This window comes from Kitasatospora sp. NPDC091335 (genome assembly GCF_044757205.1).
In the GTDB taxonomy this organism is placed as follows: Bacteria; Actinomycetota; Actinomycetes; order Streptomycetales; family Streptomycetaceae; genus Kitasatospora.
Window position 1 is genome coordinate 343,689 of record NZ_JBIVUM010000003.1, and the last position, 43,572, is coordinate 387,260.

Sequence of the window (43,572 nt, forward strand, 5' to 3'; positions counted from 1 at the left end):
GCCGCCAGCTGGGCGAGCCGGGCGATCGTCTCGCACGCGCGGACCGACACGGTGCGGAGGAACTCGGACACCCGCTGGTCGCCGAGGAGGCGGCCGGCGGACTCACCGGCTCTTTCGGCGAGCGTGTGCCAGAGCCGGGAGACCGCGTCACGAACGATGCGGACCTGCTGCCACTCGGGGACACCGGTCAGGGATTCGGCGTGCCGGTCGGCGTCGCGGAGCGCGGCGTCGACGGCGGTCGCCGCGCTGCGCGCATCCGCCCGGCCCGGTGCGGCGGCGGCCGTCGGCTCCGCCCCGTCCGGGAGCGAGGCGACGTTCTCCCACCGGACGTGGAGAGCCTCCACATCGGCCTCCAGGACCGCGCGCAGGTCGTCGGCGGTGCCGCGCCCGTCGGGCACGGTCTCCTGCCACGCCTGAGCCACCTCGCGAAGCTGCGCTCCGAGGTCCGGAAGGTCCACGGCTCCCGCTGCCGGCCGGCCCTCCGGCTGTCCGACGGCCGGCTCCTCAACCCACAGGGGCAGCTCATCCATGCTCATCGCTTCCTCGGCGGCGTCTGCCGTCTCGTCGTCCGTACCGGAGCGCCGCCCCTCCAGGAGCCCCGCCACGAGCCCGGCCGCAGCGGCGTTCGCCTCGGCCGGCTCGTCCCGGACGCTCTCGGCGGGCACCGGCGGCACGCCGAGGGCAACGTCCTCCTGCTCCGGTGAACTCATACGACGAAGGGTCATGGCCGCCTGTCTGCCGTACACGGGACGGAGCGTTCGACGCGAACGCCCCCGAGTGCTGAACACATCCGGTCTAGCACGCCCCTGCTCACACCTGACAGCCGGTCGCCCACCGGACCTCCGATTCTCAGGCCAAACCGCCCGCCGGAATGGCAATCCAGCCACGTCGTTGACGAACGGTTCACCACACGGGATCCAGACGGGGTCCAGGCGGGGTCCACCCAGTACCGCCCGGTCCCGCCCGCCGCCGCGCTCCCGGAAGGCGCAGCTCCGCAGGCCCGGGTGGCGTCGCTGCGTGACGATCGGCTGGACAGCACCCGTGCGCCGGCCGCCGGGAGAAGGGCGAGCCATGACCATGGACCGACGACGTTTCCTCGCGACCCTCGGCGCCGCCGCCACGGCGGTGGCCACCGGCGGTGCCCCCGCCCGGGCGCTCGTGGCCTTCCCGGCCCGCGCCCGCAGCCTGGCGGCCGGGCCGCCCGACTGGCGGGCGCTGCGAGCACGCCTGGGCACCCGGCTGGTGCTCCCGGCGGACCCCGGCTACGGGACCGCCCGGCTCGCGTACAACACGCTGAACGACGGTCAGTCGCCCGCCGCCGTGGCGCAGTGCGTGTCGGCCGACGACGTGCGGGCCTGCCTGGACGTGGCACGCGGGCACGGGATCCCGATCGCGGCCCGCGGCGGCGGCCACAGCTACCTGGGGTACAGCATCCCCTCCCGGGGCCTGGTGATCGACGTGCGCCGGATGGCCGATGTCCAGGTGCACCCCGACGGGACCGCCGAGGTCGGCGCCGGTGCCCGCCTGATCGAGGTGTACGCGGCGCTGGCCCAGGCGGGCCGGCTGCTTCCGGGCGGCAGCTGTCCGACCGTCGGGGTCGGCGGCCTGACCCTGGGCGGCGGCATCGGTGTGCTGACCCGCAAGTACGGGCTGACCTGTGACCGGCTGGCCTCGGCCGACCTGGTCACCGCCGACTCGCGCCTGCTCACCGCCTCGCCCGCCACGGAGCCCGACCTGTACTGGGCGCTGCGCGGCGGCGGTGGCGGCAACTTCGGCGTCGTGACCCGGTTCGGCTTCGCCACCGCCCCCGCGCCCGGCCTGACCGTCTTCGTGCTCGACTTCCCGGCCGGCTCGGTGACCGACGTGCTGGGGGCCTGGCAGCAGTGGGTGGCCGGGGCGCCGTCCGAGCTCTGGGCCAGCTGTCAGATCTCCGGCGGCACGCCGCCCGGCTGCCGGATCGTCGGCTGCTACGTGGGCGACCCGAGCGGCGCGAACCCGCTGCTCGACCGCCTGGTGACGGCGGCCGGGACCACCCCGACTTCGCGCTCCGTCTCCCCCAGGGACTACCTCGGCGCGATGAAGTTCATGGCGGGCTGCTCGAACGACACCATCGCCCAGTGCCACCCCACCTGGGAGGGCGGCGTCCTGCCGCGGGCCGGATTCGTCGCGGTCTCCCGGATGCTGGGCCCTGCGCCGCTCGATCCGGCGGGGGTCACCTCGCTGATGGCCGGCCGCACCGGCGTCGACCTGCTGCTGGACTCCCTGGGCGGCGCGGTCGGCGGGCTCGCCCCGGACGCCACGGCGTTCCCGCACCGCGACTCGCTCGCCGGCGCCCAGGTCTACGCCGCCGCCACATCGCTCAACGAGGACCGGGTCCGGGCCACCGTGAACACGATCCGCGACGGTCTGGCCGATCTCGGCGCCCGCGGCGCGTACGTCAACTACATCGACGGCATGCTGCCCGACTGGGGCCGGGCCTACTACGGCGGGAACCTGCCCCGGTTGAAGGACGTGGCCCGCCGCTACGACCCGGACGGCGTCTTCGCCTTCCCCCAGTCCGTGGCGGCCGCCTGACGCCGGAAGGCCGTCGGCGCCACCTCGCCACCTCCACCCGGCACCCGGGCCCTGCTCGCCTCCGTACCGAGCCTGCGCACCCCACCGTCCTGATCCGCGTTCCGCCACCGGGGCGCAGCCGCGCCCGGGATGCGCCCGGAATGCAGGATGCCACCGGGGTGCCGCCTACCTCCGGTGCGGGGGCAGCGGCAGCTCGAAGAAGACGACCTTGCCGACCGCCTTGCGAGCGGTGCCCCAGCGCTCGGCGAGCTGGGCGACCAGCGTGAGGCCGCGGCCGATCTCCTCCCACACCTCGCCGGGCTTCAGCGAGGGCAGGTTGTGGTTGTCGTCGCTGACCTCCACCAGCAGCCGGTCCGCCCTGATCAGCTGGAGCTGCACCCGGTCCCGCGCCACCCTGATGGCGTTGGTCACCAGCTCGGACACCAGCAACTCGGTGGTGTCCCTGAGGACTTCGAGGCCCCAGGCGGAGAGCTGTCCGACCACCAGCCGTCGTGCCCGCGCCACCTCGTCCGGCTCGGGTTCGAGCTGCCAGGTCGCCACGTCGGCCGGCGGGATCCCGGTGAGACGCGCCGCCAGGAGCGCGATGTCGTCCTCCCGCTCGCCGGGCTGGAGGCGGTCCAGAAGGGCGTCGCAGGCCTGCTCGGGGCTCTGCCGCGGATCGATCAGGCTGCCGCAGAGCGCGGCCAGGCCCACGCCCGTGTCCCCGCCGCGGACCTCGACGAGGCCGTCCGTGCAGAGCACCAGCATCGACCCGTCCACGACGTCGACGGCCGCGGTCAGGAACGGCACTCCGCCGACCCCGATCGGCGCGCCGGACGGGATCCTCAGCAGTTCGCTGGTGCCGTCCGGACGTACCAGCACCGGGGGGACGTGGCCGGCACCGGCCAGTTCGCAGGTGCGGTTGATCGGGTCGTAGACCGCGTACAGGCAGGTGGCGAGGTGCTCGGGCCCGAGCTTGTGGGCCAGGTTGTCCAGGTGGCGCAGCAGCTGCCCCGGCGGCAGGTCGAGACCTGCCAGGGCGTGGACCGCGGCGCGCAGCCGCGCCATGGTCTGCACCGCGTGGAGGCCGCGGCCCATCACGTCGCCGACCACCAGGGCCACCCGGCTGCCCGGCAGCTGGAACGCGTCGAACCAGTCGCCCCCGGCCCCTCCCCGGCGCTCGCCGGGCAGATAGCGGTGGGCCAGCCGCATGCCGGCGATCGCGGGCGGCAGCTCCGGGATCATCGACCGCTGGAGGGTCGCCGCCACCTTCAGCTCCGCGCCGTGCAGGCGCGCGATGTCCATGGACAGGGCCGCACGGACGACGAGGTCCTGGAGGTGGTCCGCGTCGCCGTGGCCGAAGGGCCCCCGGCCGGCCTGACGGACCAGCGTGACCACGCCGAACACCGTGCCGCGGACGCCCAGCGGCAGCGCCAGGACGGAGCCTCCGACCGCTCCCGGGAGCGAGGAGGCACCGGCGTCCGAGGCGGCCGTCCCGGGCCGCATCACCGGGACGAGCACCGGGGCGCCCTGTTGCAGGGCCCTGCCCCGGGGAGTGGCGCCGGGCGCGGTCAGCAGTGTCCCCTCGCCGGGCTCGTCGCTCCACTGCTCGGCGCCGGGGGTGAAGGCCAGCGAGACCCGGCGCAGCAGCGTACGGTCGTCCGGCCTGCCGGTGGGCAGCTCGGCGTCGTCCGTCAGCCCGGCGACCAGGTCCACCGAGACGAAGTCGGCCACCCGGCGGACCAGCAGGCCGGACAGTTCCCCGGCCACCGTCGCCAGGTCCAGCGACCGCTCCACCCGCTGCCCGAACTCCCGGTTGAGCGCCATCCGCACGGACTCCAGCTCCACGTGCGGCGGCTTGAGCCGCCCGGCGGCACGCTCGGCGTCGAGCGTCGCCTCCGCCGCCAGCAGCCGGGCCTCCAGCCGCACACAGCGCTCCTCCGCCACGTGCTTGAGCGACTGCGCACGCGCGAGTTCGGTCCGCAGCGCCTCCAACTCCGCCTTGAGGCCCAGTAACTCGTCCCTGACCCCGCTCGCCCCGCCCGGCTCCCCGTCCGGCTCCTCGTACAGCTCCAGCGCGCCAACGGCACCCGAGGCGTAGCGGGCGGCGGCCCAGTCCGCCTCCAGCTGCCGGTAGCGCTGCTCGGCCTGGTGGGCCTGCGCCTCGGTCGCCTCCAGCGCGCGCAGCAGGTGCCGCTCGCGCACGCTCGCCAGGTGCAGCTCCCGCTCGGCGGATCCGAGCTTGTCCCGCAGCTGTTCGACGTCATGCCGCGAGGCGTTGCGCACGCGCAACGCCTCCATCCTCAAGTGGTGCGCCTGGTCCTGGACTTCGGCGGTCACCGACTGGCCGCCCAGCTCCCCGACATGGCGCAGCAACTCGTCGACGAACTCCTTCGGGGCGATGCGCTGGCCCGTGAAGTACCGCGAGACGGAACCCTTGTCACGGTTGCAGCGGGCCGCGTAGCGGGTCAGCGTGGTGTCCAGGACCGCGAAGAGCCGGCCGATGAACTCGATGAACGCCCGGACTTCCGCCTCCGGCGGGCCGAAGGGCTCCGAGACGTCCCTGTGCCGATCCAACACCCGCGACTCCCCGATCACAGCCGTGCCCGCCCGCCACGCCGTTGCCGCCGATCGGCAACGCGTTGCCCGTGGCGCAACGCCCGCGCCGCACGAAAGCGTAGGCGGTGAACCCACGTCGGTGAACCCAAGTCCCCGCAGTCGAAGGAGAATCGATGCTTCCCGCCGCCCTGCACCGGCTGGCCGCGTGCCAGCGCACCCTCATCGTCGCCCTGGGGCTCGTCCCCCTGGTCATGGTGATCGCGGTCTGCCTGCCCGCGCTGGTCCTGCTGCCCGCCCTTCCCGGAGGGGTCGCCCGCTGCTCGACCCTGATCACCCTGTTCAGGGACTGGACGGAGGCCGTCCTGACCAAGAGCCGCTGAGCCGCCGGACCGGGGGTGCCGGCCTCCGCCGCCGCGCCCCCTCTCCGAACGTCTTGACGAACGCATGACATTGACGGACCATCAGGCTGGCGCGCGCCTCACCTCCTCCACCGCTCCGCTTTCACGGACCCCCACAGGAGGACAGTCATGCGACTGCCCCGCCGAGGGAAGCCCGCCACGGCCACCGCCGTCCTGCTGGCACTCGCCCTCGCCACCCCGCTCACCGCCCAGGCCGCCTCCCCCGACCACCCGTCGGCACCCTCCGCCGCCCCGGCGGACACGGCCGCCGACACCGCGCGGCAGTACCGGCTCGACGGCCCGCGCACGGTCGCCGACCGCACCGCCGTCGCCGCCACCGGCGCCTCCGTCGACGCCGTCCTGCCCGAAGCGGTGATCGTCACCGCCACCACCGCCGAGGCCGCCCAGCTGCGCGCGCTCGGCTGGTCCCCCGTCGCGCTGCCCGGCCCCCGCCACGGCGCCGGGCCCGGTGACGAAGGCCTGGCCGGGCCGGTGTACGACTTCCCCCAGGCCGACTCCGGCTACCACAACCACGCCGAGGCGAACGCCGACATCGACGCGGTCGTCGCCGCGCACCCCGACATCATGAGCAAGCGCGTCATCGGCACCTCCTACGAGGGCCGGCCGATCGTCGCGGTGAAGATCAGCGACAACGTCGGCACCGACGAGGACGAACCCGAGGTGCTGTTCACCGCCCACCAGCACGCCCGGGAGCACCTCACCGTCGAGATGTCGCTCTACCTGCTGCACGAGTTCGGCGACAAGTACGCCACCGACAGCCGCATCGCCGACGCCGTCAACAGCCGGGAGATCTGGGTGATCCCCGACCTCAACCCGGACGGCGGCGAGTACGACATCGCGACCGGCCGCTACCGCAGCTGGCGCAAGGACCGTCAGCCCAACACCGGCACCGGCAGCGTCGGCACCGACCTCAACCGCAACTGGAACTACAAGTGGGGCTGCTGCGGCGGCTCCTCCGGCTCCACCTCCAGCGAGACCTACCGGGGCGGCGCCCCGGAGTCCGCCAAGGAGACCAGGGTGGTCGCCGACTTCGTCCGCAGCCGGGTCGTCGGCGGCAGGCAGCAGATCACCGCTGCCATCGACTTCCACACCTACAGCGAGCTGGTGCTCTGGCCGTACGGCTGGACCACCGCCGAAACCGCCCCCGGCATGACCGCCGACGACTACAACACCTTCGCCACCCTCGGCCGCAGCATGGCCGCCACCAACGGCTACACCCCCGAACAGTCCAGCGACCTCTACATCACCGACGGCGCGATCGACGACTGGCTGTGGGGCGCCCAGCGGATCTTCGCCTACACCTTCGAGATGTACCCCGGCCCGAACGGCAGCAGCGGCTTCTACCCGCCCGACGAGGTGATCGGCCGCGAGACCAGCCGCAACCGCGAGGCGGTCCTGCGCCTGGTGGAGACGGCCGACTGCGTCTACCGCGTGATCGGCAAGCAGCAGCAGTACTGCGGCGTCTCCGCCTGACCGGCCACCCCCGCACGGGCCGCGGCGCGAGCGGGAGCACCCACCGCTCGTGCCCCGGCCGGTGACGCCGGGCGGGCGCTCCTGCCACACCGCCCGCCCGGCCACCGGCCCCGGGCCCTGCCCGCCCGGCCTTCCCGGACAGGGCCCTACCGGCTCCCCGGACGCGAGCCGGAGCACCCACCCCGCTCGCGCCCCGGCCGATGACGCCGGGCGGGCCGCTCACGCCGTACCGGCCCGGACTCCCGGAGCCCCCGGCGCCCGGGCCGGGCGGCTCAGCCGCGGGCGGCGCGGCCCCCGGCCTCGCGCGCACCGCGCACGTCACAGGACCGTCCTGTCCCGGCCGAACCACAGGTGGCCAGGCACTGGCCGAGGACGTAGCAGCGCAGGTCGATGTCCTCGGGCAGGGCGGGCGCGGCGCCGGGGAGGGCGACGGCGCCGACCGCGACGACGAACGTCCTGCTCACCGCGTCGCTCCCCTTCTTGGTCTGCGGGGCCTGGAAGAGCAGGTAGCGGGCCAGCAGGTAGTCCTCGGCGGTGAGACGGGGACGGGCCAGCAGGTCGAGGGCGGCGGCGTGCAGGACGGCGCTGTCCCGGGGAGTGGGCGAGGCGGTGTAGACCGGGTTTCCGCCGCGCTCCATCCAGGACGTGTTCAGGCCCCGGGCCGCGTACCTGGCGGTGAGCTCGGCGTCGGTACGGTGAGCGGCGTCGCCCCGCAGGATGCGGTTGCCGGCGACCAGCCGTCCGTCCGGCAGCAGCACCCGGTTCTGGAGGGTGTCGCCCTCGACGCCCTCGACCGCGAAGCGTTCCTCGGCGAGACGGCCGTAGCGGACCATGGCCTCCCAGGCCGGGGTCGCGAGGCCGCCGGTGAAGGCGTGCGCGGCCTGGTCCCACTGCGCGCCCTCTCTCAGCCGGCCGACCTCGCCGAGGCGGTCGTAGTTGGTGTCACCCTCCCGGATCGGGGTGCGAAAGCGCTCCGGGAAGAAGGCGATCCGAGTGCCGGGACGCGGACCCATCGTGACGGCGAGACGGTAGCGCCAGTCGACCAGGTGCGCGTGGACGGCGGCCAGCGCGGCCACCCTGGCCGGCCGCCCCGGAGCGGCCTCCCACCTCCGGGCCAGCAGGCCGGCCGCCTCGGTGGCGGCCTTCGCCTGCTCGACGGCGAACGCGCGGGCCTTGACCTGTCGGGCGGGGTCGGCGAAGCGCAGGGCGAGCGGACTGGTGGGGAAGTCGCCGGGGGCGATCGGTGCGGTGGACATGGATCTCTCCTCGTCGGTCGAGCACGCCGGTCCGGCCGGCGGGCCGGGGCCGTCCGCCTCCACAGGCGGCCATGTGCCCATCCTGCCGGGCGAGTTGCACCATACGGCCGACGAGCAGTGGGCAGCCGTGAGTCCTGAGCACCTGCGCGGCGGCCCCGTCCGGCAATGCCGTGACGACCGGCCTCCCCGGCGACGCCTACCTCGAAGACTCCGGGAGGCCGTCAGCCCGCGGTCCGCTCACGGCAGTACCGGTGAGGTCGGCCACCACCAGCTCGGCCGCCCGCGTCGGGTCCCCGCCGGCGCGGGAGAGCAGTGAGGCCACGTCGTAGACCGCGTCGCCCGACTCCCGGTGGGTCACCTGCATGCCGTGCACCGACTCGTAGCGCGGTGAGCTGAGGGCCGCGCCGAGGTCGGAGCGCAGCCGCTCCAACTCCACGACGACCGTCCAGGCGTCGCCCTCCATCCGGGCCCGCCGGACCGGGTCGCAGGCCGCGATGACCCGGTCGGTCTCGGGTGAGTCGGGCTCACAGGTCTCAAGAGCCGGCAGGAGTTCGGGGACGCCCAGAATCGCCGCTGCCTCAAGGATGAAGGCGCGGTTCCCGTCGTCGGATGCCAGCAGTCGCGCGATCAGCGGGACGGCCCGTGGATCGTGCCGCCTGGCCAGCCCCCGCGCGCCTTCCTCCCGGACCTCGTCGCACTCGTCGGTGGTGCAGGTCCAGAGCGCGTCCCTGATCGCGGTCGTGTCGTGCTCCAGCTGGAATCCCAGCGTGAAGGCCGCCCAGTTGCGGACGTCGGCGTCCTGGTCCCGGGTGAGCCGGATCAGCGCCCGGACATCGGGCCCGTCGGCCGACCCGCTGTTGGTCAGGCTGAGTTCCGAGGCGACCTGACACCGCACCTCGGCCTCCTCGTGTCCGGAGAGCCTCACCAGCACCGGCACGGCGCGCGAATCCTGCGACCGGCCCAGGCCCCGGGCGAGGGACAGCAGCACGCAGGTCTCCGTCTCCACGTCGGCCCGCGCCATCAGGGCGGTTGCCACCTCGCTCCGCAGATCCTCGTGCGCTTCGGCCAGGCTCCCCACCAGATCGGCGCCCACCTTCCGCTCCAGGACATCGGCCGACCCCAGCAGCCCCGCCCCACCGCGCCAGGCGGCCTCGCCGCCCTCCCGCTGCGCCGTCTCCCAGACCAGTCCCCAGTAGGCGTGGCAGTCGTCGTCCGCCTCCGAGTCCCGCGCCACCCGCGCCACACTCATCAAGCGCCCCACCAGCCCCGCCACGTCGTCCATGCGCGCATTCTCGCCCGGAAGGCCCGCCGCCGGACACCGGATTTCCACACCGGGCACCTGGTCGTACGGCGGAGCCCGCCCCCGACGCGACGACTCGCGCCTGGGAGCGGACGCCCGGTCACCCGGCCGCGTCGACGAGGGCTTGGAGGACGCGCTGGGGGTCTTCGGCGAGCCGGTTGCAGACGTAGAGCCACCATTCGGTGCCGAAGACGATGTACTCCCGCGTGGGGTGCCCGCGTTCGGCCATGGCGTCGAGGATGCCGGGCCCGAGGCCGAGCAGTGTCTCGAACTCCCACGGGGCACCTTCACGGCCCGTCCCGCCGATCCGCTGCTCGATGCGGTCGATCAGGTCCCGGTCGTGAGTGGCGAAGGAGCACAGGTGGCCCGAGTCGGCCAGCTGCTGCGCGTACGTCAGGTAGGCGGCGCGCAGGGCCGGCGAGTCACGGTGGTGCGCGATGGTCTCGGGCTCAAGGAAGGCGCCCTTGACCAGGCGGATGCGGCCGGGTCGGCCGAGCAGCTCCGGCAGGTCGTCCGCGGTGCGGTGCAGGCGTGCCTGGACGGTGAGACCCACGTGGTCGAACCGCTCGCACAGCCTGCGGTGCAGGTCCAGCACCGCGTCGGTGCGGTCGGACCCCTCGGCCGAGATCACCATCTCCCGCCCGGTGACGGCACAGGCCTGGGCGATGCGGGAGGCGTTGGCGAGGGCGAGCCCGGCATCGACGACGAGGCCGATGTGGGACAGGTCGAGGGAGATCGAGCAGCCGGACGGCAGCAGCCGGGCGGCGGCGAGGAACACCTCGGTCTCCTCCGTGGCCCGCCGCGCGTCACGGCAGCTCTCGCCCATGTACTCGACGTTCACGCGGTGGCCGGCCGCCAGGACCTGCCGGGCGCGGTCCAGGGCGTCCGGCAGGGTCTCACCGGCCACGTACCGTCGGGCTGCCTTGCGGGTCAGGGGGCCCAGGACCGGATCGCCGGGGATGCGCCACTTCAGGTCCTCGTCGAGCGCGAGTGCGCGCAGGACCTGGGCCGCCCGCGCCGGGAGGGCGGTGGTGGAGTCGGAGGTGGAGCCGGGGGTGTGCATGGTCATCGGGCGCCTAGCTGTTCGCATACTGAAGAGGGGGACGCCCCTGAGCCTCGCAGGACGGGCCGCCCGCGGGCAGTGGCAGAAACGACGGATAGGCTGGAATTCCTGCCAACCGGTTCGAGGAGGCCCGAAGCCGATGCTCCGTGATGTCGCCGTCCTGGCCCTCGAAGGCGCCCACGCCTTCGAACTGGGCGTGTTCTGCGAGGTCTTCGGCATCGACCGCGGCGACGACGCGTTCCCCGTCTACGACTTCGCCCTCGTCTCGGCCACCGGCGACAGCGTGCCGACCCGGCACGGCTTCGAGGTGCGCGCCCGGCACGGGCTGGAACGGCTGGCCTCCGCGGACCTCATCTGCGTCCCGGCCTACGACCCGGGCGTGCGGCAGCCGGACGCCCTCGCCGACAGCCTGCGGGCCGCCGTGCGGCGCGGCGCTCGCGTCCTGAGCATCTGCACCGGCGTCTTCCTGCTGGGCCAGGCCGGGCTGCTCGACGGACGGCGCTGCACCACCCACTGGCGCTTCACCGGGGAACTCGCCCGCCGCCACCCCGAGGCCCGGGTCGAGTCGGACGTGCTGTACGTCGACGAGGACCCGGTCATCACCGGCGCCGGCACCGCCGCCGCGGTCGACACCTGCCTCCACCTGATCCGCAAGGAACACGGCAGCGCCGTCGCCAACGCGCTCGCCCACCGCATGGTCGCACCCCCGCACCGCGACGGCGGCCAGCGCCAGTACCGCGAACGCCCCGTACCCCGGGACCGGACGGGCTCCCTCGCCCCCGTCCTGGCCTGGATCGAAGCCAACCTCGACCGGGACCTGACCGTCGAGGCGATGGCCCGCCACGCCGGCCTCTCCCCGCGGACCTTCGCCCGGCACTTCCGGCAGGAGACGGGGACCACTCCGCTGCAATGGCTCACCGGCCAGCGGGTCCTGCTCGCCCAGCACCACCTGGAGACCACCCACGACCCCGTCGCCGCCATCGCCCACCGCGCGGGCTTCGGCAGCATCGACAACCTCCGCCACCACTTCGCCCGACGCCTCGGCACCACCCCCCAGGCCTACCGGCACGCTTTCGCCGACCCACCCGCCACCGCCTGACACCCGCCCTCGCGGCTCAGCCGACGAACGGCGCTCGACAGCACGACGCCCCCGCGATGCCAGGATCCCGCCGGCCCCGCGGCCCCACGCGCTCCATGCGGAACCTGGTCACCCGAACCTCCCCCGGAACCGGCGCCTGCCCCTCGACCACGTCGACGAACGCCCGACCGCCATCCGGACCCAGGCGACGGCTGACCCCCGCGGGTGCGGGGAGGACCACTCCCCCTTGGGGTCGCAGGGGATGTACACCGGCTGACCCCCACGGGTGCGGGGAGGACCGCATGTCGGCGTGGACGACGGCCGTGTTCGGGGGCTGACCCCCGCGGGTGCGGGGAGGACACTTCGCGACCTGCGGCGATGCGACGGCTTTGCCATTTCATTGCATGACTTGGAGCGCCGCCCCGCGGAGCCCCCAACGTAACCCGTAGAGCTGTTGAGGCGTCAAAAGCGCGCTGCGAACGATCCCACGGGCGAGCTCGGCGGGGCAAGCTGCCGAGCTGCCGCGGCCCGCCGCCACGCTGCCCGCAGGGGTGGACGGTCAAGGGCAGCGGTGTGCGCTCAGCTGTGGCGGACGATCAGGAGGATGCCCCACCCGATCGCCGCGAGGACCACCGCGAAGCACACCGCGGCCACGGCGTAACCGCCTACCCCGGCAGTGGCACGTACGCCCCCGTCCCCCTCGGCCCCGGCCGCCGGGTTGAGGGCGCGCACGGCGATGGCGAACAGCGCGGGCAGCCCGGCGCCGGCGAGGAAGCCGACCACGACGATCTTCCAGAGCGCCTCCGGGTCGATCCAGGAGTTCACGGGGCCACCTTGTCGCTGGGGGGCGGCACCGGGACGACCGAGCCGGTCCACGCCGCGTTGACGTTCTCCGGGGTGACGGCCGGGTAGCGGGACGCGATGAAGAAGGCGACCGAGGCCAGCACCAGGACGGTGAAGACACTCACCACGCCGACGGTGCCGCCGATCCCCCGGGCGGTCCAGTAGGCCAGCGCGCCGACCAGTGCCGCGGCCGGGAGGGTGAGCAGCCAGGCCACCACCATGCGGCGGGCGATGTTCCACCGCACGACCGCGCCCCTCCTGCCGATCCCCGATCCGAGGATCGACCCGGTGGCGACGTGGGTGGTGGAGAGCGAGTAGCCGAAGTCGGCGGAGCAGAGGATGACCGCCGCCGAGGCCGACTCACTGGCCATCCCCTGCGGCGGTTCGATCTCCACCAGTCCCTTGCCCAGCGCCCGGATGACCCGCCAGCCGCCGATGTAGGTGCCCAGGGCGATGGCCAGGGCGCAGGAGGCGATCACCCACACCGGGGCCTTCGCCCCACCGCCCAGCCTCCCGTCGGCGATCAGGGCCAGGGTGATGACGCCCATGGTCTTCTGCGCGTCGTTGGTGCCGTGGGCCAGCGAGACCATGCAGGCCGAACCGACCTGACCGCTCCGGAAGCCGCGCGTGCGCGGGCCTTCGGCGACGCCGCGGGTGAGGCGGTAGACGAGGTACGTGCCGAGCGCCGCGACCGATCCCGCGATGACCGGTGACAGGGCGGCCGGCACGATCACCTTGGCGACGAGGCCGTGCCACTTGACGGCCGAGGTGCCGGCCGCCGCCACGGTCCCCCCGACCACGCCGCCGATCAGCGCGTGCGAGGAACTGGAGGGGATCCCGAGGTACCAGGTCGCCAGGTTCCACAGGATGCTGCCCGTCAGGCCCGCCACGACCACGGTCAGCGTCACGCTCTGGCTCTCCACCAGGCCGCTGGCGATCGTCGCGGCGACCGCGGTCGAGAGGAACGCACCCACCAGGTTCAGCACCGCCGAGACGCCGACCGCGACCCGCGGCGGAAGGGCGCCGGTGACGATCGAGGTCGCCATGGCGTTGCCGGTGTCGTGGAACCCGTTGGTGAAGTCGAAACCCAGCGCGGTGACCACCACCAGCGCCAGAACCACGTCATTGCCGGTCACGGGGTCGAACCTAACCCGCTGACCGCCGCCGATCCGCTCTCCTCACCACCCGGACGCGCCGGGAACCGGGGGCGCCATCCGATCGGCCCTACCGGAGGCCGGGGCCCCACAGGGCCGGCAGGGTGATCGGTAATTCGGTGTCGCCCATCCGTTCGAGGCTGCTAGCGTCCCGGACGTGGCAAAGCTGAACCAGATCATCGCCGTCGAAAAAGGCGTCAAGTCCAAGTCCTTCCAGGAGCTGACCCAGGCCCACCAGGACCTGCAGAAGCCCGCGCTGCTGGCCGGGATCTCCCGCACCTACCAGCCCAAGGACGAGGAGGGCGAGCAGCTGCCGCCCGAGGCGACCCGTGTGCAGCTGAAGGCCGAGGACATCCTGCGGTCCACCGCGAACACCCTCACCCGGCTGTTCGACGTGACGGCCACCAAGGACTGGGCCAACGTCGACGCCCGCGCCGACGTGGTGGTGGACGGCCAGGTGCTCCTCGCCCAGGTGCCGGTGCCGTACCTGCTCTTCCTGGAGAAGCAGCTCACCGACCTGTTCACCTTCGTGAAGAAGCTCCCGGTGCTGGACGCCGCCGAGTCCTGGAACCTCGATCCGTCCACCGACTCCTGGAAGACCGAGCCGGTGCGCACCATCCGGACCAAGAAGGTGCCGCGCAACCACGTCAAGGCCGAGGCCACCGAGAAGCACCCGGCCCAGGTCGAGGTCTACTACGAGGACATCGCGGTCGGCTACTGGACCACGGTCAAGTTCTCCGGCGCGCTGCCGGCCCGCCGGGTGAACGAGCTCGCCGAGCGGGTGGAGAAGCTCCAGCAGGCGGTCAAGTTCGCCCGTGAGGAGGCCAACGCCGTCGAGGTCACCGACCGGAGGGTGGGCGACGCCGTCTTCGGCTACCTGTTCCGGTAGCCCCATGATCGCCCGTCCGGGGAGCCGGGCGGGTGCACCGGGCGCGACAACGACCCGTACCGGGAGAACCGGGCGGGTGCGCTGCGCGGTGCGAAAAGCTGACACTGATGTTGAAGCTGACCAGGGGTCACAGTGGAGGTTCGAATCCTCCCCCCGGCACCACCGGCCGGGGTAGCCCAAACCAGGCAGAGGCAGGCCCCGTGAATCTCAGGCTCTCGCTCCAGTCTCAGCATTCGCCGCCGAACACCGGATCGACCGGGTGTGGACGAATATCGACGAATGCAGGTTCGAGTCCTGTCTGTGCCGCTCCGTGGCACGGTAGTTCAAAGGCAGAACGCGTCGATTTCAATCTGATCCACGGCCCTTAAACGTGCCGGTGTGCGCAATTGGGCGGCAAACAGGGGCCCGGGAGCTGGCTACGCTCCCGGGTCCTCTCGCGTTCCGGTACGGGGGTGGCGCGGCCGTCCGGGTGGCCGGGCCGATAATGGACCGAACGATTCCGTGGGTGAGAGGTGGCACATGGCCGGCAGGTTGCGGGTGCTGAGGAAGCAGAACCGGCTCAGCCTGGAGGCACTCGCCGAGCAGGTCGGCGTCACCAAGAGCTACCTCTCCAAGGTCGAGCGCGGCATCAGCGACCCGTCGATCTCGACGGCGCTCAAGCTGGCCCACGCCCTCAACGTCGACGTCGGCCGGCTCTTCTCGGACGAGGTGGAGCCCGAGCTCGTCACCGTCGTCCGAGCCGGCGAGCGCACCCCGATGGGCGCCGGGGCCGGCTCCGGCGCCTCGCGCTACGAGGGCATCGCGACCGGGCTCGGCGGCAAGCAGATGGTGCCGTTCATGATGTATCCGCCGACCGCGCCGACGGACTCGCCGTTCAAGTCGCACATGGGCGAGGAGTTCTTCTTCGTCCACGCGGGCACGGCGGTACTGGAGTTCCCCGAGCGGAGCGTCGAACTCGGTCCCGGGGACAGCGTGTACTTCAACTCGGCGCTCCCCCACCGCTGCCGGAGCACCGGGCCGGAGCCGGCCGAGATCCTCGTGGTCATCCACGACGACCCGGCCGGCCCCTCGGACCGGGTTCCCACCCTGCCCTGACGAACCCTGCCCTGACGTGTCGGGCCGACGTCAGCCCTTCGGCCCGGCGTCGGCGGCCAGGGCGACCCCCGCGGCGGACAGCAGCGCGGCCAGTCGCTCCGTCCGCGCCCCGTCCAGCGGCAGCAACGGGCGCCGGGGCTCGCCGACGTCCAGGCCGCACAGGGCCAGGCCCGCCTTCACCGTGGTCGGCAGACCGCCGCCGAGCAGGAACTGGAGCACCGGCAGCTGCCGGTAGAACACCTGGCGGGCCGTGTCCGGATCGCCCTCGCGAACCGCCCGGTACAGATCGAGGGTGAGGTCGGGGATGACGCAGGGCGCCGCCGTGCACCAGCCGGCCGCACCGGCCGCGAACGCCTCCAGGGCCAGCGGGTTGGACCCGTTGTAGAAGGGCAGCGCGCCGTCGGACAGCTGGGTGAGCCGGTGCATCCGCTGGATGTCGCCGCTGCTCTCCTTGACCATGGTGATGTTCTCCACCTGGTCGACCAGCCGGTGCATGAGCTCCGGGGTGAGGTCGACCCCGGCGGTGGCTGGGTTGTTGTAGACCATCAGCGGGATGCCGATCGCGTCGGCGATCTCGGTGTAGTGCCGGGTGATCTCGCGCTCGTCCAGCCTCCAGTACGAGAGCGGCAGCACCATCACCACGTCCGCCCCGGCCTGCTCGGCGAACCGGGCGCGGCGGACGGCGCTGCGGGTGGTGAGGTCGGCGATGCCGACGACCGTGGGCACCCGGCCCGCGACGGCCGACACCGACGCCTCGGCGGCGGTGTACCACTCCTGGTCGTCGAGGTAGGCGCTCTCGCCGGTGGAGCCCAGCGGGGCGATGGCGTGGCAGCCGGAGCGGACCAGCCGGTCGATCAGCTCGGTGAGCCGGGCGAGGTCGAGGGTGCCGTCGGCAGGGGAGAACGGGGTCACCGGGTAGGCGATGATCCCCTCGAGGACGGTGGTGGCCATGTCAGGAGTCCTTCCGGGTGGCGAGGGCGTCGCCGTGGCCGGCCCGAAGGGCGCGGCGGGCGTAGTACGCGAAGTTGGCCTGGCCGCGCTTGGGGGTGGAGATCCAGTCGTGCGCCTCCTGGGCGAGCAGTTCGGGGATCTCCTGGATCTTCCCGGCGGCGCCGGCCAGGAGCTGGAGCCTGGCGGCCCGTTCGAAGAGCAGGGCCAGCGTGCACGCCTCCTCGACGGTCCCGGTGGCGACCAGCTGGCCGTGGTGGGCGAGCAGGAGCGCGCGCTTGTCGCCGAGGGCGGCGGAGATGATCTCGCCCTCCTCGTTGCCGACCGGGATTCCGGGCCACTTCTCCAGGAACGCGCAGTCGTCGTACAGCGGGCACATGTCCATGTGCGACACGACCAGGGGGGTCTCCAGCATCGAGAGCGCGGAGATGTGCAGCGGGTGGGTGTGGATGATGCAGTTGACGTCCGGCCGGGCCCGGTAGACCCAGCTGTGGAACCGGTTGGCCGGGTTGGCCATCCCGTCGCCTTCCAGGACGTGGAGGTCCTCGTCGACGAGGAGCAGGTTGTCCTCGGTGATCTCGTCGAAGCCCAGGCCCAGGCGCTGGGTGTAGTAGGTGCCCGGACGCTCGGCCCTGGCGGTGATCTGGCCCGCCAGCCCGGAGTCGTGCCCGGCGTCGAACAGGATGCGGCAGGTCAGGGCCAGCTTCTGGCGCACCGTCCAGCCGTTGTCGGGGATCGCGGTCTCCATCCGCTGGTGGGCCAGGTTCACCAGGTCGGACTTGCCCGTCTCGAACGTGTCGGCCATCGCCGTCGTCCTCCTTCGGTCTTCGGTCGAACTCTCCCGCCGGGGCACTGGGCGCGGATCACCCCCGGCGGGCGCGGGCAGCGGCAAGCCGCCCGGCGCAACCGCGGAACCCCGGAAGGACACATATTCCACTTTAGGACACAACGTGTCCTCACGTCGAGAGAGGTCCAGCAGCGGGGCGCCGAGGTCGGCCGCCGGCCCCCGGCCAGAGGGTGCACGAGCGGACTACCGCACGCAGACCCCGGACAAACGGGAGGACCGTCTCCGGCTGACGAGAGGTCCGCTGGCGTCACGGTTTCTCCGGAGGAGGCCGAGCGTTCGCGCGGCGCCAGGCCCGCTGGCCGTGACCGTGACCGTGGGTGATGACGCGTCTGGGCTCATCGGGATTGCCGTACACGAAGGGGCCCGGAACGCTGGGGGCGGGGAGGGAATCCGGGGGGGGAAGCACCCGGAAGATCAGGAGTCCCCACGCATGTCCCCGAAGAGGATCGCCGCCGTCGCCGTGGGCATCGCCGGCGCCGTCGTGCTGGCGACCGTCGCCTACGCGGGCGCGCCCGTCACCCTGAACATGGCCACCGGCAGCGCCGACTGCACCGTCTCGTGGACGAAGGACGGCGTCACCTTCAAGCCCCTCACGCCCGGCAGCAGTGCCTCGGCCTTCCTTGACAAGGACGCCACCGGCACGGTCACCATCGACCTCACCGCCGTCGGCAACCCCGTCACCCTGGCGAACTCCGTCTACATCCGGACGGCGGCCAAGGGCGGCTTCAGCCTGACCGACGCCGCCGGCCACTACGTCCAGGCCACGAACCTCGAAGGCAGCCTCTCCGGCGACAGCACCTTCGTCGTCCAGACCGGCAGCGACCCGGCGGGCACCCGCATCCCCGTCTACGACATCCCCACCCGGCCCCAGATCACCCCCGACGTGCAGTCCCTGGTCCCGCCCCGGGTCGACCTGGCGCTCTCCGACATCCGGATGATCGTCCTGCCGGAGTTCGCCACCGTGATGAACCAGACCTTCGGCGACGGCACCATCCAGCCCGGCGACCAGCTCGGCACCTGCACCGCCCAGACCACGTCCTGACCGCCCGGCCGCCGGCGCGGCCACCGCCCCCCGGTAGATTCGCTCCCCCACCACCGACCGAGGGAGCGCCCGTGCCCGACCGGCCCAGCCTGCTGTACGTGACGGACCTGGCCTACCCGGCCCGGGGGCGGCGGTACGGCGACGAGGACGTCCTCCTCACCTCCCGGCTGCGGGAGTGGTTCGACCTGGCCCTGTGCCACCCGCTCGACGCCCGGGCCCTGATGGGGCGCTTCGACGCGGTCGTGGTGCGCAACAGCGGGCCGGTGCTGCACTACCGGGAGGAGTACGCCCGCTTCCGGGCCCGGGCCCTGGCCGACGGCGTGCGGGTCTACAACCCGCTGACCGGGCGGGGTGACATGGCGGGGAAGCAGTACCTGCTGGAACTCACCGAGCAGGGCCACCCGGTCATACCGACCGTCGACCGGCCGCAGGACCTCGGCCGGCTGCCCGCCGCCGACCGCTACGCCGTCAAGCCCAAGGAGGGCGCCGACAGCATCGGCCTGCGGTTCCTCACCCGCCGGGAGCTGGACGGTCTCGAATGGGGCGAGGTGCTGGTCCAGCCGCGGATCGACTTCCGCTACGAGGTCTCGTTCCACTTCGTGGACGACGCCTTCCAGTACGCCCTCCACACGCCCGACCCGGCCCTGCGCTGGGTGCTGGAGCCGTACGAGCCGAGCGCGGCCGACCTGGAGTTCGCGCGCGGCTTCGTCGGCTGGAACACGCTCGCCCACGGGATCCAGCGGGTCGACGCCTGCCGGGCGCCGGACGGGCGGCTGCTCCTGGTCGAGCTGGAGGACCTCAACCCGTACCTGTCCCTCGACCTGGTCGCCGACGAGGTCAGGGAGGGCTTCGTCGGAGCGATGTCACGGTCGCTGCGCCGCTTCCTGGGGTGACCCCGCCGACGCGCCGCCCCGGGAAGCCTCTCCCGGGGCGGCGCGAACACCGGGGGCGTCAGCAGATCCGCGGCAGCTGTTCGCCGATCGGCAGGTCGACCACCCGGGTACCGCCGAAGCCGGTGCGGGCGACGACCATCCCGGGGTGGTCGGCGACGCACTCCCCGATCACCACCGACTCCGCACCGTCCGGGTGGGCGCGCATCGCGGCGAGCACGGCGTCCGCCGAGGTGCGCGGGACGAAGGCGACCAGCCTGCCCTCGTTGGCGATGTACATCGGGTCCAGCCCCAGCACGGCGCACGCGTTGGCCACCGGCTCGGGGACGGGGACAGCGCGTTCGCTGAGCACGACGCCGACGCCGGCCGCCGTCGCGATCTCGTTGAGCGACGCCGCCAGGCCGCCCCTGGTGGGGTCGCGCAGCACGTGCAGGTCGGCGGTGGCGGCGAGCATCGCCTCGACCAGGCCGCCGAGCGGGGCGGTGTCGCTGCGCACCTCGACACCGAACTCCAGGCCCTCCCGGACGCTCATGATCGCCACCCCGTGCAGCCCGATCGGCCCGCTGACGATCACCACGTCACCGGGCACGGCGCGCTGCGGCCGGATGTCGACTCCGGCCGGGACGATCCCGAGGCCGGCGGTGTTCAGGTAGACGCCGTCGCCGTGCCCGGCCTCGACCACCTTGGTGTCGCCGGTGGCGATCTCGACCCCGGCGGTGCGGGCGGCGGCGCCGATCGCCCGGGCGACCCGGTCCACCACCGCCATCTCCACCCCCTCCTCCAGGATGAAGCCGCAGGACAGGTAAGCCGCCCTGGCCCCGCTCATGGCGAGGTCGTTGACCGTGCCGTTGACCGCGAGGTCGCCGATGCAGCCGCCGGGGAAGAACAGCGGCCGAACCACGTAGGAGTCGGTGGAGAAGGCCAGCCGGGCACCGCCCAGTTCCAGGACGGCGGAGTCGCCGAGCCCGGCGAGCACCGGGCCGCCGAAGGCCGGCGCGAAGAGGTTCTGCACCAGTTCGGCGGACAGCGCCCCGCCGCCGCCGTGGCCCATCACCACCCGGGGGTGGTCGCGCAGCGGCAGCGGGCAGCTCCACCCGGAGAAGTCGGGCTGCTCGGAGGACCGCTCGGAGGGCAGTTCGGCAGGCCGCTCGGCGGGCTTTCGGCCCGGCGCCCCGCCGGGCAGGTCGGTGAGCAGTTCGGTGACCAGGTCGATGTCAGCCAACGCGAGTCGCCTCCTGGGCCTGGACGGACGTACCCGGCACACCCAGCCGCCGGTACAGGTAGTACGCGGCGCACGCCCCCTCGCTGGAGACCATCGTGGCGCCGAGCGGTGTGCGCGGTGTGCAGAGCGTGCCGAAGGCCTCGCACTGGTGGGGCTTCAGCAGCCCCTGAAGCACCTCGCCGCTGCGGCACTCGGCGGGCTCGCGGGTGGTGATCCCGGAGACGTCGAAGCGGTGCTCGGCGTCGTGGTCCCGGTAGCGCGGCGAGAGCCGCCAGCCGCTCCGCGGGATCATGCCGATGCCCCGCCAGGAGCGGTCGGCCACTTCGAAGACGTCCTCCAGCATGGCGCGGGCCGCCGGGTTGCCCTCGGCCCGTACGGCCCGCGGGTAGGCGTTGTCGACGGTGTGCTCGCCGCGCTCCAGCTGCCGTACGGTCCGCCGGATGCCCTCCAGGATGTCCAGCGGTTCGAAGCCGGTGACGACGATCGGCACCCGGTGGCGCTCCGCCAGCGCCGGGTACTCGGCGGTGCCCATCACGCTGCACACGTGCCCGGCGGCGAGGAAGCCCTGGACCCGGCAGTCCGGGGAGTCCATGATCGCCTCGATCGCGGGAGGCACCCGGACGTGCGAGACCAGCATGCTGAAGTTGCGCAGGCCCTGCTTTCGGGCCAGGTGGACGGCCATGGCGTTCGGCGGGGCGGTGGTCTCGAAGCCGATGCCGAAGAAGACCACCTCCCGGTCCGGGTTCTCCCTGGCGATCCGCAGGGCGTCGAGCGGCGAGTACACCACCCGGACGTCGCCGCCCTCGCCGCGGACCCGGAACAGGTCCCGGTCGGTGCCCGGCACCCGCAGCATGTCCCCGAAGGAGCAGAAGATCACCTCCGGCCGGGCGGCGATCGCCAGCGCCCGGTCGATCACCTCCAGCGGGGTGACGCACACCGGGCAGCCCGGACCGTGGATCAACTCGACCTCGTGCGGCAGCAGTTGGTCGATGCCGTGCCGGATGATGCTGTGCGTCTGACCGCCGCAGACCTCCATCAGCGCCCACGGCCTGGTGACCGTCGCCCTGATGTCGGCGAGCAGCCCGGCCGCCAGCTCGGGGTTGCGGAACTCCTCCAGGTACTTCACCGTCCGGCCTCCTCGACCGCGTCGACCCCCGCGGCTTCCCACGGGTCGCCGAACTCCTCCTGCAACAGCCCGAGTTCCTCGAAGAGGGCGAGGGTGCGCCGGGCCGACTCCTCGTCCAGCCGTTGCAGCGCGAAGCCCACGTGGACGATCGCGTACTCACCCACCGCGAGGTCCGGCAGGTACTCCAGGCAGACGTCCTTGACCACGCCGCCGAAGTCCATCACCGCCATCCGGGCTCCGTCCCGTTCACCGATCTCCGTCACCCTGCCGGGCACAGCCAGACACATCCGCTCTCACTCCTCCCGGGTGGCCGACGACCTGGCGGCCACCATCAGCTGGCCGAGTGCCAGCCCTCCGTCGTTGGGCGGCACCCGGCGATGCCGCAGTACGGTGAAGCCGTCCTCCCGGAGGCCGCCCGCGCAGGCCGAGGAGAGCAGCGCGTTCGCGAAGACGCCGCCGCTGAGCGCGACCGTGCTGGTGCCGTACCGGCTCCGGGCGGCGGTGCAGATCCGTCGGACCAGGTCGGCCACCGCGCCGTGGAAGCGGGCGGCGACCAGCCCGGCGGGGGCACCCGCGGTCACGTCGGCCACCACGGCGGCGAGTACCGGCCCGGGGTCGGCGGTCCAGCCGTCCGCCCGCGTCGGCAGGCCGAACCGGTAGCCGTCCGCACGGCCGAACTCGCAGGCCGCCGCCTCCAGTTCGATCGCCGCCTGGGCCTCGTAGCCGGCCCGCTGGCAGATCCCCGCGAGCGAGGACACCGCGTCGAAGAGCCGCCCCATGCCGGAGGTCGGCACGCAGTTCAGCCCTCGCTCCAACTGGCGCCCCAGCAGCCGTAGTTCATTCTCACCACAGGCCCGGACCGGCGGCAGTCCCGACGTCCACGGCAGCCCGGCAGCGCGCAGGTGCGCCAGCGCCGTGCGGTACGGGCGTTCGACGGCCGCGTCCCCGCCCGGCAGCGGCACGTAGCCGAGGTGGGCGAGGCGGCGGAACCCGTCGTAGTCGGCCAGCAGCACCTCGCCGCCCCAGATCGTGCCGTCCTCGCCGTAGCCGGTGCCGTCGAAGGCCACGCCGAGCACCGGACGGCCGCCGTCCAGGCCGTGTTCGGCCATCACCGCGGCGATGTGGGCGTGGTGGTGCTGGACCCGGTGCACCGGCCGTCCGGCGGCGGTCCGCTCGGCGTGCCGGACCGAGCGGTAGCCGGGGTGCCGGTCGGCGACCAGCAACTCGGGCCGCACCCCGCTGACGGTGCCGAGCTGCTCCACCGCCCGGTCGAAGGCCCGCAGCGTGGCCAGGTCGTCCATGTCGCCGATGTGGCCCGACAGCCAGGCGTAGCCGCCCTTGGCCAGCGCGAAGGTGTTCTTGAGGTCACCGCCGACCGCCAGCACCGGGCGGACGGGCACCGGCAGCGGGATCGGCAGCGGCGCGTAGCCGCGCGAGCGGCGCAGCGGCAGCTGCTCGCCGTCCACCACCCGCACCACCGAGTCCTCGCACGGGACGTGGATCGGCCGGTCGTGGGTGAGCCAGCCGTCGACCAGCGGGGCGAGCCGGTCCAGCGCCTCCCGGTCGTCGGTGACGATCGGCTCGCCGGAGAGGTTGGCGCTGGTCATCACCAGCAGGTCGGGCCCGGGGGCGGCCAGCAGCAGGTGGTGCAGCGGCGTGTACGGGAGCATCACCCCGAGGTCGGGGCTGCCCGGTGCCACGGCCTCGGGGATCGGCCGGCCGGTGCGGCGCAGCAGGACGATCGGCCGGGCCTGGCCGGTGAGCAGTTCCCGTTCGACCGGGTCGACGGGCAGCAGGGCCTCGACGGTGGCGAGGTCGCGGGCCATCACGGCGAAGGGCTTGGCGCGGCGCCGCTTGCGCCGGCGCAGCAGGGCGACGGCCGTGGCGTCGCGGGCGTCGCAGGCGAGGTGGTAGCCGCCGAGGCCCTTGACGGCGAGGATCGCGCCGTCGGCGAGCAGCCGCCGGGCTTCCGAGAGGGCCTGTTCCCCGCCCGGTGCGGGGCGTCCCGGCACGGTCAGGGCGAGGGTGGGCCCGCAGGCGTGGCAGGCGACGGGCTGGGCGTGGAAGCGGCGGTCGGCGGGGTCGGCGTACTCCCGGGCGCAGTCCGGGCACATCGGGAAGCCGGCCATGGTGGTGTCGGCCCGGTCGTACGGCAGGCCGGTGACGATGGTGTGCCGAGGGCCGCAGTTGGTGCAGCTGATGAACGGGTGGCGGTGGCGGCGGTCGGCCGGGTCGGCGAGTTCGGCGAGGCAGTCGGCGCAGGTCGCGGTGTCGGGTGGGATCAGGGTGGCGCGTGGGCCGTCGGGGCGGGACGGGAGGATCCGGAAGCCGGTGGCGCCGGTGGCGGTGAGCGGGGTGTGTTCCACCGAGTCCACCTGGGCGAGCGGCGGGGCGTCGCCGGCCACCCGCCGGCAGAAGGCGTCCAGGGCGTCGCGACGGCCCTCGATCTCGGCCAGGACGCCCTCGCCGGTGTTGGTGACGGTGCCGGCCAGGCCGAGTTCGCCGGCGAGCGTGTGGACGAACGGCCGGAAGCCGACGCCCTGCACCAGACCGCGGACGGCGACCCGGCGCCGTTCGCGGTCGAGCCCGGGGTGACCGGCCGTCACGCGCGCTCCCCCACCGCGGAGTGCCCGTGGTGATGACCGTGCTCAGGCCGGTGCTCAGGCCCGTGCGCGTGGTCGTGCGCGTGGCCGTCATCGTGCTCGTGCTCGTGCTCGTCATCGTGCTCGTGCGAGTGCGGCGGCGCGGCGGCCATCACCGGCCGGTGTGGCTGCGCCCCGTCCAGCACGGCCAGCGCCCGGTCCAGCAGCACCCCGACGCCCTCGCCGGTGCGGGCGGAGGTCTTCAGCACCTCCACCCCGGGGTTCACCCGCCGGACGTTGGCCAGGAACGCCGGCTCGTCGAACTCGGCCGCCGCGGCCAGGTCCGTCTTGGTCACCAGCACCAGGTTGGCCAGCCCGAAGGCCGTCGGGTACTTGAGCGGCTTGTCCTCGCCCTCGGTGACGGAGGCCAGCACCACTCGCAGCGTCTCGCCGAGGTCGTAGGAGGCCGGGCAGACCAGGTTGCCGACGTTCTCCACGAACAGCAGCCGGCACTCCGGCGGCAGCCAGCCGTCCAGGTGCCCGGCGAGCATCCGGGCCTCCAGGTGGCAGAGCCCGTCGGTGAGCACCTGCTTGACCGGTGCGCCCGAACGGGCCAGCCGTCGTGCGTCGTTCTCGGTGGCGAGGTCGGCGGTCAGCGCGGCGACCGCCACCCCGCGCCGCCGGGCCAGCCCCAACTCGGCCTCCAGCAGGGCGGTCTTGCCGCTGCCGGGGCTGGACAGCAGGTTCACCGAGGCCGTCCCCCGCGCGGCCAGGGCCGTCCGCAGGGCGCGGGCGCTGTCGTCGTTGCGGGCGAGGACCGCCTGACGGAGGTCGACCGTGCGGCACATCGGTATCAGCCTTTCTGTTCGGCCGGGACGCCGGCTCTCTGCGACCACTCGACGTCGAGGATCTGCAACTCGCGCCCGGACAGCAGCTCGACGCCGCCGCCTCCCGAGCAGCTCGGGCAGCCGAGGTCCGGCGGCATGCCGACCGCCCACTCGACCGCGCAGGGGGTGCAGCGGGCCCGGGCCGCGACGGACTCGGTGTCCAGCGCCGCGCCCGCCACCAGGGTTCCGGTGCAGGCCAGTTCGAAGCAGAAGTCGAGGGCCTCGGGCACCACACCGGCCAACTCGCCCACCCTCAGCCGTACCCGTGCCACTCCCGGGGCGCCGTGCTCGCGCGCGGCCGCGTCCACCTGCGCGACGACGGCTTCGGCGATCGACATCTCGTGCATGGATCCCCAATCGGTGCGAGGCGCGCGGGTCGCGGAGAGCAGGGCAAGAGGGGGAAGGGCGAGGGGCAGCGGCCCCCATTACAGGGCCCGGTGGCGGCATCGGCCCGAAGCCGCGCCGCCACCGGGTACGGGGCTGCGCCGTTCGCAGCAGTCCGCGGCTCACATCCGGGAGATGTGCAGGTACCGCTTGATGTCCGGCAGGCTCTGCCAGACCAGTGCGCCGATCCCGGCCAGCAGGGCGACGCAGAACAGTTTCCTCAGCATGGTGTCGTCTCCTTCTCCGGCTGCGCGGCCTCGTCCACGACCCGCAGGACCACTCGGACCGCCTCCTCCACGGCGGCGGCGACGGGCTCGCTCAGCCCGATCCCTTCCTCCAGCGAGGCCGGCTCGCAGCCGACCACCAGTACCCGTGCGGGCGGCTCGCCGCCGGTGCCGGCGGCGAGCGTGGCGAGCAGCGCCAGCACCGCGTCCGGCCCCATCCGGTGCCCGTCCAGGACCGGCACCTCCGACGGCCGTTCGGCGGCCGGCTCGATCAGGTAGACCGTGCCGGGCGCACCGCCGCGGCAGGTGGCGTCCACCAGGACGGCGGTGTGGTGGCCGTCGAGCAGGCGGTAGGCGAGGTCCACCCCGCGCACGCCGACGTCGACCACCTCCACGCCCGCCGGCAGCGGGTGGGCGGACAGCCGCCGTACGGTCTCGACCCCGAAGCCGTCGTCGCCGAGGAAGACGTTGCCCACCCCGGCGACCAGCACCGTCCGACGCGTCACGGCCCCTCCAGCGGAACGACCACGGCACCGGCCCCAGTAACGGCACCCGCACCAGGAGCAGCCCCGGGAGCGCCCCCGTCCAGCGGCGTGACCTCGTCGGGCTGGAAGTAGCGGAAGCGCCCCTGCGCCCGCCACAGGTCGGCGCCCGGGTCGTCCTCCACCGTGACGGCCAGGTGCACCGAGCCGTCGAGGTCGTGCAGCACCGCCTCCACCACGCCGGTGCGCCCGTCCAGGAAGAGGTCCTGGGCGTCGGTGCGCCGGCGGCCCGGCCGCAGCAGCACCCGGCTGCCGGCGCCGACCTCGCGGCCGTCGACCAGCACCCGGTCCCGCTCCGGGTCGACTGCGGGGTCGTCGGCCGGGTCCCACCAGGGCTGGTCCGCGCCGGCGGCACCGGTGACCTCTCGCAGTCCGCGGATGGCGCCGTGCAGCCGCTCCAGCACCTCGGGCGGCATGGACTCGGCCAGGTCGATGACCGCGCCCGCCCTCTCGTCGGTGCCCCTGGCCTCCCGCTTCTCCTCCTCGGTCAGGGCAGCCGTGCGCAGCGCCAGGATCTCGTCGATCTCGGTGGCGTCGTACAGGGTGCCGAGGCTCTCGGGGGCGATCCGCGGGTGGTCCTCCAGGATGATCGGCGAGGAGAGCACGACCCGGCGCTCGCCGTCCGGGCCGACCAGCACCGGCCAGGTGCGCTCGTTGCGGCAGCGTTCGACGGCGGGGCGGGCCCACTCGGGCGGGTCGGTGACGGACAGGAAGCGTCCGTGCTCCAGTCCGAGCAGCAGGTGGGCGGAGACCAGCGACCGCGGCAGCGCCTGGTCGCGGGTGGCCCGCCGGAGCGGCATCCAGGCGGAGGTGTTCTCCACCTCCACGGTGAGCCGCTGCGCCCGGTACGGGCCCGGCAGTTCCTCGGCCCGCAGCCAGACCAGGCCGTCGACCTGTTCGCGCCGCCGCACCAGCCGGCCGACGACGGCGCCGTGTTCGTGCACCAGCCCGGTCTCCCCTATGCCCGGCAGCCGGAACGGCAGTTGCACCCCTTCGCCCGCCAACTCCTCGACGGGTACGACGAGTTCGATCCGCTCCTCGACGCCCTCGTCCCACTCGACGAGGTCCCGGTCGGCCAGCTCCAGCCGCTCCACGGACTCGAAGCCGACGGCGGTGGCCTTCTCCACGGTGCGCCGCTGGACCCGCAGGAAGCGCAGTTCGACCGCCAGCACGTCGCCCTCGCGCGCCTCCATCAGGCACTCGGTGCGCTGGTGGGAGTGCTCGCCGCCCTGGGCGGTGTACTCGGGCGGCACCAGGACGCCGAACTGCCAGCGCAGCCGGTTCTTGGCCGCCGAGGCGCGGTACGGGTAGAGCACGTAGCCCTCCAGCAGCACCGCGTCGGCGATCTGCCGGGCGGCGGCGAAGCCCTGCTCGATCCGCTCGGGGTAGCCGCTCACCGGGCCGTCCCCTCGATGGCCGCCGTCGTGAGCAGCTCGCGCACGGTCGCCTCCCAGGAGGGCAGGGCCCGCCGGGAGCGGTAGGCCAGCAGCTCGTCCATCACGTCGTCCGGCAGCCGCAGCCAGCCGCAGCCGGGGAAGTGCCGGTCGATCGCCTCCCGCCAGACGCGCACCGGCATCCGCACCCTGGTCTCCCGGTCCCAGGGCACCGGGCTGACCTGGAAGCCGCCGGGCCCGGCGAAGGCGGTGCCGGAGAAGAGCAGCAGCAGGGGCGCCTCGCCGCCGTCCAGTGCCCGGAAGTAGCGGGCCGAGGCCACCTCCTGGTCGTAGGTGCACGGCACCGTGAGGTCGATCTCGGTGTCGCCGGTGAAGCCGGGCACCAGCAGCGGCACGGTGGCGAACTGGATCGGGTTGAGCGTGGTCGCCCACCGCTCCCGCCCGCCGAACAGGTCGGTGAGCCGTTCGCCCTCGGTGTCGCCGTACGGCCGGCGGCCGGGTTCGATCCGCAGCTGGCACTGGAGGGCGAGGGCGTGCACCCGGGTGTCGGCCGGCGCCGTGATGCGCAGCCGGAAGACCAGGGCCGGCCCGGCCGCGTACGGGTCGGAACGCACGCCGGTGCAGGCGAAGCCGAGCGCCGTCACGCCGTCACCGCCGCGGGCAGCGGGCGGGCCAGGGCGGCCAACTTGGCGAAGAACTCGTCGAGTTCGGCCCGTGCCTCGGCGCCGCCGTCGAAGCCGTGCCAGCACCGGCGCAGCCGGCCGACCAGTTCGTAGCAGACGTCGATCGGCACCAGGAGGCAGGTGACGTGCTCCCCGGTGCGGCGCAGCAGCAGCGCCTCGACGTCCGGTTCCAGGGCGGCGGCCAGCCGGCTGCCGCCGAGGGCGCGCTGCCAGGTGTCCTCGTCCAGCTCGCTCTCGGTGGCGCCGGCCGGGCCCGGGTAGAAGGCGAGCAGCTGGTCCAGCACGGTGTTGCGGAACAGGAAGGCGGTGCCGACCGGGATGCCCAGTGCCGACCAGGCCCGCTGGTCCAACTCCCCCTCGGGGTCGGTGAGGTAGCGGTCCGGTACGGTGCGGTAGCGGCCGCCGGCCGCGCCCGGCTGCCGGAACAGCAGGCCGCAGGCGGTGCAGGCGCAGGCCAGGGCGCGTTCCTCGACGTCCACCAGGTGGCGGTGGCCGGCCGGGAGGTCGTGGCCGCAGAAGGCGCACTGCTCGGGGCGCGGCGGGGCCGGTTCGCGCAGCCGTTGCAGCAGGGCGGTGCCGTCGCGGGAGATCCGGCGGGTGTTCATCGCACCTCCGCGGCCGGCTGCGGGCGGGTGCCGATCTGGAGCAGCTGCGGGGCGCGTTCCAGCTCGACGGCCGTCACCTCGGGTGCGTGGCAGGCGAGGGCGGCCTCCACGTCCTGTTCGCCGCAGCCGCAGCCGGTGGCCGTGCGGCGCAGTCGCAGGGTGCCGGTGGCCGGGTCGAAGCCGGTCACCTCGACCCGCTCGGGCAGGTTGGCGAGGGCCCGGTCGATCCTGGCGGTGAGGTCCTCGGGGTGCAGGTCGTGCAGGAGCAGCAGTCCGGCGACGGCCGGGTCGTCCAGCATCCGGTCCAGGGCGGGCGGGGGCAGCGCCGGGACCAGCCTGGCCAGGCCCTGGCCGTAGAACTCCATGAGTTCGCGGACCAGTTGCTCGCCCGCCTGCTCGGCTCCGGTGTCGGTGAGGGCGTCCAGGGCCTGCTGGATCCGCAGGCCGGTCTGCTCGGCCGTCATGCGGTGAGTCCGCTCAGGCCGGTGGGCACGTGCATGGTCTGCACGGTGCGCCCGCCGCCGACGTACATGTGCACGCCGCAGGGCAGACAGGGGTCGAAGCTGCGTACCGCGCGCATGATGTCGATGCCCTTGAACGTCTCCGGGGGGTTCTCCTCGAAGATCGGGGTGTTCTGCACGGCGTCCTCGTACGGTCCCGGGGTGCCGTAGCTGTCGCGGACGCTGGCGTTCCACGGGGTGGGCGGGTACGGGTGGTAGTTGGCGATCTTGCCGTCGCGGATCACCATGTGGTGCGAGAGCACGCCGCGCACGGCCTCGGTGAAGCCGCAGCCGATCGACTCGTCCGGCACCTCGAAGCGCTCCCAGGTCTGGCTGCGCCCGGCGCGGACCTCGTCGAGGGCCTTCTCGGCGAAGTGCAGGGCGCAGGCGGCCGCGTAGGCCTGGAAGTAGGTGCGGGCGCGGTTGCGCTCGATGGCGTTGCTCCACTGCGGGATCTTCCACTCGAAGGTGACCTCGGGCTTGGTCATCGAGCGGGGCAGGTTGATCCGCACGCTGTGGCCGGTGGCCTTGACGTAGCCGATGTCGACCAGCCCGGACAGGGCGGTGGACCACAGGCGGGCGATCGGGCCGCCGCCGGTGTCGAGGGCGAGGTGGTCCTTGCCGTCGAACCAGCGCGGGGACATCACCCAGCTGTACTTGCCGTCGAAGTCGCGTTTCTGCGGGGCGGGGATGGTGTGCTGGTTCCACGGGTGCCGGGGGTCGACGGGGTTGCCGAGCGGGTCGTGGGTGACGAACAGGTCCTTGCCCTGCCAGTCCTCGTAGTAGGAGCTGCCGAGCAGGATGCGGATGCCGAGGTTGATCTGCGTCAGGTCGTTGGTGACGAGCTTGCCGTCCACCACGACGCCGGGGGTGACGAACATCCGCCGGCCCCAGTCGGTCATGTTGCGGTACGTGAAGTCGCAGTGGTCGGGGTCGTTGAGGCTGCCCCAGCAGCCGAGCAGGACCCGGCGCCGGCCGACCTCCTCGTAGCCGGGCAGGGCCTCGTAGAAGAAGTCGAAGAGGTCGTCGTGCAGTGGTACGACCTTCTTCATGAACTCGACGTAGCGCATCAGCCGGGTCAGGTAGTCGGTGAACAGCTGCACCGTGGCGACCGTGCCGACGCCGCCCGGGTAGAGCGTGGAGGGGTGCACGTGGCGGCCCTCCATCAGGCAGAACATCTCCCGGGTGTACCGGCTGACCTGGAGCGCCTCGCGGTAGAACTCGCCCTCGATCGGGTTGAGCGAGCGCATGATGTCGGCGATCGTCCGGTACCCGTGGTCGGCGGCGTGCGGGGCCTCGGTGCGCTCGGCCTGTTCCAGGACGCCGGGGTTGGTCTCGCGGACCATCCGCTCGCAGTAGTCGACCCCGACCAGGTTCTCCTGGAAGATGTTGTGGTCGAACATGTACTCAGCGGCCTCGCCGAGGTTGATGATCCACTCGCCGAGGTGCGGGGGCTTCACCCCGTACGCCATGTTCTGGGTGTAGACGGAACAGGTGGCGTGGTTGTCGCCGCAGATCCCGCAGATCCGGCTGGTGATGAAGTGGGCGTCGCGCGGGTCCTTGCCGCGCATGAAGACGCTGTAGCCGCGGAAGACCGAGGAGGTGCTGTAGCACTCCGCGACCCGCTTCTGCTTGAAGTCGATCTTCGTGTGGATGCCCAGACTGCCCACGATCCGGGTGATCGGGTCCCACGACATCTCGGTCAGGCCGCTGCCGTCGCCGGCCGCCCTGGTGGTCGGTGTTGCCATCGTGTCTGTCGTGTCCTTGTCTGCGAGCGGGGGTCTGTGCGAGCGGGGTCGGCGAGCGGGCCTGGGTCGGCGGCGGGCCGCGCGCCCGACGGCGCGCGGCCCCGGGGCGTCACCAGGGCGGGCGGTAGCCCGTGGTCAGGTGGCGGCCGGTGTGGCGCCACTTGGGTTCCTTGTCCAGGGTCTTCAGCGTGATCGCGCGCAGCCGGCGGATCAGCGAGCCGTACGCGCTGCTGGCGTTGGAGGAGACCCGGGAGCCGGGCGGCGGGTCCATGAAGGGCATGAACTTGTCCGGGAAGCCCGGCATGGTGCAGGCGATGCAGATGCCGCCCACGTTCGGGCAGCCGCCGATGCCGTTGGTCCAGCCGCGCTTGGTGACGTTGCACTTCACGACCGGGCCCCAGCAGCCGAGCCGCACCAGGCACTCGGGCGTACCGTAGTCGGTGGCGAACTGGCCCTGCTCGTAGTAGCCGCCGCGGTCGCAGCCCTCGTGGACGGTGGCGCCGAACAGCCAGGCGGGCCGCAGCTTGTCGTCGAGCGGGATCATCGGCGCGGAGCCGGCCAGCTGGTAGAGCAGGTAGGTGAGCGTCTCGGCGAAGTTGTCGGGCTGGATCGGGCAGCCCGGCACGCAGACGATCGGCAGCCCGGCCTTGGACTTCCAGTCCCAGCCCAGGTAGTCCGGCACGCCCATGGCGCCGGTCGGGTTGCCGGCCATCGCGTGGATGCCGCCGTACGTGGCGCAGGTGCCGATGGCCACCACGGCGGTCGCCTTGGGGGCGAGCCGGTCCAGCCACTCGCTGGTGGTGATGGGCTGGCCGGTGGCGGGGTCGTCGCCGAAGCCGCACCAGTAGCCCTCCTCCTTGATCTTCTCGTTGGGGATGGACCCCTCGACGACCAGCACGAACGGCTCGATCTCGCCGCGTTCGGCCCTGAAGAACCACTCGACGAAGTTGTCCGCGCCCTGGACCGGGCCGCACTCGAAGTCGATCAGCGGCCAGTGCACCGCGACCTTGGGCAGGCCGGGCAGGGCGCCGGTGACGATCTCCTCGATGCTCGGCTGCATCGCGGCGGTCAGCGAGACGGAGTCGCCGTCGCAGCTGAGGCCGGCGTTGATCCAGAGAATGTGCACCACGTCGGTGTCGGTCTGTTCCGCTGTGGCAGCTGTTGCAGCACCCATGAGGATGCCTCCTCGGGGATGGGAGCCGGACGTATTGGCTCGAATGCCAGTCATAGCAACGGCCGGGGCCGCGCGCCGGTCCGCGCGGCCCGGGCCGGCGCCGGAGGAGGCAAGCCGGGCGGGTCCGTTCGGGTCACACGCGCGCCGCGGCCCCCGTCGCTACCGGGCGCTTGCGGACGAACGCGGATCGCAGCGCGTGGTACGGCGATTCGGGTGTGAAGAACTGCCGGTGCATCACCGCGAGCTCCTCCTCCCGGTAGGCGTCGAGCGGCTTGGCCCGCTCGTCGGCCTCCCGCGCGGCCTTCTTCGCCGCGATCCGCTGCTGGGTGGTGGGCGAGGCGGCGAGCAGCCCGGCCAGGTGGGCCGCGCCCGGCCCGAACTCCTCGGGGCCGCAGCCGAGCACCCGGTCGACCAGGCCGATCCGCTCGGCGGCGGCCGCGGACAGCGGCAGTGCCTGGTGGGTCAGCCGCTCGGCCGCCGCCGGGCCCACCCGGCGCGGGAGGGTGTACGTCCAGTACTCCGACCCGTACAGCCCCATCAGCCGGTAGTGCGGGTTGAGGACGGAGCCGCCGCGGCACCACACCTCGTCCGCGGCCAGCGCCAGCATCATCCCGCCGGCCGCCGCGTTGCCCCCGATCGCGGCGACCACCAGCCGGTCGGTGGTGGTGAGCACCGCGTCGACCAGCTCGTCCATCGCGGTGATGTTGTCCCAGGACTCGGTGGCCGGGTCCGGCGCGGCCTCGATGACGTTGAGGTGGATGCCGTTGGAGAAGAAGTCCCGGCCGCCGCCGAGCACCAGCACCGAGGTCGGGCGGGCGGCGGCGAAGCGGTACGCGGCCAGCAGCCGCCGGCAGTGGCCGGTGGACATCGCGCCGCCCGGGAACGAGAAGCGCAGGAGGCCCACCGGGCCGGCCTCGCGGTAGCGGATGTCCGACCAGACGGGGCCGTCCCGCTCCTCCGGCATCAGCGGCGCCGGGACCTCCGGCAGGGCCGGCAGCAGGCCGCCGAGCGCCGTCGCCGCCGGGAGCTTGACGCCCGCGGGGCCGCCGGGCGTGCGGCGGCGCAGTTCGGGGATCCACACCGCGCCGTCCACCGTCGCCCGGCACACCGCGCCGGTCCGGGTGGCGAGCAGCTCGCCCGGGGCGCCGCGCAGCACCGGCTCGCGGTGCCCGCCGTGCAGGTACCACTCGCCGCCGCACAGCCGGTCGAGCACCCCGGGCCTGGAGTCCGCGGCGCGGAGCCGGCGCAGCACCGCCTCGGTGGGGTCCGCCGTCCAGTCGATCCGGCGCTCCTCCTGGCGCAGGACGGGCCGGGTGCGCACGGTGGCGCTCCAGCCGGGGCCGGACTGCCGCTGCGGCTGGTACGTGCCGGAGGCGAAGCGCTCCACGGCGAGCAGTGCGGCCGCCACCGCCGCGTCGGCGACCTCGTTGCGGTACAGGTCGCTCTTGCCGTACTCGGGCAGCAGGCAGGGCGCCCAGGCCCAGACCGGTCCGGCGTCCATCTCCGCCTCGGCCTGGAGCACCGTGACGCCCCATTCGGTGCGGCCCTCCTGGATCGCCCGGTCGAGTGAGGACGGGCCTCGGTCGCCCGGCGGCCCCGGGTGGACGATCAGGCAGGTCAGCCGCGTCCAGATGTCGCGCGGGATCGCCGTGCGCAGCATCGGGGCGAGCACCAGGTCGGGCCGCAGGCGGCGCACCGAATCACGCAACTCCACGTCGTCACCGGCCAGTTGGAGGTCGACGGTGTGGCGCCGGTCGCGCAGTTCGGCGTGCAGCCGCTGGCTGAGGCTGTTGAACGCGCTGGCGAGGAGAAGAATCCGCATGTCCGCCTCCGATGGGGTGGGGCTCCGGGAACCCGGCGATCATCGCCTCCGTCCGAGCGACCCCCTGCCCCGCCCGGCATGTCGCACCGCGCGTTCACCCGAGCGGCCGGAACGGCGCGGGCGCACCCACCGATAGAATGTAAGCCATGAACTCGATTACTGACCCTTACGAACTACGCGCCGGTGTGCCCACCGTCGAGGTCTTCCGCCGCCTGCGCACCGACGCCGGCCTCTCCGACAAGGCCCCCGAGGCGGTCGCGCTCGCCCTGCCCAACACCTGGTACGGCGTGGTCCTCCACCACGCGGGCGAGCCGATCGGCATGGGCCGGATCATCGGCGACGGCGGCACCGCGTTCCAGATCACCGACATCTGCGTGCACCCCGCCCACCAGGGCCACGGCCTCGGCCGGCGCATCATGGCCGCGCTCACCGGGGAACTGGAACGCCGGGCGCCCGCCACCGCGTACGTCTCGCTGATCGCCGACGGCCCGGCACGATTCCTCTACGAGAAGTTCGGCTTCGCGGACACCGCCACCCACGGCTCGATCGGCATGTACCGCCTGATGGACGGCGGCTGACGGCCCCGCCGGCGGCACTGTCGGTGGCGCCGTGTGTACTGGGGCCCGACCCGCTGTCCGACCCGGAGGTGCCGCCGTGGCCCGTCTGTACGTCCGTTCCGGCCTCGACCCCGACGAGCCGGACGCCCCGGTGGCCGTCCTGGTCGCCGACCCCGACGGCACCCCCGGGGAACAGGCCGTGGAACGGCTCGGCGGGAACTGCTACGAGGGCGACGAGGTCCTCTACCTGGTGCAGACCGACGGCTGGGCCGAGCACGCGTACGCCGACGGCCGGCTCACGGTCGGCATCGCCGTCCACCCGGCCGTGCTGGAACGGACGGAGAGCAGCCCGGCGGACTTCCCGCTGCGCTCGGCCACCGACCCGGAGGCCCTCGTCGTCCTGCGCGCGGAGGCGGCCGTCGCCCCGGAGGTGGCCGACCGGCTCTCCGAGGGCGCGATGGTCCTCGTCGCCGCACCGGACACCCCGCTCGACGACCTCCTCGGCCCCGACGGCGACTGGCCGATGCTCCTCGCCCCGCCCCCGCCCGCGCCCCCGATACAGCCGTAGCCGGGGGCCGGGCGGGCGGTCAGAGCGGGAGGGCCTGCCAGCTGCCGAAGGCGGTGGGCGTCGTGCCCGTGCGGTAGTGGACGCGGCCGTCCGTGCCGATGGCGAACAGGTGGAGGACGCCGGCGCCGTCGACGGTCGCGGCCGGGTGGTCGAGGACGGTGCCGCCGAGGTCCTGCCAGGGGCCGTAGCCGGAGTTCGGGGCGTTCTGGGCGGTGGTGCTCACGCCGCCGCCGCGATTGCGCTCGAACAGGACGACCCGTCCCGCGAGGGTGGCCGCGGCCGGCTCGCCCACTCCCCCGTGTCCGCCGAGGGCGGCCGGGGCCTGGCTCCACGAACCGCCGGGCCGGACCTGGTAGCTGACCAGCATCGCGCCGGTGCCCACCTCGCGGTACGCGAGTTCGATGCGGCCGTCCTGGTCGAGCGCGGCCTTGGGCGGGCTCGCCGGCCGGGCGCCCGGGATCGCGCCGGGGGCGCCGAAGGCACCGTTCGGAGCGCCCTGCCGCCAGCCCAGGATCCCGTTGCGGGTGCTCGCGAAGACCTCGATCGCCCCGGCGCCGTCGCGGATCGCGGTGACCGGGTCCTGGAGGTCGGTGCCGCCCAGGTCCGCCCAGGTGCCCACCCACGCGCCGCTCGGGGCGCTCTGCCCGGTGGTGCTGAGGCCGCCGCCGCCGTTCTTGACGAAGATCTCCAGCCGCCCGTCCTGGGAGGCCGCCACCACGGGCACACCGACCTGGGACTCGTTGCCGGACCCGGCGTTGGGGTTGCCGTGGTCGGTCCACGCGTCCGACCACCAGCCGTTGGGCGTGCCCTGCGGCAGGGAGACGATGTGGTGGTCGGTCAGGCGCCGGGCGAAGACCTCCAGCCGGCCGTCGGCGTTGGTGCCGAGCGTGATGCCGGGGGCCAGCCGCCCGCCCGGGTCCGCCAGCCGCAGCGGGCCTCCCCAGCTGCCGTCCGGCTGACGCCAGGACGTGTGGAGGGCGCCGGCCCGGACGACGAAGACCTGCGGCCGGCCGTCCTGGTTCACCCCGGCCCAGGAGGTGCCCCGCGACCAGCGGTAGTACATCCGGGAGAACCAGGAGGGCAGGTAGTTCCCCGACGAGTGGTCGTGGCTGGCGTACGCGGCGAACACCGCGTCCTTGGTGGCGGTCGTCGGCTGGTCGAGGTTGGCCGGGCAGTCGCCGATGTTGTAGTCCCGGTAGTTCACCTGGATCAGGGAGCCGCCGTACAGCCGGCCCGCCTCGCCCGCGAACTTCGCGGCGGCTACGTGGTCCCTGTGGTCGCCCGAGTAGCGGCTGTCCGGGAGTTCGTCCTGGGCCCTGAGCACGGTCGGCCGGTACGTCGCCATCAACTGGAGCAGCACCTCGACGACGTCCGCGGCCGTGTAGGTCGACGGCCCGGACAGCGGGCTGCCGACCGGGACGATCGTGGTGTCGGTGGCGCCGGCCAGGACGTCGCCGAGCTTGGCGTCGTGCAGGTTGAGGAAGACCAGGTGCACCGGCCGCCCCTTGAGGACGTACCGTTCGACCTGCTTGCCCGCCACCGTCCAGGCCTCGACCGTCCAGTGCCCGACCTCGTCGGTCGCCGGGTCGGTGTCACCGACCCCGGCCATCCGGGAGTAGGCGTTGACGGCGCCCATCTGCCGGTTCCAGGTGCGCAGCGGCTCGCCGGCGGTGTCCCAGCAGACCGTGGCGCACGGGTCACCGCTCCCGTTCCCGGCGGTGACGAACACCGTGACGGAGGGCGTGCCGTCCGCGATCGCGCTGGACAGGTCCGGGTTCATGAACAGGATGTCGTCGTCCTCGTGCGCGACGACCTGCATGAACAACGGCCCGGAGCCGATGGCCCCAGCCGCGCCCGGGGCGGCGGCCGCGCGAGTCTCGGTACCCCTGGCCAGGACGGGCGCGGCGAGGGCGGTGAACGCGACGGAGGTGAGGAGTTGCCGTCGTCCGACTGCCATGCGATTCCCCCAGTCGTGAGGTCGGCATGTGTCCATGCCAAAAGGAGGTTAACGCACGGACGGGCGCGCGGTGCCGCACTTCGCACAGCGCGCATTCACGTTCCGGCCAAGGGATATGACTGCTTGTCAGGCCGTCTCACCGGGCGGATCGCCGAGGAGGCCGGCGACCAGCCGACGGGCGTAGTCGGCGTCGAGGCCGGAGGGGCGGAAGAGGATCCGGTACATCAGGGGGGCGACGACGCGGTCCATCGCGGTCTCCACCTCGGGGGCGTCCTCGCCACGGGCGCGGGCCCGGGCGAGGACGAGGTCGAGCTGCTCGGCGGCGTAGGCCGAGCACTGGCCGGCGTTGCCGCCGTCCGGGTCGCCGAGCAGGGTGTCACGGACGTAGGCGCGGCCGGAGGCGGAGCCCATCTCGTCGAGGAACTGTGCGGCCCAGGCCGTGAGGTCGGCGCGCAGGTCCCCGCGGTCCTGCGGCTCGGCGTCGGGGCGCAGCCGTTCCACCGCGACGTCCGACAGCAGCTCGGCGAGGTCGCCCCAGCGGCGGTAGACCGTCGACGGGGTGACTCCGGCCCGCTGGGCGACCATCGGCACGGTGAGCTGTTCCCGGCCGACTTCCGCGAGCAGCTCACGCACAGCGGTGTGCACCGCCTCCTGGACCCGGGCGCTGCGCCCACCCGGGCGGACCATCTGCCGAGGACTCATACCGTCATCTTAAAGCGCAATCCTTGCGTTTAGCCCGGGGGTCCGTCCGCGGGGAGGACCGGTGCGAGCGACCGCGCGGGCTGCGTCCGCTCGTAGGCGTGGCCGACCCGCAGCAGGGTCCGCTCGCCGAGCGGCCGCCCGAGCAGTTGCAGGCCGATCGGCGGGCCCGCCGCGTCCCGGCCGACCGGGACGGACAGCGCGGGCACGCCGGTGACGTTGGCCGGGGCGGAGAGCCGGACGTAGGCGTCCGCGACGCTCTCGACGGTGCCGTCCGGCCAGGTGACCGCCTCCTGGCCGGCCCGCACCGCCGTCATCGGGACCGTCGGGGCCGCGATCACGTCGACCTCCGTCAGGAGTCGCGCCCAGGCCTCCCTGATCAGCGTCCGGGCGCGCTGGGCGCGCAGGTAGTCGACCGCGCCGATCAGCTCGCCGGCCTCCAGCAGGACCCGGACGTCGGCCTGGTACAGCTCGGGGACGGTGCGCAGCGTGGCCGCGTGGTAGGCGCTGGCCTCGGGCGCCACCAGGCCCCACAGGGTGGGCAGCAGGTAGCGGGCCATCGGGATCTCGACCTCGACGAGCCGGGCGCCGAGCGCCTCCAGCCGGGCGACGGCGCGGTGGACGGCGGCCGCCACCTCCGGGTCGACGTGGTCGACGTAGTAGTCGGCCGGCACGCCGACGCGCAGGCCCGTCAGGTCCGGGTCCGGCTCGGGCCGGTAGTCGACGGCGGGGGCGGCCGACGAGGCGGGGTCGCGCGGGTCGTGGCCGACGAGGGCGCCCAGCACCAGGGCGGCGTCCTCGACGGTGCGGGTGATCGGGCCGACGTGGTCGAGGGACCAGGACAGCGGGGTGACGCCGTGGCGGGGCACCAGCCCGTAGGTCGGCTTGAGGCCGACCATCCCGTTCAGCGCGGCGGGCACCCGGATCGACCCGCCGGTGTCCGTGCCGAGCGCGAAGGTCGCCGCACCGGAGGCCACCGCGACGGCGGATCCGCCGCTGGACCCTCCGGCGATCCGGTCGCGGTCCCAGGCGTTGCCGGTCTGCGGGGTGGTCAGGCCGTAGGCGAACTCGTGGGTGTGGGTCTTGCCGGCCAGGACGGCGCCGGCGGCCCGCAGCCTGGCGGCGACGGTGCTGTCGGCGGTCGCGCGGTGGCCGTCCCGGACCCGGGAGCCGGCCGTGGTGGGCGTTCCGGCGACATCGATCAGGTCCTTGAGGCCGACCGGGACGCCGTGCAGCGGCCCCCGGTAGCCGCCCCGGGCGATCTCCCGTTCGGCCTCGCGCGCCGTCTCGCGCGCCTGGTCGCGGGCGACGGAGACGTACGCGCCGAGGTACGGCTCCACCCGGTCGAGGCGGCCGAGGACCGAGTCGACCAGTTCGACCGGGGAGAGCCGCCGCTCGCGGATCTCCGTCGCGGCGGCGGCGAGGGTCAGCTCATACGGCTGCATCGGGGTTCTCCCCTCCCGCGCGGTAGACGGAGGCGGGCGGGGTGTCCCCGAAGTCCAGCTCCCGCAGGACGGCGACGACGGAGCCGATGTGCTCGGCGGTGGCCGCCACCGCGGCGTGGCGCTCGGCCGGCAGGGCGAGTCCGGCCCTGGCGGCCCAGCGGGCCGCCTCGGGCGGGGTGAGTTCCGTGGGGTCCATCGGTTCGCTCCTGTTCGTGGGCGGCTTGGCGCCATGTCGGTTCGGCGCCTCGGCAGCTTGGCGGCCGGGGCGGAGGCCGGGCACCCTCGCGCCAAAAGCCAAGAATTTGCGTTAGTGCGACTGTAGGTTCTACCGTCGCGCTAACGCAAACGCATTGCTTTTACAGCGGAGGATCCGTCCCCATGCCCAGCACCCCCATTCCCTCCTGGACGGTCGGCGACCTCACCGTCCACCGCATCGACGAAGTCCCGCTGCCGCCCGCGACCGGACCGTGGCTGCTGCCCGGCGCCACCCCCGAGGTGGTGGCCCGCCAGGACTGGCTGCGCCCCGACTTCGCCGACGCCGACGGTGTCCTGCGCCTCGACAGCCACAGCTTCGCCTTCGTCCTGGACGGGCTGCGCGTGCTCGTCGACACCGGCATCGGCAACGGCAAGGAGCGGGCCGACCCGGCCTGGCACGACCTGCGCACCGACTACCCGGAGCGGCTCACCGCGGCCGGCTTCCCGCCCGACACCGTCGACCTGGTGCTCCTCACCCACCTGCACGCCGACCACGTCGGCTGGAACACCCGGAAGGCCGACGGCGCGTGGGTGCCCACCTTCCCCCACGCGCGCTACGTCACCGCCCGCGCCGAACGGGAGTTCTGGGCCGGGTACGCCATGGACGAGGCCCGCACGCAGATGTTCCGCGACTCGGTGCTCCCGGTCGAACGGGCCGGGCTGCTGGACCCGGTCGACGTCCCGGCCGGGGGCCTCGAACTCGCCCCCGGCCTGCGTCTGGTCCCCACCCCGGGCCACACCCCGGGGCACGTCGCGGTCGAACTGACCAGCCGCGGCCGGACGGCGCTGATCACCGGCGACTGCGTCCACCACCCCGTCCAGCTCGCCCACCCGGCCATCGGCGCGTGCGTCGACATCGACCCTCGGCAGTCCGAGGCCACCCGCCGGGCGCTGCTGGCCTCCCTCGCCGACACCGACACCCTGCTGCTGGGCACCCACTTCGCCCCACCCACCGCCGGGCGAGTCGTCCCCCACGGTGACGCCTACCGGCTGCGGCCCGTCCACGCGGCCTGAACCCGCTGCCTGAACCCGCGGCCTGAACCCACCGGCCGCGAGGGCGCCGCCATCGCGACGGCGCGCCACCGCTCGCGCCTCCCGTTCGCCCCCCGACCTTCCAGTGGACTCGTCCGAGCGCCGGTCCGATCAGCTGACGAGTCGTAGGGTCGAGGGCACCCGCTTCGCCGAACCGGGGTCGTGCCCGCCCCTCCGGGGAGCGGGCGGGACGAGTGGACGGCAGGAGGAGTTGAGGACACTGGGCGCGGTCATCGAGCCCTTCGGGCAAGGATGGGTCCACTTCACCGACTTCGGCATCGCCCTGGTGCTGGCCAGCGCGATCGGCCTGGAACGGGAGATCAGACAGAAGGCCGCCGGGCTGCGCACGTACACGGTCGTCGGCCTCGGCGCGGCGCTGTTCACGCTGGTGAGCAAGTACGGCTTCAGCGACGTGGTGCGCTCCGGAGAGGTCACACTGGACCCGTCCCGGATGGCCGCCCAGATCGTCTCCGGGCTCGGCTTCATCGGCGCCGGGGTGATCTTCGTCCAGCGCGGCTCGATCCGCGGGCTGACCACGGCCGCCACCGTCTGGCTGACCGCCGCGATCGGCACGGCGGCCGCGGCAGGACTGCCGCTGCTCGCCACCGCGGCCACCGCCGCCTACTTCTTCGTCGGCTACGTGCTGCGGCCCCTGACCCACCGCCTGCCGAGGCTGCGCGCCCGGCCGGCCACCTGCCGCATCACCTACACCGCGGGGCACGGCCTGCTCCGCACGCTGCTCGTCCGGATCACCGCGGAGGGGTTCACCGTCGCCGAACTGGCCGCCGTGGAACCGGCCGCCGCCGACCGGCCCGCCCCGCCGGGCGATCCGGACGACGGCCACCCCGACCCGGACGACGGCCAATGCGGAGGCGAAGGTCCCGGCCCGGACGGCCGGATCGCCGAGGTGACCGTCACCCTGCACGGCCGCGGCGACCTGCCGGCACTCACCGCCGAACTGGCCCGGCTCCCAGGCGTGCTGGGCTGCGCGATCAGCCGGATCGACGACTGAGACCGGCCTCCGTGCCCTCCACCGGGGGCCTGCGGACGGCGAGCAGAGCGGTGTCGTCCGTCAGCCGGCCGCCGGTGTGCCGCAGGACGGCCGCGGCGACCTCGTCCACCAGGCGCCCTGGATCGACCACGCCGAAGCCGCCCGCCAGCCGGTCCAGGTAGTCGCGCAGGGAGAAGAAGGCACCCGCCCGGTCGCGGGCCTCGGTCACCCCGTCCGAGACGATCAGCAGCGTCTCGCCCACACCCAGGCGCAGCCGCCGGACCTCCGGCAGCCCCCCGGCCAGCCGGGCCAGCCCGAGCGGGGCGCCGTCGCCCGGCGGCAGCTGCCGTACACCCCCGGGGCCGAGGACGTGGGGGCTGTCGTGGCCGAAGTTGACCACCTCCACCTCCCCCGGCGCATCCGCGGGGAACCAGACGACCACCGCCGTGGCGAACCGCTCCTCCCACTCCCCCAGCTGCTCCGCCAGCAGGTTCTGCCGGTGCAGCCGCTCCTCCAGCCAGGACGCGACGGTGGCCAGGTCGGCCTCGTGGAAGGCGGCCTCCCGGAAGCAGCCGACCAGGGCCGCCGCGGAGGAGACCGCCGGCAGGCCCTTGCCCTGGACGTCGCCGAGGAGCACCCTCGCCCCGAACGGGGTGGCCAGCACGTCGTAGAAGTCGCCGCCCACCCGGGCCTCGACGTCCGCGGCCAGGTAGCGCGCCGCCGAGTCCACCCCGCCCCAGCCCGGCGGCACCGGGCGCAGCACCACCTGCCGGGTGGTCTCTGCGGTGCCCTGGAGGTGGGGGCGGACGTAGGCGGCGGCCTGGGCGCGCAACATGCTGATCGGCACCGAGAGCAGGGCCCCGGCGATCACCAGCAGGAAGTCCTCGCGAGGCCGCCGGGCCGGGGTTGCGCCCAAGGTAAGGGGACAGGCCGCGGCGGGGGCGGCGCATCGGCGTCGTGGCTCCGCCGCCCGCACGTTCGGCCCAGTCCGGCCGCCTCCCCAGACGTTCCTTCCGGGCCCGGCGCCCGCTCACCGGGTGCGGCCTTCCGGGTGCGGCCTTCCGGGTGAGGGGGCAGGGTGGTGGGGCACCGATCCGCCAGGACCGTCGGAGCGCTCCGCGCCCCCGGCCGTCGACCGCAGGAGGCGCCATGCGCACCCGGAAGATCCCCCGTCGCAGCCTGGCCCTGGCCGCCGCCCTCGCCGCCCTGCCGGCCGCCCTGCTCACCGCCCCGGCCCAGGCGCAGACGGCGACCGGCGCCCCGCCGGTCGGCTTCGTGGAGCTGCCCGCCTCCTCCCTGCCGTCCGGCCACGCGACGCGGGCGCTCACCGTCACCTACCGCAACGACGCCTCGACGGACCGGACGGTGGCCCCGCAGATCCTCGTCGAATCCCCCGCCACCGGCCCCTTCCTCAGTCCGTCGAGCATCCGGCTCGAAGCCCAGTCCCCCGACGGCCACTGGCACACCACGCCGCTCGCCAGCCAGACCGGCACGCTGTACACCGCGCTCGTCCCGGCGAAGGTCGTCCTGCACGGCCACCGCACCCTCACCGAGCACTACCGGATCACCGTCGTCGCGTCGGCCCCGGTCCAGGGGACGGTCGAACCCCGGGTGGCCGTCTACGGCTGAGGCGGCTCCGCCGCCGCGGTGGGGGGGGGGGGGGGGGCGCCCCCCCCCCCCCCCCGCCCCCCCCCCCCCCCGGGCGGGCCCCCCCCCCCCCCCCCCCCCCCCCCGCCCCCCCCCGGCGGGGGGGGGGGGGCGCGAGG

The 43,572-nt window shown here is 73.8% G+C and carries 42 protein-coding genes (1 of these 42 cut by a window edge); 13 read left to right on the plus strand and 29 right to left on the minus strand.

The annotated features are described in order from the left end of the window. Nucleotides 1-710: the 5' portion of a hypothetical protein gene (locus ACIQOW_RS10165; protein ID WP_401082157.1), read on the minus strand. The gene continues 382 nt to the left of window position 1, outside the view; the window shows 710 of its 1,092 coding nt (coding positions 1-710); its start codon is at nucleotides 708-710; its stop codon lies off the left edge, out of view. Nucleotides 711-1,071: 361 nt separating this feature from the next. Between ACIQOW_RS10165 and ACIQOW_RS10170 the strand changes: the two genes are divergently transcribed. Further along, complete coding sequence (locus ACIQOW_RS10170) at nucleotides 1,072-2,574, plus strand: FAD-binding oxidoreductase (RefSeq protein ID WP_401082160.1); 1,503 nt, start codon at nucleotides 1,072-1,074, stop codon at nucleotides 2,572-2,574. 165 nt (nucleotides 2,575-2,739) lie between these two features. On the opposite strand, the gene ACIQOW_RS10175 is transcribed toward ACIQOW_RS10170, so the two are convergent. Beyond that, a complete protein-coding gene (locus ACIQOW_RS10175) occupies nucleotides 2,740-5,133 on the minus strand; it encodes a SpoIIE family protein phosphatase (RefSeq protein ID WP_401082163.1) in 2,394 nt (797 codons plus the stop codon). A 152-nt stretch (nucleotides 5,134-5,285) separates the two neighbouring features. On the opposite strand from ACIQOW_RS10175, the gene ACIQOW_RS10180 reads away from it, so the two are divergent. Together ACIQOW_RS10180 and ACIQOW_RS10185 are read left to right on the plus strand one after the other, a co-directional pair. Further along, nucleotides 5,286-5,492, plus strand: coding sequence for a hypothetical protein (locus ACIQOW_RS10180; protein ID WP_401082166.1), 207 nt, complete (start codon nucleotides 5,286-5,288; stop codon nucleotides 5,490-5,492). Between the two features lie 147 nt (nucleotides 5,493-5,639). After that, nucleotides 5,640-7,004: a M14 family metallopeptidase gene (locus ACIQOW_RS10185; RefSeq protein WP_401082169.1), complete on the plus strand. Its 1,365-nt coding sequence runs from the start codon at nucleotides 5,640-5,642 to the stop codon at nucleotides 7,002-7,004. Nucleotides 7,005-7,276: 272 nt separating this feature from the next. Here the strand turns inward: ACIQOW_RS10185 and ACIQOW_RS10190 are convergent, their stop codons facing one another. From ACIQOW_RS10190 to ACIQOW_RS10200, 3 genes are all read right to left on the minus strand, one after another. Then, nucleotides 7,277-8,260, minus strand: a complete 984-nt coding sequence (locus ACIQOW_RS10190) for a hypothetical protein (RefSeq protein WP_401082172.1) — start codon at nucleotides 8,258-8,260, stop codon at nucleotides 7,277-7,279. 196 nt (nucleotides 8,261-8,456) lie between these two features. Further along, nucleotides 8,457-9,542 (minus strand): HEAT repeat domain-containing protein, encoded by a 1,086-nt coding sequence (locus ACIQOW_RS10195; RefSeq protein ID WP_401082175.1) that lies wholly within the window; start codon nucleotides 9,540-9,542, stop codon nucleotides 8,457-8,459. Nucleotides 9,543-9,660: 118 nt separating this feature from the next. Then, nucleotides 9,661-10,629 carry a proline dehydrogenase family protein gene (locus ACIQOW_RS10200; RefSeq protein ID WP_401082178.1) on the minus strand — a complete coding sequence of 323 codons (969 nt, stop codon included), beginning with the start codon at nucleotides 10,627-10,629 and terminating at the stop codon, nucleotides 9,661-9,663. A 133-nt stretch (nucleotides 10,630-10,762) separates the two neighbouring features. Here ACIQOW_RS10200 and ACIQOW_RS10205 point away from each other — a divergent pair, with 133 nt between their 5' ends. Then, nucleotides 10,763-11,722 (plus strand): GlxA family transcriptional regulator, encoded by a 960-nt coding sequence (locus tag ACIQOW_RS10205; protein ID WP_401082181.1) that lies wholly within the window; start codon nucleotides 10,763-10,765, stop codon nucleotides 11,720-11,722. 558 nt (nucleotides 11,723-12,280) lie between these two features. Here the strand turns inward: ACIQOW_RS10205 and ACIQOW_RS10210 are convergent. Then, nucleotides 12,281-12,526: a hypothetical protein gene (locus tag ACIQOW_RS10210; RefSeq protein WP_401082184.1), complete on the minus strand. Its 246-nt coding sequence runs from the start codon at nucleotides 12,524-12,526 to the stop codon at nucleotides 12,281-12,283. Further along, nucleotides 12,523-13,680 carry an anion permease gene (locus ACIQOW_RS10215; RefSeq protein ID WP_401082187.1) on the minus strand — a complete coding sequence of 386 codons (1,158 nt, stop codon included), beginning with the start codon at nucleotides 13,678-13,680 and terminating at the stop codon, nucleotides 12,523-12,525. The genes ACIQOW_RS10210 and ACIQOW_RS10215 overlap by 4 nt, the downstream gene beginning before the upstream one ends. Nucleotides 13,681-13,855: 175 nt before the next feature. Between ACIQOW_RS10215 and ACIQOW_RS10220 the strand changes: the two genes are divergently transcribed. Both ACIQOW_RS10220 and ACIQOW_RS10225 read left to right on the plus strand, forming a co-directional pair. Continuing rightward, nucleotides 13,856-14,587, plus strand: coding sequence for a hypothetical protein (locus tag ACIQOW_RS10220; protein WP_401082190.1), 732 nt, complete (start codon nucleotides 13,856-13,858; stop codon nucleotides 14,585-14,587). Between the two features lie 519 nt (nucleotides 14,588-15,106). Further along, complete coding sequence (locus tag ACIQOW_RS10225) at nucleotides 15,107-15,682, plus strand: helix-turn-helix domain-containing protein (protein ID WP_401082193.1); 576 nt, start codon at nucleotides 15,107-15,109, stop codon at nucleotides 15,680-15,682. Nucleotides 15,683-15,712: 30 nt separating this feature from the next. On the opposite strand, the gene ACIQOW_RS10230 is transcribed toward ACIQOW_RS10225, so the two are convergent. Further along, nucleotides 15,713-16,633, minus strand: a complete 921-nt coding sequence (locus ACIQOW_RS10230) for a dihydrodipicolinate synthase family protein (RefSeq protein WP_401082196.1) — start codon at nucleotides 16,631-16,633, stop codon at nucleotides 15,713-15,715. Between the two features lies 1 nt (nucleotide 16,634). Then, a complete protein-coding gene (locus ACIQOW_RS10235; protein WP_401082199.1) occupies nucleotides 16,635-17,435 on the minus strand; it encodes an aldolase in 801 nt (266 codons plus the stop codon). Nucleotides 17,436-17,907: 472 nt separating this feature from the next. On the opposite strand from ACIQOW_RS10235, the gene ACIQOW_RS10240 reads away from it, so the two are divergent. Beyond that, nucleotides 17,908-18,519: a hypothetical protein gene (locus ACIQOW_RS10240; RefSeq protein WP_401082202.1), complete on the plus strand. Its 612-nt coding sequence runs from the start codon at nucleotides 17,908-17,910 to the stop codon at nucleotides 18,517-18,519. 71 nt (nucleotides 18,520-18,590) lie between these two features. Next, entirely contained in the window at nucleotides 18,591-19,412 is an 822-nt protein-coding gene (locus ACIQOW_RS10245) for a hypothetical protein (RefSeq protein WP_401082205.1), read from the plus strand. A gap of 58 nt (nucleotides 19,413-19,470) precedes the next feature. On the opposite strand, the gene hypE is transcribed toward ACIQOW_RS10245, so the two are convergent. The 15 genes from hypE to ACIQOW_RS10320 all read right to left on the minus strand — a co-directional run bounded on the left by hypE (nucleotide 19,471) and on the right by ACIQOW_RS10320 (nucleotide 34,302). Next, the gene (gene hypE, locus ACIQOW_RS10250) at nucleotides 19,471-20,544 is read right to left on the minus strand and encodes a hydrogenase expression/formation protein HypE (RefSeq protein ID WP_401082871.1); all 1,074 of its coding nucleotides are present in this window, start codon (nucleotides 20,542-20,544) and stop codon (nucleotides 19,471-19,473) included. 79 nt (nucleotides 20,545-20,623) lie between these two features. Continuing rightward, entirely contained in the window at nucleotides 20,624-21,757 is a 1,134-nt protein-coding gene (gene hypD / locus ACIQOW_RS10255) for a hydrogenase formation protein HypD (RefSeq protein WP_401082208.1), read from the minus strand. Beyond that, nucleotides 21,754-22,044 (minus strand): HypC/HybG/HupF family hydrogenase formation chaperone, encoded by a 291-nt coding sequence (locus tag ACIQOW_RS10260; protein WP_401082211.1) that lies wholly within the window; start codon nucleotides 22,042-22,044, stop codon nucleotides 21,754-21,756. The genes hypD and ACIQOW_RS10260 overlap by 4 nt, the downstream gene beginning before the upstream one ends. 6 nt (nucleotides 22,045-22,050) lie before the next feature. After that, a complete protein-coding gene (gene hypF, locus ACIQOW_RS10265) occupies nucleotides 22,051-24,363 on the minus strand; it encodes a carbamoyltransferase HypF (protein ID WP_401082214.1) in 2,313 nt (770 codons plus the stop codon). Then, nucleotides 24,360-25,187, minus strand: a complete 828-nt coding sequence (gene hypB, locus ACIQOW_RS10270; RefSeq protein ID WP_401082217.1) for a hydrogenase nickel incorporation protein HypB — start codon at nucleotides 25,185-25,187, stop codon at nucleotides 24,360-24,362. The genes hypF and hypB overlap by 4 nt, the downstream gene beginning before the upstream one ends. A gap of 5 nt (nucleotides 25,188-25,192) precedes the next feature. Further along, on the minus strand, nucleotides 25,193-25,564 hold the full coding sequence (locus tag ACIQOW_RS10275; protein ID WP_401082220.1) for a hydrogenase maturation nickel metallochaperone HypA: 372 nt from the start codon (nucleotides 25,562-25,564) through the stop codon (nucleotides 25,193-25,195). Between the two features lie 168 nt (nucleotides 25,565-25,732). After that, on the minus strand, nucleotides 25,733-25,837 hold the full coding sequence (locus ACIQOW_RS10280) for a DUF6893 family small protein (RefSeq protein WP_380354177.1): 105 nt from the start codon (nucleotides 25,835-25,837) through the stop codon (nucleotides 25,733-25,735). Next, nucleotides 25,831-26,340 carry a hydrogenase maturation protease gene (locus tag ACIQOW_RS10285; protein WP_401082224.1) on the minus strand — a complete coding sequence of 170 codons (510 nt, stop codon included), beginning with the start codon at nucleotides 26,338-26,340 and terminating at the stop codon, nucleotides 25,831-25,833. The genes ACIQOW_RS10280 and ACIQOW_RS10285 overlap by 7 nt, the downstream gene beginning before the upstream one ends. Next, the gene (locus ACIQOW_RS10290) at nucleotides 26,337-27,773 is read right to left on the minus strand and encodes a hypothetical protein (protein ID WP_401082227.1); all 1,437 of its coding nucleotides are present in this window, start codon (nucleotides 27,771-27,773) and stop codon (nucleotides 26,337-26,339) included. Before ACIQOW_RS10290 ends, ACIQOW_RS10285 begins: the two co-directional genes overlap by 4 nt. Then, on the minus strand, nucleotides 27,770-28,414 hold the full coding sequence (locus ACIQOW_RS10295; RefSeq protein WP_401082230.1) for a DUF6084 family protein: 645 nt from the start codon (nucleotides 28,412-28,414) through the stop codon (nucleotides 27,770-27,772). The genes ACIQOW_RS10290 and ACIQOW_RS10295 overlap by 4 nt, the downstream gene beginning before the upstream one ends. Beyond that, on the minus strand, nucleotides 28,411-29,058 hold the full coding sequence (locus tag ACIQOW_RS10300) for a DUF5947 family protein (protein ID WP_401082233.1): 648 nt from the start codon (nucleotides 29,056-29,058) through the stop codon (nucleotides 28,411-28,413). The genes ACIQOW_RS10295 and ACIQOW_RS10300 overlap by 4 nt, the downstream gene beginning before the upstream one ends. Next, nucleotides 29,055-29,522 carry a thioredoxin gene (locus ACIQOW_RS10305; protein ID WP_401082236.1) on the minus strand — a complete coding sequence of 156 codons (468 nt, stop codon included), beginning with the start codon at nucleotides 29,520-29,522 and terminating at the stop codon, nucleotides 29,055-29,057. Before ACIQOW_RS10305 ends, ACIQOW_RS10300 begins: the two co-directional genes overlap by 4 nt. Then, on the minus strand, nucleotides 29,519-31,306 hold the full coding sequence (locus tag ACIQOW_RS10310; RefSeq protein ID WP_401082239.1) for a nickel-dependent hydrogenase large subunit: 1,788 nt from the start codon (nucleotides 31,304-31,306) through the stop codon (nucleotides 29,519-29,521). Before ACIQOW_RS10310 ends, ACIQOW_RS10305 begins: the two co-directional genes overlap by 4 nt. A gap of 109 nt (nucleotides 31,307-31,415) precedes the next feature. Continuing rightward, nucleotides 31,416-32,480 carry a hydrogenase expression protein HypE gene (locus ACIQOW_RS10315; protein ID WP_401082242.1) on the minus strand — a complete coding sequence of 355 codons (1,065 nt, stop codon included), beginning with the start codon at nucleotides 32,478-32,480 and terminating at the stop codon, nucleotides 31,416-31,418. A 133-nt stretch (nucleotides 32,481-32,613) separates the two neighbouring features. Then, nucleotides 32,614-34,302, minus strand: coding sequence for an enoyl-CoA hydratase-related protein (locus ACIQOW_RS10320; RefSeq protein WP_401082245.1), 1,689 nt, complete (start codon nucleotides 34,300-34,302; stop codon nucleotides 32,614-32,616). A gap of 146 nt (nucleotides 34,303-34,448) precedes the next feature. Between ACIQOW_RS10320 and ACIQOW_RS10325 the strand changes: the two genes are divergently transcribed. Both ACIQOW_RS10325 and ACIQOW_RS10330 read left to right on the plus strand, forming a co-directional pair. Beyond that, the gene (locus ACIQOW_RS10325; protein ID WP_401082248.1) at nucleotides 34,449-34,880 is read left to right on the plus strand and encodes a GNAT family N-acetyltransferase; all 432 of its coding nucleotides are present in this window, start codon (nucleotides 34,449-34,451) and stop codon (nucleotides 34,878-34,880) included. A 76-nt stretch (nucleotides 34,881-34,956) separates the two neighbouring features. After that, a complete protein-coding gene (locus tag ACIQOW_RS10330) occupies nucleotides 34,957-35,427 on the plus strand; it encodes a hypothetical protein (protein ID WP_401082251.1) in 471 nt (156 codons plus the stop codon). 19 nt (nucleotides 35,428-35,446) lie between these two features. Here ACIQOW_RS10330 and ACIQOW_RS10335 read toward each other — a convergent pair whose 3' ends face one another. From ACIQOW_RS10335 to ACIQOW_RS10350, 4 genes are all read right to left on the minus strand, one after another. Then, entirely contained in the window at nucleotides 35,447-37,384 is a 1,938-nt protein-coding gene (locus ACIQOW_RS10335) for a PIG-L family deacetylase (RefSeq protein ID WP_401082254.1), read from the minus strand. A gap of 126 nt (nucleotides 37,385-37,510) precedes the next feature. Then, nucleotides 37,511-38,086: a TetR/AcrR family transcriptional regulator gene (locus ACIQOW_RS10340; RefSeq protein ID WP_401082257.1), complete on the minus strand. Its 576-nt coding sequence runs from the start codon at nucleotides 38,084-38,086 to the stop codon at nucleotides 37,511-37,513. A 29-nt stretch (nucleotides 38,087-38,115) separates the two neighbouring features. Then, nucleotides 38,116-39,528, minus strand: a complete 1,413-nt coding sequence (locus ACIQOW_RS10345; protein WP_401082260.1) for an amidase — start codon at nucleotides 39,526-39,528, stop codon at nucleotides 38,116-38,118. After that, on the minus strand, nucleotides 39,515-39,724 hold the full coding sequence (locus ACIQOW_RS10350; RefSeq protein WP_401082264.1) for a hypothetical protein: 210 nt from the start codon (nucleotides 39,722-39,724) through the stop codon (nucleotides 39,515-39,517). The genes ACIQOW_RS10345 and ACIQOW_RS10350 overlap by 14 nt, the downstream gene beginning before the upstream one ends. Nucleotides 39,725-39,906: 182 nt before the next feature. On the opposite strand from ACIQOW_RS10350, the gene ACIQOW_RS10355 reads away from it, so the two are divergent. Continuing rightward, nucleotides 39,907-40,797: an MBL fold metallo-hydrolase gene (locus ACIQOW_RS10355; protein ID WP_401082267.1), complete on the plus strand. Its 891-nt coding sequence runs from the start codon at nucleotides 39,907-39,909 to the stop codon at nucleotides 40,795-40,797. 229 nt (nucleotides 40,798-41,026) lie between these two features. Then, a complete protein-coding gene (locus tag ACIQOW_RS10360; protein WP_401082270.1) occupies nucleotides 41,027-41,827 on the plus strand; it encodes an MgtC/SapB family protein in 801 nt (266 codons plus the stop codon). Here ACIQOW_RS10360 and ACIQOW_RS10365 read toward each other — a convergent pair. Further along, on the minus strand, nucleotides 41,808-42,722 hold the full coding sequence (locus ACIQOW_RS10365; RefSeq protein WP_401082273.1) for a PP2C family protein-serine/threonine phosphatase: 915 nt from the start codon (nucleotides 42,720-42,722) through the stop codon (nucleotides 41,808-41,810). The two genes, ACIQOW_RS10360 and ACIQOW_RS10365, sit on opposite strands and share 20 nt — an antisense overlap. A 233-nt stretch (nucleotides 42,723-42,955) precedes the next feature. Here ACIQOW_RS10365 and ACIQOW_RS10370 point away from each other — a divergent pair, with 233 nt between their 5' ends. Further along, a complete protein-coding gene (locus ACIQOW_RS10370) occupies nucleotides 42,956-43,435 on the plus strand; it encodes a signal peptide protein (RefSeq protein WP_401082276.1) in 480 nt (159 codons plus the stop codon). The last annotated feature ends 137 nt before the right edge of the window (nucleotides 43,436-43,572 follow it).

Bases quoted from the DNA above. Each gene is read 5' to 3' on its own strand.
- ACIQOW_RS10170 (WP_401082160.1), top strand. From the start codon at position 1,072: ATGACCATGGACCGACGACGTTTCCTCGCGACCCTCGGCGCCGCCGCC.
- ACIQOW_RS10180 (WP_401082166.1), top strand. From the start codon at position 5,286: ATGCTTCCCGCCGCCCTGCACCGGCTGGCCGCGTGCCAGCGCACCCTC.
- ACIQOW_RS10185 (WP_401082169.1), top strand. From the start codon at position 5,640: ATGCGACTGCCCCGCCGAGGGAAGCCCGCCACGGCCACCGCCGTCCTG.
- ACIQOW_RS10190 (WP_401082172.1), bottom strand. From the start codon at position 8,260: ATGTCCACCGCACCGATCGCCCCCGGCGACTTCCCCACCAGTCCGCTC.
- ACIQOW_RS10195 (WP_401082175.1), bottom strand. From the start codon at position 9,542: ATGGACGACGTGGCGGGGCTGGTGGGGCGCTTGATGAGTGTGGCGCGG.
- ACIQOW_RS10200 (WP_401082178.1), bottom strand. From the start codon at position 10,629: ATGACCATGCACACCCCCGGCTCCACCTCCGACTCCACCACCGCCCTC.
- ACIQOW_RS10205 (WP_401082181.1), top strand. From the start codon at position 10,763: ATGCTCCGTGATGTCGCCGTCCTGGCCCTCGAAGGCGCCCACGCCTTC.
- ACIQOW_RS10225 (WP_401082193.1), top strand. From the start codon at position 15,107: ATGGCCGGCAGGTTGCGGGTGCTGAGGAAGCAGAACCGGCTCAGCCTG.
- ACIQOW_RS10230 (WP_401082196.1), bottom strand. From the start codon at position 16,633: ATGGCCACCACCGTCCTCGAGGGGATCATCGCCTACCCGGTGACCCCG.
- ACIQOW_RS10235 (WP_401082199.1), bottom strand. From the start codon at position 17,435: ATGGCCGACACGTTCGAGACGGGCAAGTCCGACCTGGTGAACCTGGCC.
- ACIQOW_RS10240 (WP_401082202.1), top strand. From the start codon at position 17,908: ATGTCCCCGAAGAGGATCGCCGCCGTCGCCGTGGGCATCGCCGGCGCC.
- ACIQOW_RS10260 (WP_401082211.1), bottom strand. From the start codon at position 22,044: ATGTGTCTGGCTGTGCCCGGCAGGGTGACGGAGATCGGTGAACGGGAC.
- hypB (WP_401082217.1), bottom strand. From the start codon at position 25,187: ATGTGCCGCACGGTCGACCTCCGTCAGGCGGTCCTCGCCCGCAACGAC.
- ACIQOW_RS10275 (WP_401082220.1), bottom strand. From the start codon at position 25,564: ATGTCGATCGCCGAAGCCGTCGTCGCGCAGGTGGACGCGGCCGCGCGC.
- ACIQOW_RS10280 (WP_380354177.1), bottom strand. From the start codon at position 25,837: ATGCTGAGGAAACTGTTCTGCGTCGCCCTGCTGGCCGGGATCGGCGCA.
- ACIQOW_RS10300 (WP_401082233.1), bottom strand. From the start codon at position 29,058: ATGAACACCCGCCGGATCTCCCGCGACGGCACCGCCCTGCTGCAACGG.
- ACIQOW_RS10305 (WP_401082236.1), bottom strand. From the start codon at position 29,522: ATGACGGCCGAGCAGACCGGCCTGCGGATCCAGCAGGCCCTGGACGCC.
- ACIQOW_RS10310 (WP_401082239.1), bottom strand. From the start codon at position 31,306: ATGGCAACACCGACCACCAGGGCGGCCGGCGACGGCAGCGGCCTGACC.
- ACIQOW_RS10315 (WP_401082242.1), bottom strand. From the start codon at position 32,480: ATGGGTGCTGCAACAGCTGCCACAGCGGAACAGACCGACACCGACGTG.
- ACIQOW_RS10320 (WP_401082245.1), bottom strand. From the start codon at position 34,302: ATGCGGATTCTTCTCCTCGCCAGCGCGTTCAACAGCCTCAGCCAGCGG.
- ACIQOW_RS10325 (WP_401082248.1), top strand. From the start codon at position 34,449: ATGAACTCGATTACTGACCCTTACGAACTACGCGCCGGTGTGCCCACC.
- ACIQOW_RS10335 (WP_401082254.1), bottom strand. From the start codon at position 37,384: ATGGCAGTCGGACGACGGCAACTCCTCACCTCCGTCGCGTTCACCGCC.
- ACIQOW_RS10340 (WP_401082257.1), bottom strand. From the start codon at position 38,086: ATGAGTCCTCGGCAGATGGTCCGCCCGGGTGGGCGCAGCGCCCGGGTC.
- ACIQOW_RS10345 (WP_401082260.1), bottom strand. From the start codon at position 39,528: ATGCAGCCGTATGAGCTGACCCTCGCCGCCGCCGCGACGGAGATCCGC.
- ACIQOW_RS10350 (WP_401082264.1), bottom strand. From the start codon at position 39,724: ATGGACCCCACGGAACTCACCCCGCCCGAGGCGGCCCGCTGGGCCGCC.
- ACIQOW_RS10355 (WP_401082267.1), top strand. From the start codon at position 39,907: ATGCCCAGCACCCCCATTCCCTCCTGGACGGTCGGCGACCTCACCGTC.
- ACIQOW_RS10370 (WP_401082276.1), top strand. From the start codon at position 42,956: ATGCGCACCCGGAAGATCCCCCGTCGCAGCCTGGCCCTGGCCGCCGCC.